This window comes from Flavobacterium cupriresistens (genome assembly GCF_020911925.1).
GTDB lineage: Bacteria > Bacteroidota > Bacteroidia > Flavobacteriales > Flavobacteriaceae > Flavobacterium > Flavobacterium cupriresistens.
Genome location: NZ_CP087134.1, coordinates 4,612,562 through 4,670,232, shown reverse-complemented (window position 1 = coordinate 4,670,232; position 57,671 = coordinate 4,612,562). Strand labels below are relative to the sequence as shown.

At 36.1% G+C, this 57,671-nt stretch carries 9 protein-coding genes and 1 pseudogene (2 of these 10 running past the window's edge); 9 read left to right on the top strand and 1 reads right to left on the bottom strand.

The genetic code is table 11. The features are described from left to right. The 3 genes from LNP23_RS18715 to LNP23_RS18705 all read left to right on the top strand — a co-directional run. Positions 1 to 583, top strand: partial view of a response regulator transcription factor gene (locus tag LNP23_RS18715; RefSeq protein ID WP_047779047.1) — the 3' portion only. The gene continues 68 nt to the left of window position 1, outside the view; 583 of the gene's 651 nt are visible here — the last part of the coding sequence; its start codon lies off the left edge, out of view; its stop codon occupies positions 581 to 583. 479 nt (positions 584 to 1,062) lie between these two features. Continuing rightward, entirely contained in the window at positions 1,063 to 2,577 is a 1,515-nt protein-coding gene (locus tag LNP23_RS18710) for a sensor histidine kinase (protein ID WP_230002383.1), read from the top strand. 748 nt (positions 2,578 to 3,325) lie between these two features. Next, positions 3,326 to 4,069 (top strand): thioesterase II family protein, encoded by a 744-nt coding sequence (locus LNP23_RS18705; protein ID WP_047779049.1) that lies wholly within the window; start codon positions 3,326 to 3,328, stop codon positions 4,067 to 4,069. A gap of 181 nt (positions 4,070 to 4,250) precedes the next feature. Here the strand turns inward: LNP23_RS18705 and LNP23_RS18700 are convergent, their stop codons facing one another. After that, positions 4,251 to 4,949 carry a 4'-phosphopantetheinyl transferase family protein gene (locus LNP23_RS18700; RefSeq protein ID WP_230002382.1) on the bottom strand — a complete coding sequence of 233 codons (699 nt, stop codon included), beginning with the start codon at positions 4,947 to 4,949 and terminating at the stop codon, positions 4,251 to 4,253. A gap of 658 nt (positions 4,950 to 5,607) precedes the next feature. Between LNP23_RS18700 and LNP23_RS18695 the strand changes: the two genes are divergently transcribed. The 6 genes and pseudogenes from LNP23_RS18695 to LNP23_RS18670 all read left to right on the top strand — a co-directional run. After that, the gene (locus LNP23_RS18695) at positions 5,608 to 7,275 is read left to right on the top strand and encodes a cyclic peptide export ABC transporter (RefSeq protein ID WP_230002381.1); all 1,668 of its coding nucleotides are present in this window, start codon (positions 5,608 to 5,610) and stop codon (positions 7,273 to 7,275) included. A gap of 189 nt (positions 7,276 to 7,464) precedes the next feature. Continuing rightward, positions 7,465 to 8,862 carry an aspartate aminotransferase family protein gene (locus LNP23_RS18690; RefSeq protein WP_047779051.1) on the top strand — a complete coding sequence of 466 codons (1,398 nt, stop codon included), beginning with the start codon at positions 7,465 to 7,467 and terminating at the stop codon, positions 8,860 to 8,862. 16 nt (positions 8,863 to 8,878) lie between these two features. Further along, positions 8,879 to 31,210 carry a non-ribosomal peptide synthase/polyketide synthase gene (locus LNP23_RS18685; protein ID WP_230002380.1) on the top strand — a complete coding sequence of 7,444 codons (22,332 nt, stop codon included), beginning with the start codon at positions 8,879 to 8,881 and terminating at the stop codon, positions 31,208 to 31,210. A 15-nt stretch (positions 31,211 to 31,225) separates the two neighbouring features. Next, a complete protein-coding gene (locus LNP23_RS18680) occupies positions 31,226 to 50,650 on the top strand; it encodes a non-ribosomal peptide synthase/polyketide synthase (RefSeq protein ID WP_230002379.1) in 19,425 nt (6,474 codons plus the stop codon). 272 nt (positions 50,651 to 50,922) lie between these two features. Further along, positions 50,923 to 51,142: pseudogene (locus LNP23_RS18675) on the top strand (IS982 family transposase); the annotation flags it as partial. Positions 51,143 to 51,970: 828 nt separating this feature from the next. Next, a protein-coding gene (locus LNP23_RS18670; RefSeq protein ID WP_230002378.1) for a non-ribosomal peptide synthase/polyketide synthase crosses the window boundary here: on the top strand, positions 51,971 to 57,671 show its start. Its footprint extends 23,174 nt past the window's final position; only the first 5,701 of its 28,875 coding nucleotides appear in the window; it begins with the start codon at positions 51,971 to 51,973; the stop codon falls past the right edge of the window.

Genomic DNA, 57,671 nt, shown 5'->3' with positions numbered 1-57,671 from the left:
GGGCGTTTCTTTGATGATAAAAGAGTTATTTTCGAATGCTTTAATTTATAAGGCGGGGAATTTTAAGGATACACTTGATATTTTAAAAGAACATAGGATAGATTTACTGATATTAGATGTGAATTTTCCCGACGGAAACAGCATCAACATCATAACAGAAATAAAAACAATCCAGCCGGAAATAAAAATATTAATCTTCTCCGCTTATGATGAGAATGTTTACGCAATGCGGTATTTGAATGCAGGCGCTTCAGGATATCTGAACAAAGAAACCTCTGAAGAAGAAATGAAAAATGCCATCAGTTCGATGATCTTGTCCGGAAAATATATTACGCAGAATCTTAAAGACAGGATTTTGGATTCTTATATTTCAAAAAAACCAACAAATCCGTTAGATGTATTGTCCAATAGAGAAATTGAAGTGGCGCAGCTTTTAATTAAAGGTTATGGTAATCTGGAAATAATAGAACATTTAAACATAAAAAAAACAACAGTAAGTACCTATAAAAACAGAATTTTTGAAAAACTGGAAATAGATAATTTGGCCGATTTAATCAATTTTTTTCATTTGTATTCTGATTAACAAATTGCTAAAACGAATTAGGAACCACAGACCGGAGATAGGTTTTGGGATACTTATTAAAAAATAGGAGCGTATAGTCTCCTGTTTTTTTTTGGAGCTGATTTTTAAATTTATGAGGAATTTTCAGTAGTAATAATTCTACAACAGCCTGTCCAATGTTCTATAAAGTATTGATTTTATTGCATGTATATTTGTTCTGTCAGGAAGACGCAGTTGCTGAGACTTTATAGATAAGGATGGATTTGCAGCAGAATGGATTATTTTTTTCGGCATCTGGCTTCCTGTATTATGAGATTTACTTTTGTTGTTACAGACGGCTTTTTTAGTTTGTTTTTTCTAGGTTATACACGCCATGTCATTTTTTATTTTTTTTTGGAAGATGTCCGTCTGAGCAACAATTTTAAAGTCCGGTACCAATTTTGCATAAGCAAAAACTACAATCAACAGAAAGAGAAAAGAGAACGTAAAGAAGTAAAGTTATGGAATTTGATTTTTACAATACAAAGAAAAAAGCAAACACAAATATTTTTAAATCTAAAGTATTTGATGAGATTCAGGACGCTCTTTTCGTATTTACGATTTCGGCAGATAACGACTATGACATACCTTTTATGAATGATGTAACTTATGAAATGTTTGAAGTCTTATCGAATGTGATGTTTACCGATACCGTATTTTCTATTTACGACCGAATTCATAAAGAGGATAAAAAACTAGTTGTGAACTCTTTGTTTGACGCTATTAAAAAAAGAAGAAAATGGAGTGTGGAGTTTCGGGCAGAATTGCCTTTGAACGGATTAAGCTGGTTTAAAGTGACCTCAAAACGAATGGTCAATAAAGATGGAAGTTCAGAATTTTGTGGACGAATTAGAGATATTACGGAGTTTAAAGAGCAAGAATTAAGACTTAAAAGAACTGAAGAACGTTTTAAGTTTATGTTAGAGACTTCAAATGCCGGTATTTGGGATTGGGATCTGAAAACGAACAGGTTTTGCTACTCACCACAATCACTGAATATATTAGAATGGAAAGCTTCCGATATTTCTAATACACAAGAGGGATGGAATAAAATAATGCATCCGGATGATCGTGAAGCATACACTGAAGCACTGAAGGATCATTTTAATAATAAAACTCCTTTCTTCGAAAACTTTATGCGCGTACTGACTTCTGATCAAAAATACAAATGGATTCTTAGCAAAGGAATGGTAGTAGAACGTGATGCTGCCGGGAGATCCTTAAAAATAATAGGGACTCACAGTGATGTTTCTTTTCAAAAAGAAAAAGAGTTGGAGTTGAAGAGAGAGCTGGAAGTATACAAGGAGAAAAACAACAGATTGTTGAATTTTTCGCATATCGTATCTCATAATCTAAATGCGCACGCAGGTAATTTTAAAGTACTTCTGGACCTGATCGATTCCGAAGAAAGTTTTGATGATAAAGTTGAAACCATAAAATACCTGCGTGCGGTTTCGGGAGATCTTAGTAAAACAATTGAAGATTTGTCTCAAATTGTAAATGTTCAGAACAATACCGAAATCAATGTTGAGACGCTGAATTTGAACAGTTATTTAAGCAGGGTACTCAATATTGTTAATGCCTATAGCGAGAGTAATAATGTTACGATACTAAATAACGTTTCCCCCGAGGCAGTTGTCCGTTTTAATCCGGCATATCTTGAAAGTGTATTGCAAAATTTGAGTACCAATGCTATTAAATATGCAGATCCTGAAAAACCACTAATCGTTGAATTTAATTTTTTCATTGAAAACGGGAAAAAAACATTCACAGTAAAAGACAATGGTTTAGGAATCGACCTGGAGAAATATGGAAATTTAATTTTCGGAATGTATAAAACATTTCATAAAAACGAAAAAGCAAACGGTTTAGGCTTGTACATTACAAAAAACCAGATCGAGTCTATGAATGGAAAGATTACGGTTGAAAGTAAGGTAGGAGTAGGGACGACATTTAAAATTGTGTTTAATGATTAAGGAGTATCGTTATTAATGATTTAATTTTTGGTTTTGGGGTATTTCTCAGTAGTTCTCGAATTGTGCTGTGAATGAATGCTAAAGGATTTTTTTTCTTGAGCATTTATTCTTCGAGTAGTATATTTTAAGCCAAGATTTGTTTTGAACTATATTGATGTTGAGGTAATTGTGATATAAAAATCATTAAGTTAAAATCATTTTATTCTTTTGTTTTCAGGTAGATTTAGCAGATTTTTTTTCGTTGTTTTCTTCGAAAATCTGTTTTTCGAGCTATAGCGTAATTCCATTAAGTTAAGGATTGTCAAAAAAAGTTTCACATTGATTTTAGGGGAATAGAATAAAAAAATCCGTAGAATCAGCAGAATCTGCGTGAAAAGTATCTTAATTTAATGACATTTTGTTATAGCGGACATTCGAAGCAAATCTGGGGCAAAATAAGAAAGTATCAAGGCCAAAAGTGGTGTGCATTTATAGTATCAATTCATCAAGTACTGTTTCTTGCAATTTTGTCATTTCAAATGAAAAATATCGTGTACGTTTTTTTAAATAAACTAAATTTCCACATTCAATTTTGTGCTGCTTCACAGCTTTTGTCTTTGATGCTGGAAAACTAAATCTAAATTAAGGACAGATTCAAAATCTTATAATTTGTATTGGATAATTTGTAAGTTTTACTATATTTTTGCGAAACAGAAATAAAAGGAAAATTCCAACTTCATTTTAATAAATTCCCATCTGTTTGTAAATTATGAAAGATAATAGAAATAAAATTATTGCCCTTCCTTTTGCCGGAGGTAATAAATATAGTTTTAACAGTATTGAAAAACACATACCTAAAAGTTTAAATTGGGTAACCTTGGAATTACCAGGAAGAGGTGGTCGTTTTAAAGAGAATTTATTAGTGGATGTTGATGAATTAGTAGACGATCTTATCAAACAAATTATTCCGCTTATCGAAGATTGCAGTTATGTGATTTATGGACATAGTATGGGAACGTTATTGGGATACGAATTAGCAAAAAAAATAATTCTGCTGGGGTTAAAACAACCAACATGTCTTTTCTTTACCGGTAGGGGAGCACCGGGCTTTAATCGGTTTACTAATAAAAAATCTTTATTACAAGAAGAGGAGTTTTGGCAGGAAGTTGAAAAAATTGGAGGATTACCAAAAGAGATCTTAGAATGTAAAGAGCTTTTAGAGTTGTATTATCCCATAATGAAATCAGATTTTCAAGCTATTGAAGATTATAATTTTAAAGTGATGGAGGAGCCGTTTACCTTTCCTATTCATATCTGCATGGGAAAAGAGGAAATCGGCGAAGGAGAAGAAAAAACAACTTTAACCGACATGAAAGCATGGAAAGATGAAACATCTTCGCCTTGTACGTTTGAGTTACTGGAAGGTGATCACTTTTTTATTCTTAAACATCCGGAAGTAATGGCACAAAAAATAGCTCATATGGCTCATGGTGCCAGAATAAATGCGTACTAATATTTGATGGTACTTTAAAAGATTTAGCACTAATGCCATTTATTGAAAAATAAGTGGCTTTTTTTTAAAAAATTGTTTTAAAATAATTCAGGTCTTGTAAAAAAGTTTTTTTATTGAAAATGGTAACTAAAAAAACAATTAAATAGTACATAGCTCTAGAGCGTTTTGTGTTTTTAGTGGCTTAAAATGGCGACTCGATTTTCTTAATGTTGGTCTGTATTATTTTCTTCTCTTTAAAACCGGTAGAATAATCAACCTCAAAAAAAACGAAATTTGGGTGTGCAATGGTTGTTGCTACACTGGCGCAGCTATTTTCGCTTAAGACTAACTCAGTCAGATTCCATGACTTGTTATCGTATAGTACTTTATTGTTATGTATAGTGATATCTAATAATGGAATGGACAGACCGTTTCCTACTGCTTTGATCAAACTCTCTTTCATAGTCCAAAGTCTGAAGAAGGATTTCAGAGGATCTTCTGACAGATGAATTTTTTGCCATTCTTCTGCTGTCAAAATATAGTTGTAATCTTTAAAATCAATAGGAGTTATCACTTCAATGTCAATGCCTAATTTTGCTTTTTGTGCAATGGCGCAAATCACAAAATTACCTGAATGAGAGATATTAAAATCAATATCGTTATTTAAAAAAGGCTTTCCAAATTCGTTGTATTTTATATCAAGTATGGCGTTTTTACTTATGCCTATTTCGTTTAAACATTCCATTAGCAGCAGTCTTCCAAGGACAAACGCATGTTGGTCTTCCCATTTTCGGTATGAATTACTTTTTTTACGTAATTCCGGCGATAGATATTCTTGTAAACGGGACCAATTATCAGAAGAAATTGGTTTGTCAAATCTTGTAAAAAAAAGATGTATCAAAAAAAGAATGTTTTAGTGGAGAGTTTTGCAAATATAGTATTTGTATTATTATCTTTAGAAATATAGTCACACTTGCTAGTTTAAAACAAACGTTATAGTCGTAAAAAGTTCGAGTTTTTTGCCTGCAATGTTTCAACTTTTTTAATACTTCAATTCTAAGATCAATAGCATTAAAATAGGGTTTAAGTAAAAGCCAAATTCATTAAGATTTAGTAATTGTTAACTATTTTTAAGTAGTCGTACGAATGAAAAAAATCGGAAGTTTTATGTGTCAAAAAGAAAGAAATATTGGGTAATAATAATCATTTTGTTGATTGCGAGTTTGTTATGTTTCTCGTTGCGGATTTATGAGTTATTTTTTAAAAATATGTAAGAATAGTGTGTTATTTGTAATTTTTTATGTATAAAAATAATTTTTAATCAGAATTATTATGTTAAAAAAATTATGAAATATGCTTTAATTAACAATTTTATTAATTAAATACGGATTGTTTTTTATTAATAATTAATATTATTTAGTATTTTGGCTTTATTTTTTAATTATTGTCAAAACATGTAGGTTTTTTGGTTTTTTATTGAGTTTTTTCTTGTTTTATGATATATATTTGTGATCAGGAATATCGCATAAAACCCAGATTAACCATTTAAAATTCAAACATTGGAAAGAATAACTTTGCTGAAAGTATTAAAATTAAAATTAAATGTAGCCCTGCCACTGTTAGGATTATTTGCTTTAATAAACGGATTGTGGAGTAGTAGTTTGTTAATGCTTGTCAGTAATAAAGTTGCCGGTACTCCTTTACCGTTTTTAAGTGATTATGATTGGTTGATTTATTTGGTTTTAGTTATTGTTTCGTTTGTCCTGACTTATTATTTTAAAAGGTACATGATTAAGGTTACTTTGAATTTTGGTAAAGAAATGGTACTTCAAATTATAGACAAACTTAGGTTATGTAATTATGAATCCTATTTGCGAATCGGAGAAGCAAGAGTTAGAACTGCGATGCAGGATGTAGGTACATTAGAAGCGTTACCGGAATCTTTTATCGTTTTTTTTAATGCAATAATCATGATAATTGCAGGGATAGGATATATGTTTTGGCTTTATCCGAAAGGAGCTGTAATGATGATAATTATTATTATAGCTTTAGCTTTAGTTTATGTTAAGAGAAATGAAGCCATTGAGAATAGTATGACTGAAGAACGAGATCTTGATGATAGTTTTATGGCTAATTATAACGATTTTTTGCATGGTTTTAATAGCATTAAGATGAGTAGTAAGAGAAGTCATTCGATCTATTTTAATCACATTGTTAAAAATCGTAACAATGCAATCAAATTAAGCATTAAGGCTGAGTTGGCAGCGTTTGGAAATGAATTAATAGGACAGTATTTTTTTTATGTGATAATCGGTGTCGTGCTTTTTGTACTGCCTTTGATTTTTGAGTTAGATCAAATTGTTATTTCCGGTTTCATGGTTGCTTTTCTATTTTTAATGGGGCCAATAACTATTTTTATAAATCTTATGAAAAACATTATTGGATTTAAAATTGCATTTGACAGGATTAATGAATTTAATGAAATTACCAGTGGAAGCATAAAAGACTCGGATTTAAGTACAAGTTCGACTAATCCATTACCTGTTTTTGAAAATTTAGTGATAAAAAACTTGAGTTATAAACACATTGATCCTAACGGTGTAGTTACGTTTGAACTTCAACCGATCAATCTGGAAATAACGAAAGGCGAAGTCATTTTTATTTCGGGAGGAAACGGAAGTGGAAAAAGTACTTTTATCAACTTATTATCCGGACTTTACATACCTAAATCAGGTGAGATATTGTTGAACAATACCAATCTTATTGATCGAGAGAATCGATCTGATTACAGAGATATGATATCATGTATTTTTTCAGATAATTATTTGTTTTCTGAAAATTATGATGGTTTTGATTTGCTTCCGTCTAATGAAAACCTGACAGAACTTCTGAATAAAATGAAACTGGAAGAAGTGATTCGGGTAGATGTGGCGAATAATAAAATATTTCAAAATTTGTCCAGCGGTCAAAAGAAAAGGATGGCATTGATCTATTCATTATTAGAAGACAAAGAGATTTTTATTTTTGATGAATGGGCTGCTGAACAAGATCCGGAGTTCCGAAAATATTTTTATGAAAGTATAATTCCGGAGCTTAAGAGTAAGGGAAAAACCGTAATTGCGATTACACATGACGATGCTTATTATAAATTTTGTGATCGATTAGTAAAATTTAATTATGGCAAAATAGTAGATCAGGAAATTTTATTTTCTTCGGTTCTGGCATAACATTACAATTAAATAATATTTGTTTCTCTTTATTTTTGGACTATACTTTTATTTTTGAATTAATTATTTCGTTTTTAAAATCATTCTTTAATTTTTTTAGAATTAGTTCAATGATTCACCAGATCATTGGATGTAATTCTATGTTTATAATTTAAATACAACCACTCATTATTACAACCACTTATTATTATGGAATTACTTAAGGATTATCATTTGTCTCAAGGGGCAAAAATCATTTCATCTTCATTACCTGGAGAAAAATCAAAAGTTTTATTAGAATTACAGAAAAACATTGAAGGTAGTGTTGTTTCATATCCTAAGAAAATGCCCATTGCTTTAAAACGTGCAAAAGGTAGTATTGTAGAAGATGTAGACGGAAATCAATTTATTGATTTTTTTGGAGGTTGTGGCGTATTAAATGTAGGGCACAGTAATGCCTTTGTAATGGAATATGTTAAAGAACAACAGGAAGAATTAGTTCATGCATTGGATTTTCCAACAGAAAACAAACTTTTTTTAATTCAAAAAATATTAAACAATTTACCGGAAGAGATTCGTGAAGATTACAAAGTTAGTTTTGGTGGACCAACAGGTTCTGATGCAGTTGAAGCTGCAATAAAATTGGCGAAAATAAAAACAGGTCGTGATGGTATTATTGCTTTCTCAGGTGGATACCACGGAATGACTTCTGGTGCTTTGGCGGTGACCTCGGATACTTTTTTTAGAAAAAAAATATCCTCACTTATTCCAAATGTACATTTTGTACCCTATAGTTATTGCTATCGTTGTCCATTTAATAAAGAAGAGAGTACTTGTAATTATGATTGTGCAAATCATTTTGAATGGATCTTGGAAACAGGACATTCCGGTATAACACTTCCTGCTGCAATTATATTAGAACCAATACAAGGAGAAGGTGGAAATATTGTTCCAAGAAAAGGATTTTTGGAGCGTATCGTAAAAATAGCAAATAAGCATGGTGTAATTGTAATTTTTGATGAGATTCAAAGTGGTTTCTACAGAACAGGAAAATTTTTGGAATTCATGAATACAAAAGCAGTTCCGGATATAATTACATTCTCAAAAGGTTTTGGAGGAATAGGATTTCCAATTTCCGGACTAATTTATAAAAGAGATATTGAGGCTTGGGAAACGGCAGAACATATTGGAACTTTTAGAGGTAATCAAGTGAGTATAGCTGCAGCCAGAGGGGCGTTTGATTTTATAGAAAAATATAAAATTGAAGATTACGCAAACTTTATCGGGGACTATTTGAAAGAGGAATTGAATTTGTTGGCATTGGATCATCCGTTTATAGGAGAAGTACGTGGAAGAGGAATGATGATAGGGGTAGAGTTTGTAAAAAATAAAACTTCTAAAAAACCTTTCCCGGAGTATTTGAAAGAGTTTAGAACAGAATGTTTTCACAGAGGATTATTGTTTGAGGTAGGAGGTCATTATAACAACGTATTGCGATTAGTTCCGCCTTTAATTACAACTAAAGAAATTGTTGACGCTGCCATAATAATAATGAAAGAGGCCTTTGTTGTTTGTGAAGAAAAGAATTTATCACAAGCTCTGGTTTAATCCTTTAAATACTATAATGAATATAAAATCAAAATTACATATAGCACAGCAAGAAGTCTATTACGGGCAATTGATGAATCCGGAAAGTCCATTATATAATATTGGTGGTTATACAATTTTTAAAGGGTCTTTTGATGTCTCTCAATTTAAGCAAGTAATAGAAGGTTTGTCTGATGTTTTTGATGTTTTTAATATCAAATTTGATTTTACAGAAAATGAACCGGCATTTTATATTAGTGATTTTCCAAAGAAAGTTTTTATCGATGAATTGGATTTTTCGTCAGAATTGGAGCCAAGAAAAAAGGCAAGCGAATGGATGCAAAACCAGTTTAACATTGCTTTTGACTTAAAAGAAGAAAAATTATATAAGTACACACTAATCAAAATTGGAAAAGATGAATATTGGTGGTTTGTTTGTTTTCATCATTTAATAACAGATGGATTTGGTTTTGCAATAAAAGTTGATTACGTAATTAATCAATATGAAAATTTTATAAAGGGAGAAGAAGGATCTGAGGTACAGTATCCTTCTTATCTTGATGCTACACAAAAAAGTTTTGAGTATATTAATTCAGAACAATGTAGTAAAGACAAGATTTATTGGGAAGAAAAATATAACGCTGTTCCTAAAAAAACAGTAAATAAAAAATACATAAACGAAGTAGGAGGTGGGCGATTTTCACTTACTGTTTCACACTCAGATAAAGCATTGTTTAATCGTTTGTCAGAGTCAACAAAGGCAAATATCCCACAACTTACGATAGCAGCCTTGTTGTTGTATTTCGGAAAAACAACAGATGAGGAAAGTTTTAGTTTTGGAATCCCTATTCACAATAGAGTAGGAAGACAGGAAAGAAAAACATTAGGAATGTTTGCCGGAATGCTTCCTTATAAAGGAAATTACGCTAAAGATCAAGTCTTGTCAGATCTTCTGTCAGAGATTAGTCAAACGCAACGAAATGATTACAGACATCGTTTGTATCCTATTTCGTTTTTGAACAGATCTTTAAAATTATTGTCAGAAAACCGATTGCAGGTTTTTGATGTGGCAGTAAACTATGAGCCTCTTCCTTTTCCAAAATCATTATCTCCGGATCTTAGTATAGAGATAAAACATTTATCCAGTAGCTTGGTTGAATATCCGCTGTCTATTCGATGGTGTGATTATGGGCAAGATCTTCCTATGGAATTAAATGTCGACTATCAAAAAGAATATTTTAATAGTAATGAAATAGAAGTACTCGTTACAAGACTACTTCATATTATAAGACAGTTTGAGTTTGGATTAGATCAATCTGTTGCTGATCTGTCTATTCTTACCAAACAGGAAGAGTATCAGTTATTGGATGTTTTCAATAACATCACGGTTGAATATCCAAAGGATAAAACTATAGTTGATTTATTTGAAGAGCAGGTTAAAAAAACTCCTGATGCCACTGCGGTGGTTTATGAAGGAGAAGAATTAAGTTATAAAGAAGTAAATGAAAAGTCCAATCAATTAGGACATTATTTAAAAGAAAAGGGTGTTGAGGCAGATACCCTTGTGGGGATTTGTCTGGAGCGCAGTTTGGAGATGTTGGTTGGTATCTTGGGAATCTTGAAATCAGGAGCAGCTTATGTTCCAATAGATCCTGATTATCCGGAAGATCGCATTGCTCATATGGTGAGTGATGCAGGTATGGAGCTGGTACTAAGTAGTGCAGCGAGTCATAAGGCATTGAGAAACCCTACTGGTGTTAATGTTGTTTTGTTAGACCGGGATTGGGATTTGATCTCTGGGTATGCTAAAGAAAATTTAAGTGTTGAAGTAGCACCAAGTCATTTGGCTTATGTTATTTATACGTCAGGAAGTACTGGCAGACCTAAGGGAGTGATGATTGAACATACTAATGTTGTAAATCTAATTTTTTCTCAGATTAACACATTTAGTATTGATTCAAGTGATGTTGTTTTACAGTTTTCAAACTTTGTATTTGATGCTTCAGTAGAACAAATTTTTATGGCTTTGTGCAGTGGCAGTAAGTTGGTTCTTATCAACAAAGAAACAATTCTCGATACCGAAAATTTACTTGATTTTATTGATAATCAAGATGTAACACATTTTCATACTACTCCAAGTATGTTAAGTACTTTAGCTGTAAGGACAGATTTAAAATCATTGCGAAGAGTAGTGGTTGGAGGAGAGACTTGCAGCAAAGATTTAATGGAGGATTGGAACAAGGCATATGCATTTTATAATGAATATGGACCAACAGAAACAACCGTAACTTCTACGATATCTTTTTACAATAAAGGTAGTTTTGGTTCTAAAGAAATTAGCATAGGACAACCTATAGGTAATACGGAAATTTATATTTTAAATACTTCGTTAGATTTAGTACCGATAGGCGTTATTGGAGAATTATGTATTGGAGGTTCAGGAGTGGCTCGTGGTTATTTAAACCAGGATGAGTTAACTCAGGAGAAGTTTATCAGAAATCCTTTTGTTGAAGGAGACAGAATTTATAGAACAGGAGATTTAGTACGTTGGTTAGCTGACGGAAACATAGAATATATTGGAAGAAAAGACGATCAGGTTAAGATCCGTGGTTATCGAATCGAGCTTGGTGAGATCGAGAACGTTTTATCTTCATTAGAATCGGTTACCCAATGTTGTGTTTTAGCCAGAGAAGATGCAGGAGGTAACAAACGTTTGGTTGCTTATGTAGTTTCAGAGAACAAACTAGATAAAACAGCTTTACAGGATCAATTAAAATTAAGTTTACCGGAATATATGGTTCCGATGATCTGGATTGGACTGGACCAGATGCCCTTAACTTCTAATGGTAAATTGGACAAGAAAGCGTTACCGAATCCGGATAATTCAGATCTTTCTACCCAAGAGTATGTTGCGCCTCGCACAGAGACGGAGCAACAGTTGGCTACCATTTGGCAGAATTTATTAGGCATAGAAAAAGTGGGAGTTTATGATAACTTCTTTGAGTTGGGTGGTCATAGTTTATTGGCTGTTCAATTAATTTCCCGTTTACAGAAGTTAGATTTTCATATTGAGGTAAAAGATATTTTTGCAGGTCCTACAATAGTATCGATGAGTGAGAAGTTATCTTCTTTATCATTAGCCTATCGTGTCCCAACCAATGGTATAACAGTTGATAGTGATGTTATTACTCCAGCAATGGTTCCTTTAGCTGATTTGAGTCAGAGTGATCTGGATAGCATAATGGCAACTGTAACGGGAGGTATTTCTAACATAGAAGATATCTATCCTTTATCCCCTTTGCAGGAAGGAATTCATTTTCATCATTTGATGAGTGATCCTAAAGAGGGCGATCCTTATGTGCTTCCAAGTTTACTTTCTTTTACAGATCAGAGTAAACGAGATTCTTTCATAGAGGCTTTACAATTTGTGGTGAACCGTCATGATGTTTTACGTAGCTGTATTTTGAGTTCGGGTTTACCGGTCGCAGTTCAGGTTGTTTTACGTGAAGCACCTTTATGGATTGAGCATTTAGAATTGGATCATTCAAAAGCAGTTTTACCACAATTAGAACTTCTGATAGCCCCTGGAGGATATTGGATGGATGTTACAAAAGCACCATTACTGCAGTTGAAATCAGCAGATGATGCTCAGAATGGTTGTTATTATTTGATTGTATACCAACACCACCTCATATCAGATTTTTATGGTATGGAGAAAATCATATCTGAAATTACGACGTATTTATCAGGTAATGGCGATAGTTTAGGAGTTCCTGTTTTGTACCGTGATTTTATAGGTCATACTTTGCATGCCCAATCGGTAAATGATGGAGCATCTTATTTTAAGTCTTTATTGGGAACGATCGAAGAACCTACCTATCCTTTTGATTTAGTGAATGTTTTAGGAGACGGTAGAAATATTGAAGAATCTCATATAGTGCTCTCCAAAGATTTAAGCAAAGAATTACGTAAATTAAGTGTACTGCACGCCATAAGCCCTGCAGTTCTGTTCCATGCCGCGTACGGATTGGTAGTGGCTAAGTGTAGTAATAAGGACTATGCTATTTTTGGATCCTTGTTTTCCGGAAGACTTCAAGGGGCTGTAGGAGCAGCAGATTCCTTAGGGTTGTTTATCAATACATTGCCGGTAATAGTAACGTTAAAAGGTGGTGTGTCAGCGTATTTGAATGAGGTTAAAGTTCTGTTACAGGATTTACTGTCTTATGAGCAAACGCCTTTATCGCATATTCAGGATTGGAGTGGTATAGGTAATGATAAAGCTTTTTTTAGTGCCTTATTAAATTACCGTCACTCGACATCTTCTTTATCACAAGACAATCAAACCAATAAATTTGATTCCGGCATAACTGTCCTTGCAGGTCACGAGCGTACCAATTATCCATTTACATTGAGTATAAATGATTATGGAGATGATTTTAGTTTAAATGCTCAGGTTGATGGGAGTATAGGTGCTAAGCGTATCCTGGTTTATATGGAAAACGCTTTAACGGAACTCTTAGAAGGTTTAAAAAGAGAAGAATTAAATATAAATACCTTAAATATTTTATCAAAAGGTGAAGAGCACCAATTATTGGATATTTTCAATAATACGGCAGTTGAGTATCCAAAGGATAAAACCATAGTTACCTTATTCGAAGAACAGGTTAAAAATACTCCTGATGCCATTGCGGTGGTTTATGAGGGAGCCAAATTAAGTTATAAAGAATTAAATGAAAGGTCGAATCAATTAGGATCTTATTTAAGAGAACAAGGCGTTGCACCAGATACTCTTGTGGGGATCTGTGTAGAGCGTGGTTTGGAGATGTTGGTTGGAATCTTGGGAATCTTGAAATCAGGAGGTGCTTATGTGCCGATAGATCCCGATTATCCTGAGGATCGTATTGCCTATATGGTGGGTGATGCCGGAATTAATTTAGTATTGAGCAGTGCAGCAAGTCATAAAGTACTGGAGGAATACGCAGCTATTAATGTTGTACTCTTAGATACAGATTGGAATAAGATCTCAAACTATTCAACAGAAAACTTAAGTGTTGTAGTGGCACCGGATCATCTGGCTTATGTGATTTATACTTCAGGAAGTACAGGTAATCCAAAAGGAGTTTTAATTACCCATAGTAATGTTGTTCGTTTGTTTAAAAACGAATCCTGTTTATTTGATTTCGGAACTCATGACGTCTGGACGCTGTTTCATTCGTTTTGTTTTGATTTCTCGGTATGGGAAATGTATGGAGCCTTGCTTCATGGAGGCCGTTTGGTAGTGGTTCCAAAAGCAGTAACAAAAGACGCTATTTCCTTTAAAGAATTATTGATCACTGAAGGAGTAACGGTTTTAAACCAGACTCCGGGATCTTTTTATGCACTTCAAGAAGCATTCTTATCAGAGAATTTTGATCATGCGATCAGATATGTGATTTTTGGAGGAGAGGCATTAAACCCTGTTTATTTACAAAATTGGAAAGCATTATATCCGTCTTGTAAAATGATTAACATGTATGGTATTACTGAGACTACGGTTCACGTTACCTATAAAGAGCTAACAAGTTCAGATATGTTAAGTTCGGTTAGTGCTATTGGTTCAGCGATTCCTACTTTAGGATGTTATATTTTAGATGCCAATCTAAATTTAGTACCGGTAGGCGTTATTGGAGAATTGTGTGTAGGAGGAGCAGGAGTTGCAAGAGGATATTTAAACAGAGAAGAATTAACGCAAGAGAAGTTTATCACAAATCCTTTTGTAGCAGAAGACCGTTTGTATAGATCAGGTGACTTAGGACGCTGGCTAGCTGACGGTAGTATCGAATATATTGGAAGAAAGGATAATCAGGTTAAGATCCGTGGTTATCGTATTGAATTGGGAGAGATCGAAAATGCTTTGTCATTGTTAGAATCGGTTACCCAATGTTGTGTATTGGCCAAGGAAGATACAGCAGGTAATAAACGTTTGGTTGGTTATGTAGTGTTGGAAGGTTCATTAAACAAAGAGGTACTACAAGAACAATTAAAGTTAAGTTTACCGGAGTATATGGTTCCGATGATTTGGGTTGAATTGGATAAAATGCCTTTAACTTCTAATGGTAAATTGGACAAGAAAGCGTTACCGAATCCGGATAACTCAGCTCTTTCTACCCAAGAGTATGTTGCGCCTCGCACAGAAATAGAAAGACAATTGGCAGCCATATGGCAGAATTTGTTAGGTATAGAAAAAGTAAGTGTTTATGATAATTTCTTCGAATTGGGTGGTCATAGTTTACTGGCTACCCGATTGGTATCAATGATACGTAAAGAATTGTCTACAGAAGTATCTATAAGAGAGGTGTTTGAGAGTACCACTATAGCTGCTTTAGGGGCTTGTGTTTCAGCTCAATCAAAGGGAGCAGAGCTGACGCTTGCAACTGTTGTTGTAGAGGATCGACCAAAACGAATTCCGTTGTCTTTTAGTCAGGAACGTTTATGGTTTTTAGATCAATTGCAAGGTAGTACAGAATATCATATTTCTATTGCATTGCGTTTGGAAGGAGAATTAGATGTATTGATTTTAGAACAAACCCTGCAGACTATTGTATCTCGTCATGAGGTTCTTCGTACCATGCTGTTGTCAGAGGACGGTCTAGGTTATCAGGAAATTATTAGTCCTGAGGATTGGAGACTGGATCAATTTGAAATAACAAATAAAGGTGTATTAGACAGTAATCTCCAGGATTATTTAAAGATTCCTTTTGATTTGTCAAAAGACTATAAGCTAAGAAGTGGTCTGTTTGATTTAGGGAATCAGAACTATGTATTGACTTGTGTATTTCATCACATTGCCAGCGATGGTTGGTCAAGTGGTATTTTGGTCAATGAATTTACGGAGATCTACAATGCCTTACAATCAGGAAGAACTGCTGTTTTACCGGAACTTACTTTGCAATATTCGGATTATGCAATCTGGCAAAGAAAGTATCTCGAAGGAACTGTTTTAAAGTCCCAGTTAACGTATTGGCAGGAGAAGCTTCAAGGAGTAGCTACCTTATCCTTACCAACAGATTACGCTCGTCCTTCTGTGCAAAGTACAGCAGGATCGAATGTTTCACTAGTTTTGGATAAAGAGCTTAGTGCTTCGTTAAGAGCGTTATGCCAAAAAGAAGGTGTTACCTTGTTTATGTTGCTGTTATCAGCTTTTAAAGTATTGTTATCTCGTTATAGTGGTCAAGACGATATCTGTGTAGGAACGCCAATAGCAAACCGTACTCAATCGGAGTTAGAGGGTATGATTGGCTTTTTTGTCAATACTTTGGCACTGCGTAGTGATTTGGGAGGCAATCCAAGTTTCAGTGAGCTTTTATCCAGAATAAAGAAGACTACACTGGATGGTTATGACCATCAGTTGGTTCCATTTGAGAGGGTTGTAGAACAAGTGGTTACTGCCCGGGATATGAGCATGACTCCTCTGTTTCAGGTAATGTTCGTCTTACAGAATACACCGGAAGAGTCAGGTAAATTGGCCTTAGAGAATATAACACTGACAAGTTATGAGTTTGACGCTGTTACTTCTCAATTTGATTTAATGCTGAATGTAGTCGAAGATAATAATAGTATTGCACTTGACATTAATTATTGCACTGCTTTGTTTGATAAAGTCACAATTGATTATATGTTGTTGCATTATCAAGAGTTATTGGCAGGTATTGTGAATGATATCAACCAGTCAATAGGTAGTCTTTTAATGCTTACTGCGAAGGAAGAAGACCAATTGTTGAATATTTTCAATAACACAGCTGTTGACTATCCAAAAGATAAGACATTAGTAACTTTATTCGAAGAGCAGGTTAAAAATACTCCTGATGCCATTGCGGTGGTTTATGAAGGAGCCAAATTAAGTTATAAAGAATTAAATGAAAGGTCGAATCAACTAGGATCTTATTTAAGAGAACAAGGCGTTGAGCCGGATACTCTTGTGGGGATCTGTGTAGAGCGTGGTTTGGAGATGCTGGTTGGAATCTTGGGAATCTTGAAATCAGGAGGTGCTTATGTGCCAATCGATCCGGATTATCCAGAGGATCGTATTGCTTATATGGTAGGTGATGCCGGAATTAATTTAGTACTGAGTAGTGCAGCAAGTCATAAAGTATTAGAGGAATATACCGATCTTAATGTTGTACTCTTAGATACAGATTGGGAGAAGATTTCGGGTCATTCTAAGGAAAATCAGGACATTGTAGTATCGCCGGATGATTTGGCTTATGTGATTTATACTTCAGGAAGTACAGGTAATCCAAAAGGAGTTTTAATTACCCATAGTAATGTTGTCCGTTTGTTTAAAAATGAATCTTGTCTATTTGATTTTGGAACTCATGATGTCTGGACGCTGTTTCATTCGTTTTGTTTTGATTTCTCGGTATGGGAAATGTATGGAGCCTTGCTTCATGGAGGCCGTTTGGTAGTGGTTCCAAAAGCAGTAACCAAAGACGCTATTTCGTTTAAAGAATTATTGATCAGTGAAGGGGTAACGGTTTTAAACCAGACTCCGGGATCTTTTTATGCACTTCAGGAAGCATTCTTATCAGAGAGTTTTGATCATGCGATCAGATATGTAATTTTTGGAGGAGAGGCATTAAACCCTGTTTATTTACAAAATTGGAAAGCATTATATCCGTCTTGTAAAATGATTAACATGTATGGTATTACCGAGACTACGGTTCACGTTACCTATAAAGAGCTAACAAGTTCAGATATGTTAAGTTCGGTTAGTGCTATTGGTTCAGCGATCCCTACTTTAGGATGTTATATTTTAGATGCCAATCTAAATTTAGTACCGGTAGGCGTTATTGGAGAGTTATGTGTTGGAGGAGCAGGAGTTGCAAGAGGTTATTTAAACAGAGAAGAATTAACGCAAGAGAAGTTTATCACAAATCCTTTTGTAGCAGGAGACCGCTTGTATAGATCAGGAGATTTAGGACGCTGGCTAGCTGATGGTAGTATAGAATATATTGGAAGAAAGGATAATCAGGTTAAGATCCGTGGTTATCGTATTGAATTGGGTGAGATCGAAAATGCTTTGTCCTTATTGGAATCGGTTACTCAATGTTGTGTATTGGCCAAAGAAGATGTATCAGGCAATAAACGTTTGGTTGGTTATGTAGTGTTGGAAGGTTCATTGAACAAAGAGGTACTACAAGAACAATTAAAATTAAGTTTACCCGAATATATGGTTCCGATGATTTGGGTTGAACTGGATCAGATGCCTTTAACTTCAAATGGTAAACTGGACAAGAAAGCGTTACCGAATCCGGATAACTCAGCTCTTTCTACACAGGAGTATGTTGCGCCTCGCACAGAAATAGAAAGACAATTGGCGGCCATATGGCAGAATTTGTTAGGTATAGAAAAAGTAAGTGTTTATGATAATTTCTTCGAATTGGGCGGTCATAGTTTACTGGCTACCCGATTGGTGTCAATGATACGTAAAGAATTATCTATTGAATTGTCAATCAGAGAAGTATTTCAATATACAACCATATCAGCTTTAGGAACTCATGTGTCGGCTCAATCAAAGGGAGTATTACTTCCGGTTATTGTTGTTGAAGATCGTCCGGAGCGAATCCCATTGTCTTTCAGCCAGGAACGTTTGTGGTTTTTAGATCAATTACAAGGTAGTACAGAATACCATATCCCTATTGCGTTACGTTTGGAAGGGGAATTAAATGTGTCGATACTGGAACAAACATTACAAGTTATAGTTTCACGCCATGAGGTACTTCGTACCATTTTGTTGTCAGAGGACGGTCTAGGTTATCAGGAAGTTATTAGTCCTGAGGATTGGAGACTGGATCAATTTGAAACAACAAATAAAGGTGTATTAGATAACAATCTGCAGGAGTATTTAAAGATTCCTTTTGATTTGTCAAAAGATTATAAGTTAAGAAGTGGTCTGTTTGATTTAGGGAATCAGAACTATGTATTGACTTGTGTATTTCATCACATTGCCAGCGATGGTTGGTCAGGAGGTATTTTGGTCAATGAATTTATGGAGATCTACAATGCCTTGCAATCGGGAAGAGCTGCGGTTCTTCCGGAGCTGGTTTTACAATATTCGGATTATGCAATCTGGCAAAGAAAGTATCTTAATGAAGCTGCTTTAGAATCGGAATTATCGTATTGGGAAGCAAACTTACAGGGAGTGGCTACCTTATCCTTACCAACAGATTATGCTCGTCCTTCCGTGCAAAGTACAGCAGGATCGAATGTTTCGCTAGTCTTGGATAAAGAGCTTGGTGATTCGTTAAAATCGTTATGCCAAAAAGAAGGTGTTACCTTGTTTATGTTGCTGTTATCAGCTTTTAAAGTATTGTTATCTCGTTATAGTGGTCAGGATGATATTTGTGTGGGAACACCAATTGCAAACCGTACACAATCCGAGCTAGAGGGTGTGATTGGTTTTTTTGTCAATACTTTGGCGCTTCGTAGTGATTTGGGAGATAATCCAAGTTTTAGGGAGCTGTTATCCAGAGTAAAGGAAACTACTTTAGGAAGTTATGACCATCAGTTGGTTCCATTTGAGAAGGTTGTGGGCCGTGTAGTTACGACCCGCGACAGGAATACGACTCCTCTGTTTCAGGTGATGTTCGTATTACAGAATACACCGGAAGGCTCAGGTGAATTAGCTTTAGAAAATGTTGCGCTTTCAAATTATGAGTTTAACACTGTTACCTCTCAATTTGATTTGACGCTGAATGTATCTGAAGTGGCCAATTGTATTGCATTAGATTTAGTGTATTGTACAGACTTGTTTGATAAGGCTACGATTGATCGTATGCTGATGCATTACCAAGAGCTTTTGGTTGCGGTCATCAGTGACAGTACTCAGCCAATAAACAGTCTGTCGATATTAACGTTACAAGAAGAGCAGCAATTATTAGATATATTCAATAATACAACGGCTGAATATCCAAAGGATAAAACGCTTGTTGATTTGTTTGAAGAACAGGTTAAAAAAACTCCTGATGCTATTGCGGTAGTTTTTGAGGGAGAAGAATTAAGTTATAAAGAAGTAAATGAAAAGTCCAATCAATTAGGGTTTTATTTAAGAGAACAAGGTGTTGAACCTGATGCCCTTGTGGGGATTTGTCTGGAACGCAGTTTGGAGATGTTGGTTGGTATCTTGGGAATCTTGAAATCAGGAGCAGCTTATGTGCCTATAGATCCTGATTACCCATCAGATCGTATTGTTTATATGTTGAATGATACAGGAATAAAACTGATGGTAAGCAGCGAAAAATGTCATAAGGTTTTGAAAAATCCTGTTGGTATTAATGTTTTGCTGTTAGATAGGGATTGGGATTTGATCTCTGGGTATGCTAAAGAAAATTTAAGTGTTGAAGTAGCACCAGGTGATTTGGCTTATGTTATTTATACGTCAGGAAGTACTGGCAGACCTAAGGGAGTGATGATTGAACATACTAATGTTGTAAATCTAATTTTTTCTCAGATTAACACATTTAGTATTGATTCAAGCGATGTTGTTTTACAGTTTTCAAACTTTGTATTTGATGCTTCAGTAGAACAAATTTTTATGGCTTTGTGCAGTGGCAGTAAATTGGTTCTTATAAACAAAGAAACAATTCTCGATACCGAAAATTTACTTGATTTTATTGATAGTCAGAATGTAACACATTTTCATACTACTCCAAGTATGTTAAGTACTTTAGCTGTAAGGACAGATTTAAAATCATTGCGAAGAGTAGTGGTTGGAGGAGAGACTTGCAGTAAAGATTTAATGGAGGACTGGAACAAGGGATATGCATTTTATAATGAATATGGACCAACAGAAACAACCGTAACTTCTACGATATCTTTTTACAATAAAGGTAGTTTTGCTTCTAAAGAAATTAGCATAGGACAACCTATAGGTAATACGGGAATTTATATTTTAAATACTTCGTTAGATTTAGTACCGATAGGCGTTATTGGAGAATTATGTATCGGAGGTTCAGGAGTGGCTCGTGGTTATTTAAACCAGGACGAGTTAACTCAGGAGAAGTTTATAACAAATCCTTTTGTAAAAGGAGACAGAATTTATAGAACAGGAGATTTAGTACGTTGGCAAGCTGACGGAAACATAGAATATATTGGAAGAAAAGACGATCAGGTTAAGATTCGCGGTTATCGTATAGAATTGGGAGAGATCGAGAACGTTTTATCTTCATTAGAAGCTGTGATTCAGTGTTGTGTTTTAGCCAAAGAAGATGCATCAGGTAACAAACGTTTGGTTGCTTATGTAGTTTCAGAGGATAAACTTGATAAAACAGCTTTACAGGATCAATTAAAATTAAGTTTACCGGAATATATGGTTCCGATGATTTGGGTTGAACTGGATAAAATGCCTTTAACTTCTAATGGTAAATTGGACAGAAAAGCGTTACCGAATCCGGATAGTTCAGATTTGTCTACCCAAGAGTATGTTGCGCCTCGTACAGAGACGGAAGAACAATTGGTTGCCATTTGGCAAAACTTATTGGGAATAGAAAAAGTGGGAGTTTATGATAATTTCTTCGAATTAGGAGGTCATAGTTTACTGGCTGTTCAATTAATTTCTCGTTTACAGAAGTTAGATTTTCATATTAGAGTAAAAGATATTTTTGCAGGACCAACGATAGCTTTAATGAGTGAGAAGTTATCTTCTTTATCTTTAGTGTATCGTGTTCCGGCCAATGGTATAACAGTTGATAGTGATGTTGTTACGCCAGCAATGGTTCCTTTGGCTGATTTGAGTCAAAGCGATCTGGATTTTATAATAGACACAGTAAGGGGAGGCATTACCAATATAGCGGATATCTATCCTTTATCCCCTTTGCAAGAAGGAATTCATTTTCATCATTTGATGAGTGATCCTAAAGAGGGAGATCCTTATGTGCTTCCAAGTTTACTTTCTTTTTCAGATCAGAGTAAACGAGATTCTTTCATAGAGGCCTTACAATTTGTGGTGAACCGCCATGATGTTTTACGTACCAGTATTTTGAGTTCAGGTTTACCAAGAGCCGTTCAGGTTGTTTTACGTGAAGCGCCTTTATGGGTTGAGCATTTAGAATTGGATCATTCAAAAGCAGTTTTACCACAACTGGAACTTCTGATAGCCCCTGGAGGATATTGGATGGATGTTACAAAAGCACCATTATTGCAGTTAAAATCAGCAGATGATACCCAGAATAGTTGTTATTATTTGATTGTATACCAACATCACTTGATAATTGACCACGTAGGTATGGAGAAAATCATATCCGAGATTACGATGTATTTATCAGGAAATATAGCCAGTTTAGGAGTTCCTGTTTTGTACCGTGATTTTATAGGTCATACTTTACACGCCCAATCAGTAAATGATGGAGCATCTTACTTTAAGTCTTTATTTGGAGCGATCGAAGAGCCTACTTATCCTTTTGACTTATCTAATGTTTTAGGAGGTGGCAGGAATATTGAGGATTCAGAAGTTAAACTTTCAGAATCTTTCAGTATCGAATTGCGTGCAACATGCGTTAGATTCGGTATGACTCCGGCGGTATTGTTCCATGCTGCTTACGGATTGGTAGTGGCCAGATGTAGTAATAAAGACTATGCTGTTTTTGGGTCGTTGTTTTCCGGAAGGCTTCAAGGAGCTTTAGGAGCAGCAGATTCCCTAGGGTTGTTTATCAATACCTTACCGGTGTTGTTGGAATTAAAAGGCAGTACATCTGAGTATGTGAATCAGGTGAAAGGACTGTTACAGGATTTATTGTCCTATGAGCAAACGCCTTTATCACATATTCAGGATTGGAGTGGGATTGGTAATGATAAAGCCTTTTTCAGTGCTTTATTGAATTACCGTCACTCGGCACATGTTTTAACAGAGCAGGATGAGACAGGTGAATTTGATTCAGGTATAACCGTTGTTGGTGGTCAGGAACGTACCAACTATCCATTTACATTAAGTGTAGACGATCATGGAGATGATTTTAGTTTAACAGCTCAGATTGACCAGAGTATAGGCGCTAAGCGTATCCTTATTTATATGGAAAATGCTTTGACGGAACTTTTAGAAGGTCTGAAAAGAGAAGAATTACATATAAATGCTTTAAGTGTTTTATCAAAAGAAGAGTCTGATCAGTTATTAGATGTTTTTAATAACACAGCGGTTGAATATCCAAAAGATAAAACGATCCTTGCTTTATTTGAAGAGCAGGTTAAAAATACTCCTGATGCCATTGCGGTGGTTTATGAAGGAGAAGAATTAAGTTATAAAGAATTAAATGAAAAGTCCAATCAATTAGGACATTATCTAAGAGAACAGGGCGCTCAGTCTGATACTTTTATAGGGATCTGTGTAGAGCGTAGTTTGGAAATGATGGTCGGTATTTTAGGAATCTTAAAATCAGGAAGCGTTTATGTACCCATAGATCCCGATTACCCATCAGATCGTATCGCTTATATGGTAGATGATGCAGGTATGAAACTGGTATTAAGTAGTACAGCGAGTCATAAAGTATTAGAGGAGTATACCGCTATTAATGTTGTACTCTTAGACACGGATTGGGATGCGATTTCGGGATATTCAACAGAAAACTTGGGTATTGGAGTAACACCGGATGATTTGGCGTATGTGATTTATACTTCAGGAAGTACCGGCAGACCCAAGGGAGTGATGGTTACTCACGGAAACATTGTAAGTTTATCTAAGAGTTGTGATTATATCTCTTTAAATTCAGAAACAGTATGGTTGTCAACAGGTTCAATCTCTTTTGATGCGACTACGATAGAATTTTGGGGAACTTTATTAAATGGAGGACAATTAATAGTAGCCTCTATCAATACGCTTTTAAATTCAGTTAGTTTAAAAGAACTGCTTATTGAACGAAAAGTCAATACTTTATGGATGACCGCTTCGTGGTTTCATCAGGTAGTAGAATCTGATTTATCTCTTTTTGAACCCCTTGATTATTTAATAGTAGGAGGAGATGTAGTTTTATTTAATTATACAAATAAGCTAAAAGAGCTTTATCCGAAGCTTAAAGTGGTTAACGGTTATGGTCCAACAGAAAATACTACTTTTTCAACGACTTATACCATTGATAATATAACGAACAAGAATCTTCCAATAGGAAAACCAATTAATAATAGCGTTGCTTATATTTTAGATGCAAATTTAAATTTAGTACCTATAGGAGTTATTGGAGAATTGTGTGTAGGAGGTTCAGGAGTGGCTCGTGGTTATTTAAACCAAGTAGAATTAACTCAGGAAAAGTTTATCACAAATCCTTTTGTAAAAGGAGACAGAATTTATAGAACAGGAGATTTAGTACGTTGGTTAGCTGACGGAAACATAGAATATATCGGAAGAAAAGACGATCAGGTAAAGATCCGTGGTTATCGAATCGAGCTTGGTGAGATCGAGAACGTTTTATCTTCATTAGAAGCTGTGATTCAATGTTGTGTATTGGCCAAAGAAGATGCATCAGGTAACAAACGCCTGGTTGCTTATGTAGTTTCAGAGAACAAACTAGATAGAACAGCTTTACAAGAACAATTAAAGTTAAGTTTACCCGAATATATGGTTCCGATGATTTGGGTTGGACTGGATAAAATGCCTTTAACGTCTAATGGTAAATTGGACAAGAAAGCGTTACCGAATCCGGATAACTCAGATTTGTCTACCCAAGAGTATGTTGCGCCTCGTACAGAGACGGAAGAACAATTGGCAGCCATTTGGCAAAACTTATTGGGAATAGAAAAAGTCGGAGTTTATGATAATTTCTTCGAATTGGGAGGTCATAGTTTACTGGCTGTTCAATTAATTTCTCGTTTACAGAAGTTAGATTTTCATATTAGAGTAAAAGATATTTTTGCAGGACCAACGATAGCTTTAATGATTGAGAAGTTATCTTCTTTATCATTAGTGTATCGTGTTCCGTCCAATGGTATAACAGTTGATAGCGATGTTATTATCCCAGCAATGGTTCCTTTGGCTGATTTGAGTCAGAGTGATCTGGACAGCATAATGGCAACTGTAAGGGGAGGCATTACTAATATAGCGGATATCTATCCTTTATCCCCTTTGCAAGAAGGAATTCATTTTCATCATTTGATGAGTGATCCTAAAGAGGGCGATCCTTATGTGCTTCCAAGTTTGCTTTCTTTTACAGATCAGAGTAAACGAGATTCTTTCATAGAGGCCTTACAATTTGTGGTGAACCGTCATGATGTTTTGCGTACCAGTATTTTGAGTTCAGGTTTACCAAGAGCCGTTCAGGTTGTTTTACGTGAAGCGCCTTTATGGGTTGAGCATTTAGAATTGGATCATTCAAAAGCAGTTTTACCACAACTGGAACTTCTGATAGCCCCTGGAGGATATTGGATGGATGTTACAAAAGCACCACTACTGCAGTTAAAATCAGCAGATGATACTCAGAATAGTTGTTATTATTTGATTGTATACCAACACCACTTGATAATTGACCACGTGGGTATGGAGAAAATCATATCCGAGATTACGATGTATTTATCAGGAAATATAGCCAGTTTAGGAGTTCCTGTTTTGTACCGTGATTTTATAGGCCATACTTTACACGCCCAATCAGTAAATGATGGAGCATCTTATTTTAAAACTTTATTTGGCGCAATCGAAGAACCAACCTATCCTTTTGGATTATCTAATGTTTTAGGAGGTGGCAGGAATATTGAGGATTCAGAAGTTAAACTTTCAGAATCTTTCAGTATCGAATTGCGTGCAACATGCGTTAGATTCGGTATGACTCCGGCGGTATTGTTCCATGCTGCTTACGGACTGGTAGTGGCCAGATGTAGTAATAAGGACTATGCTGTTTTTGGGTCGTTGTTTTCCGGAAGGCTTCAAGGAGCTTTAGGAGCAGCAGATTCCTTAGGCTTGTTTATCAATACCTTACCGGTGTTGTTGGAATTAAAAGGCAGCACATCTGAGTATGTGAATCAGGTGAAAGGGCTGTTACAGGATTTATTGTCCTATGAGCAAACGCCTTTATCACATATCCAGGATTGGAGTGGTATAGGTAATGATAAAGCCTTTTTCAGTGCTTTATTGAATTACCGTCACTCGGCACATGTTTTAACAGAGCAAGATGAGACAGGTGAATTTGATTCAGGTATAACCGTTGTTGGTGGTCAGGAACGCACGAACTATCCATTTACATTAAGTGTAGACGATCATGGAGATGATTTTAGTTTAACAGCTCAGATTGACCAGAGTATAGGCGCTAAGCGTATTCTGATTTATATGGAAAATGCTTTGACGGAACTTTTAGAAGGTCTGAAAAGAGAAGAATTACATATAAATGCTTTAAGTGTTTTATCAAAAGAAGAGTCTGATCAGTTATTGAATGTTTTTAATAACACAGCGGTTGAATATCCAAAAGACAAAACGATCCTTGCTTTATTTGAAGAGCAGGTTAAAAATACTCCTGATGCCATTGCGGTGGTTTATGAAGGAGAAGAATTAAGTTATAAAGAATTAAATGAGAAGTCCAATCAATTAGGACATTATCTAAGAGAACAGGGCGCTCAGTCTGATACTTTTATAGGGATCTGTGTAGAGCGTAGTTTGGAAATGATGGTCGGTATTTTAGGAATCTTGAAATCAGGAAGCGTTTATGTACCCATAGATCCTGATTACCCATCAGATCGTATTGCTTATATGATAGATGATGCAGGTATGAAACTGGTATTAAGTAGTGCAACGAGTCATAAAGTATTAGAGGAGTATACCGCAATTAATGTTGTACTCTTAGACACGGATTGGGATTCGATTTCGGGATATTCAACAGAAAATCCAGGTATTGAAGTAACACCGGATGATTTGGCGTATGTTATTTATACTTCAGGAAGTACCGGCAGACCAAAAGGAGTGATGGTTACTCACGGAAACATTGTAAGTTTATCTAAGAGTTGTGATTATCTCTCTTTAAATTCAGAAACAGTATGGTTGTCAACAGGTTCAATCTCTTTTGATGCGACTACGATAGAATTTTGGGGAACTTTATTAAATGGAGGACAATTAATAGTAGCCTCTATTAATACGCTTTTAAATTCAGTTAGTTTAAAAGAACTGCTTATTGAACGAAAAGTCAATACTTTATGGATGACCGCTTCGTGGTTTCATCAGGTAGTAGAATCTGATTTATCTCTTTTTGAACCCCTTGATTATTTAATAGTAGGGGGAGATGTAGTTTTATTTAATTATACAAATAAGTTAAAAGAACTTTATCCGAATCTTAAAGTGGTTAACGGTTATGGTCCAACAGAAAATACTACTTTTTCAACGACTTATACCATTGATAATATAACGAACAAGAATCTTCCAATAGGAAAACCAATTAATAATAGCGTTGCTTATATTTTAGATGCCAATCTAAATTTAGTACCTATAGGAGTTATTGGAGAATTGTGTGTAGGAGGTTCAGGAGTGGCTCGAGGTTATTTAAATCAGGACGAGTTAACTCAGGAGAAGTTTATCACAAATCCTTTTGTAAAAGGAGACAGAATTTATAGAACAGGAGATTTAGTATGTTGGCTTGCCGATGGAAATATTGAATATATTGGAAGAAAAGACGATCAGGTAAAGATCCGTGGTTATCGTATTGAACTAGGTGAGATCGAGAACGTTTTATCTTCATTAGAAGTTGTGATTCAGTGTTGTGTTTTAGCCAAAGAAGATGCAGGAGGTAACAAACGTTTGGTTGCTTATGTAGTTTCAGAGAGCAAACTAGATAAAACAGCTTTACAAGATCAATTAAAATTAAGTTTACCCGAATATATGGTTCCGATGATCTGGGTTGAACTGGACCAGATGCCCTTAACTTCAAATGGTAAATTGGACAAGAAAGCGTTACCGAATCCGGATAACTCAGATCTTTCTACAGAGGAGTATGTTGCGCCTCGCACAGAGACGGAACAACAATTGGCAGTCATTTGGCAAAACTTATTGGGAATAGAAAAAGTGGGAGTTTATGATAATTTCTTCGAATTGGGAGGTCATAGTTTACTGGCTACGCGTTTGGCATCAATGATTCGTAAAGAATTGTCAATTGAAATAGCAATTAGGGAAGTATTTGAATATACTACTATAGCAGCTTTAGGAGATCATATATCGGTTCAATCAGAAGGAGTAGTATTACCGGCTATTGTTATGGAAGAGCGTCCAAAACGAATTCCGTTGTCTTTCAGTCAGGAACGTTTGTGGTTTTTAGATCAGTTGCAGGGTAGTACAGAATATCATATTCCTGTGGTGTTGCGTTTGGAAGGGGAATTAGAAGTATCAATATTAGAACAAACATTACAAACTATAGTTTTACGTCATGAAGTGCTTCGCACGGTTCTGTTATCAGAAGAGGGTGTAGGATATCAAGAAGTTATAAGTCCGACGGATTGGATGTTGGATCAGGTTAAAATAAGAGACAGATCCTTATTAGAAAGTACTGTTAAAACCTATTTGATGAGTTCTTTTGATTTGTCAAAAGACTATAAATTAAGAGGTTGTTTGTATGATTTAGGAAATCGCGAGTATGTATTGGCTTGTGTGTTTCATCACATTGCCAGTGATGGTTGGTCAGAAGGTATTTTGGTGCGTGAGTTCATGGAACTTTACAGTGCCTTGAAGTCAGGAAGAGCAACGGTTTTACCGGAACTTACTTTACAATATTCCGATTATGCAATTTGGCAAAGAAAGTATCTCGAAGGAGCTGTTTTAGAATCCCAATTAGCGTATTGGCAAGAGAAGCTTCAGGGAGTGGCTACCTTATCCTTACCAACAGATTATGCACGTCCTTCTGTGCAGAGTACAGCGGGATCAAATGTTTCTTTCACTTTAAGTAAAGAAATTAGTGAATCGTTGAGAGCGTTATGCCAAAAAGAAGGTGTTACCTTGTTTATGTTGCTGTTATCTGTTTTTAAAGTATTGTTATCTCGTTATAGTGGTCAGGACGATATTTGTGTGGGAACACCAATTGCAAACCGTACGCAATCGGAGTTAGAAGGCATGATTGGCTTTTTTGTGAATACCTTGGCACTTCGTAGTGATCTTGGAGATAATCCAAGTTTCAGTGAACTTCTGGTAAGAGTAAAAGAAACTACATTAGATGGTTATGACCATCAATTGGCTTCATTTGAGAAGGTCGTGGATCGAGTGGCTAGTATCAGGGATATGAGTATAACTCCTCTGTTTCAGGTGATGTTCGTCTTACAGAATACACCGGAAGATTCAGGTGAATTGACCTTAGAGAATATAACACTGACAAGTTATGAGTTTGATGCTGTTACCTCTCAATTTGATTTAACATTGAATGTAGCCGAAGAAAGTAATGGTATCGCATTGAATATGAATTATTGTACCGCTTTGTTTGATAAGACTACAATTGATCGTATGGTAGTACATTACCAAGAGCTGTTGGTTGCTATCATCAGCGATAGTACTCAGCCAATAAGCAGCTTGTCGATGTTGACTTTAGAGGAAGAACACCAGTTATTGGATATTTTTAATACCACAGCTGTTGAATATCCAAAGGATAAAACCATAGTTGCTTTATTTGAAGAGCAGGTTAAAAATACTCCCGATGCCATTGCGGTAGTTTATGAGGGAGCCAAATTAAGTTATAAAGAATTAAATGAGAAGTCCAATCAACTAGGATCTTATTTAAGAGAACAAGGCGTTCAGCCTGATACTCTTGTGGGGATCTGTGTAGAGCGTGGTTTGGAGATGTTGGTTGGTATTTTAGGAATCTTAAAATCAGGAGGGGCTTATGTGCCAATCGATCCGGATTATCCTGAAGATCGTATTGCCTATATGGTGGGTGATGCCGGAATTAATTTAGTACTGAGTAGTGCAGCAAGTCATAAAGTATTAGAGAAATATACCAATCTTAATCTTGTACTCTTAGATACAGATTGGAATAAGATTTCAAACTATTCAACAGAAAACTTAAGTGTTGTAGTGGCACCGGATCATCTGGCTTATGTGATTTATACTTCAGGAAGTACAGGTAATCCAAAAGGAGTTTTAATCACCCATAGTAATGTTGTTCGTTTGTTTAAAAATGAATCTTGTCTATTTGATTTCGGAACTCATGATGTCTGGACGCTGTTTCATTCGTTTTGTTTTGATTTCTCGGTATGGGAAATGTATGGAGCCTTGCTTCATGGAGGCCGTTTGGTAGTGGTTCCAAAAGCAGTAACCAAAGACGCTATTTCGTTTAAAGAATTATTGATCAGTGAAGGGGTAACGGTTTTAAACCAGACTCCGGGATCTTTTTATGCACTTCAGGAAGCATTCTTATCAGAGAGTTTTGATCATGCGATCAGATATGTAATTTTTGGAGGAGAGGCATTAAACCCTGTTTATTTACAAAATTGGAAAGCATTATATCCGTCTTGTAAAATGATTAACATGTATGGTATTACCGAGACTACGGTTCACGTTACCTATAAAGAGCTAACAAGTTCAGATATGTTAAGTTCGGTTAGTGCTATTGGTTCAGCGATCCCTACTTTAGGATGTTATATTTTAGATGCCAATCTAAATTTAGTACCGGTAGGCGTTATTGGAGAGTTATGTGTTGGAGGAGCAGGAGTTGCAAGAGGTTATTTAAACAGAGAAGAATTAACGCAAGAGAAGTTTATCACAAATCCTTTTGTAGCAGGAGACCGCTTGTATAGATCAGGAGATTTAGGACGCTGGCTAGCTGATGGTAGTATAGAATATATTGGAAGAAAGGATAATCAGGTTAAGATCCGTGGTTATCGTATTGAATTGGGAGAGATCGAGAATGCTTTGTCATTGTTAGAATCGGTTACTCAATGTTGTGTATTGGCTAAGGAAGATGTATCAGGTAATAAACGTTTGGTTGGTTATGTAGTGTTGGAAGGTTCATTGAACAAAGAGGTACTACAAGAACAATTAAAGTTAAGTTTACCCGAGTATATGGTTCCGATGATCTGGGTTGAACTGGATCAGATGCCTTTAACTTCTAATGGAAAGCTGGACAAGAAAGCCTTACCGGATCCTGATAATTCACAGTTATCGAGTAAGGAATATGTTGAGCCGCGTACCGATACAGAAAGACAGTTGGTGGAAATCTGGCAGAATTTGTTGGGTATCGAAAAAGTAGGGATTTATGACAACTTCTTCGAATTAGGTGGTCATAGTTTATTGGTGACTCGCTTGATATCTATTATACGTGATGAATTAGCGATAGAAGTCTCTATTCGAAACGTTTTTAAATTCAAAACTGCGGAAGAGTTGGCATCTTATATCGATTATAAGATACGTATTGCTGAAAATGATACAATTAATTATAGTGTAAATATTAATATATAGTTTAGTAAATAGAATATGGAATTTTTAAGTTTTTTTAGAAAATTAGATAAAGAAAAAATAAAGCTAGTATTAATAGATGGTTCATTAAATATTAAAGCAAATTCTGAAATTGATCCTGAACTTATTTTAGAAATAAGAGAGAATAAGGCTGGTATTATTAAATATTTGGAAGGGTTAGAAAATGAAGATACGGTAGGTGAATTATTGAAAAAAATCACTCCGCATACCAAGGATGATGCTGCCCGTATTCCATTGTCTTTTAGTCAGGAACGTTTGTGGTTTTTAGATCAGCTGCAGGGCAGTTCAGAATATCATATTCCTATTGCATTGCGTTTGGAAGGAGAATTAGACGTATTGATTTTAGAACAAACCTTGCAGACCATTGTATCTCGTCATGAGGTACTTCGTACCATGCTGTTGTCAGAGGACGGGTTAGGTTATCAAGAAGTTATAAGTGAAAAGGACTGGATGTTAGACCAGTTTAAAATAGAAAGTGCATCATCATTTGAAAGTAATCTACAGGATTATTTAATGACCCCTTTTGATTTAGCAAAGGATTATAAATTAAGAGGAGGCTTATACGATTTAGGAGATCAAAAGTATATATTGGTGTGTGTCTTTCATCATATTGCCAGTGATGGTTGGTCTGAGAGTATTTTGGTGAATGAGTTCATGGAGCTTTACAGCGCTTTGCGATCTGGCCGAACTGCCGTACTTCCGGAACTTAGTTTACAATATTCCGATTATGCAATTTGGCAAAGAAAGTATCTGACAGGAACTGTTTTGGAATCTCAATTATCGTATTGGGAAGAGAAACTTCAGGGAGTAGCTACGCTGGCATTACCAACAGATTATGCTCGTCCATCTGAGCAGAGTACAGCAGGATCAAGTGTTTCTGTTGTTTTAAATAAAGAAATTAGTGAGTCTTTAAATATTTTATGCCAAAAAGAAGGTGTTACCTTGTTTATGGTGATGCTGTCTGTTTTTAAGGTATTGTTGTCGCGTTATAGCGGGCAAGATGATATCTGTGTAGGAACGCCGATCGCAAACCGTACCCAGTCGGAGTTAGAGGGTATGATTGGATTTTTTGTTAATACCTTGGCCCTTCGCAGTGATTTGGGAGGCAATCCAAGTTTCAAAGAACTTTTAGCAGAAGTTAAAGCGACTACATTGGACAGTTATGATCATCAGTTGGTTCCATTTGAGAAGATAGTGGAGCGTGTGGTTACGACCCGCGACAGGAGTATGAGCCCTTTATTTCAGGTGATGTTTGTGTTGCAAAATACACCCGAAGGTTCAGGTGAATTAGACTTAAAGGATCTTACGCTTTCAAACTATGAGTTTGACACTGTAACTTCAAAGTCTGATTTAATGTTGAATGTATCCGAAAAGAAAAATGGTATTGCATTGGATGTGGTCTATTGTACCGCTTTATTTGATAAAGCGACGATTGATCGTATGTTGTTGCATTATCAGCAGTTATTGGCAGGTATTGTGAATAATATCAACCAGTCAATAGATAGTCTTTTAATGCTTACTGCAAAGGAAGAAGATCAATTGTTGAATGTTTTCAATAATACGGCAGTTAAGTATCCAAAGGATAAAACTATAGTTGCTTTATTTGAAGAGCAGGTTAAAAATACTCCTGATGCCATTGCGGTGGTTTATGAAGGAGCCAAATTAAGTTATAGAGAATTAAATGAAAGGTCCAATCAACTAGGATCTTATTTAAGAGAACAAGGCGTTCAGCCAGACACCCTTGTGGGGATCTGCGTAGAGCGTGGTTTGGAGATGCTGATTGGAATCTTGGGAATCTTAAAATCAGGAGGGGCTTATGTGCCAATCGATCCGGATTATCCAACAGACCGTATTGCTTATATGGTGGGTGATGCCGGAATTAATTTAGTATTGAGCAGTGTAGCAAGTCATAAAGTACTGGAGGAATACGCAGAGATCAATGTTGTATTGTTAGATACAGATTGGGACAAGATTTCAAACTATTCAACAGAAAACTTAAGTGTTGTAGTGGCACCGGATCATCTGGCTTATGTGATTTATACTTCAGGAAGTACAGGTAATCCAAAAGGAGTTTTGATTACCCATAGTAATGTAGTTCGTTTGTTTAAAAATGAATCCTGTTTATTTGATTTCGGAACTCATGATGTCTGGACGCTGTTTCATTCGTTTTGTTTTGATTTCTCGGTATGGGAAATGTATGGAGCCTTGCTTCATGGAGGCCGTTTGGTAGTGGTTCCAAAAGCAGTAACCAAAGACGCTATTTCGTTTAAAGAATTATTGATCACTGAAGGAGTAACGGTTTTAAACCAGACTCCGGGATCTTTTTATGCGCTTCAGGAAGCATTCTTATCCGAGAATTTTGATCATGCGATCAGATATGTGATTTTTGGAGGAGAGGCATTAAACCCTGTTTATTTACAAAATTGGAAAGCATTATATCCATCTTGTAAAATGATTAACATGTATGGTATTACCGAGACTACGGTTCACGTTACCTATAAAGAGCTAACAAGTTCAGATATGTTAAGTTCGGTTAGTGCTATTGGTTCAGCGATCCCTACTTTAGGATGTTATATTTTAGATGCCAATCTAAATTTAGTACCGGTAGGCGTTATTGGAGAGTTATGTGTAGGAGGTTCAGGAGTTGCAAGAGGATATTTAAACAGAGAAGAATTAACGCAAGAGAAGTTTATCACAAATCCTTTTGTAGCAGGAGACCGCTTGTATAGATCAGGTGACTTAGGACGCTGGCTTGCCGATGGAAATATTGAATATATTGGAAGAAAGGATAATCAGGTAAAGATCCGTGGTTATCGTATAGAATTGGGAGAGATCGAAAATGCTTTGTCCTTATTGGAATCGGTTACCCAATGTTGTGTATTAGCCAAGGAAGATACAGGAGGTAATAAACGCCTGGTGGGTTATGTAGTTTCAGAGAACAAACTAGATAAAACAGCTTTACAGGATCAATTAAAATTAAGCTTACCCGAATATATGGTTCCGATGATCTGGGTTGAACTGGATAAAATGCCTTTAACGTCTAATGGTAAATTGGACAAGAAAGCGTTACCGAATCCGGATAATTCAGATCTTTCTACAGAGGAGTATGTTGCGCCTCGCACAGAGACGGAACAACAATTGGCTACCATTTGGCAAAACTTATTGGGAATAGAAAAGGTTGGAGTTTATGATAACTTCTTCGAATTGGGTGGTCATAGTTTATTGGCTGTTCAGTTGATTTCTCGTTTACAGAAGTTAGATTTTCATATTAGAGTAAAAGATATTTTTGCAGGACCAACGATAGCTTTAATGAGTGAGAAGTTATCTTCTTTATCTTTAGTGTATCGTGTTCCGGCCAATGGTATAACAGTTAATAGCGATGTTATTACCCCAGCAATGGTTCCTTTGGCTGATTTGAGTCAGAGTGATCTGGACAGCATACTGGCAACTGTAACGGGAGGTGTTTCTAACATAGAAGACATCTATCCTTTATCACCGTTACAGGAAGGGATTCATTTTCATCATTTGATGAGTGATTCTAAACAGGGAGACCCTTATGTTCTGCCAAATTTGCTTTCTTTTTCAGATCAGAGTAAACGAGATTCTTTCATAGAGGCCTTACAATTTGTAGTGAACCGTCATGATGTTTTACGTACCTGTATTTTAAGTTCAGGTTTACCAAAAGCCGTTCAGGTTGTTTTACGTAAAGCGCCTTTATGGATTGAAAACTTAGAGTTGGATCGTTCTGAAGCAGTTTTACCCCAATTAGAGCTTCTGATAGCCCCTGGAGGATATTGGATGGATGTTACAAAAGCACCATTACTGCAGTTGAAATCAGCAGATGATACCCAGAATGGTTGTTATTATTTGATTGTATACCAACACCACTTAATAATTGACCACGTGGGTATGGAGAAAATCATATCCGAGATTACGATGTATTTATCAGGAAATAAAGCCAGTTTAGGAGTTCCTGTTTTGTACCGTGATTTTATAGGTCATACTTTACACGCCCAATCAGTAAATGATGGAGGGGCTTATTTTAAAACTTTATTTGGCGCAATCGAAGAACCAACCTATCCTTTTGGATTATCGAATGTTTTAGGAGATGGTAAGGGGATTGAAGAATCTCATGTAGTGCTCTCCAAAGATTTAAGTACAGAATTACGCAAATTGGGTGTAATGCACGCCATAAGTCCGGCAGTTTTGTTTCATGCCGCTTACGGATTGGTAGTAGGGAAGTGTAGTAATAAGGACTATGCGATTTTTGGCTCTTTGTTCTCGGGAAGACTTCAAGGTTCTCTAGGAGCCGCAGATTCTTTAGGGTTATTTATCAATACCTTACCGGTGTTATTGGAATTAAAAGGAAACACATCAGAATATTTGAATCAGGTGAAAGGGCTGTTACAGGATTTATTGTCCTATGAACAAACGCCTTTATCACATATTCAGGATTGGAGTGGTATAGGCAATGATAAAGCCCTTTTTAGTGCGATATTGAATTACCGTCACTCGACACCGTCTTTATCAGAAGAGGACCGTGCAAATGAGTTTGATTCCGGGATAACGGTTCTTGAAAATCAGGAACGCACCAATTATCCATTTACATTAAGTGTAGATGATTATGGAGATCATTTTAGCTTAACAGCTCAAATTGACCAGAGTATAGGAGCAGACCGTATCCTTGTTTATATGGAAAATGCTTTGAGAGAACTTTTAGAAGGTCTAAAAAGCGAAGAGTTAACTATAAATACTTTAACTGTTTTATCAAAAGAAGAAGAACATCAATTACTGAATGTTTTCAATAACACAGCAGTTGAATATCCAAAAGATAAAACAATACTTGATTTGTTTGAAGAACAAGTTAAAAATACTCCTGACGCCATTGCGGTGGTTTATGAAGGAGAAGAATTAAGTTATAAAGAATTAAATGAGAAGTCCAATCAATTAGGACATTATTTAAGAGAGCAGGGAGTTCAAGCTGATACTCTTGTGGGTATTTGCGTGGAACGTAGTTTGGAGATGTTGGTTGGAATCTTAGGAGTCTTAAAATCAGGAGGTGCTTATGTGCCAATAGATCCCGATTATCCTGAGGATCGTATGGCCTATATGGTGAGTGATGCTGGTATAAATCTGGTGTTAAGCAGCGCAGCGAGTCATAAAACAATAGCAGAACATACAACCGGTAATGTTGTTTTACTGGACACGCATTGGGATAAGATCTCAAAATATGCAACAGAAAATTCCGGTATTGCAGTAGCTCCAGGTGATTTGGCCTATGTGATTTATACTTCAGGAAGTACCGGCAAACCTAAGGGAGTCTGTATTGATCATGTTAGCCTGTTTAATTTTTTACAAAGCATGATTGGCCGCTTAGAAATGGAAGACCTCGAGAGTTTTCTTTCAGTGACCACCTATACTTTTGATATCTTTTACTTAGAGTTTTTCGCGCCACTTTTGTTAGGTGCAAAAGTTATCGTTTTAAATAATGCAACAATAAGAGATGGCGATGAGCTTCAATCTGCTATCGCTCATTATCACCCTGATTTTATGCAGGCAACTCCATCGACTTGGCAAATGCTTGTTGATACGGGTTGGCAGAACAAGGAAGAAGTAAAGATTCTAAGCGGAGGAGAAGCGATTAAGGAATCCTTAAAAAACAGCCTTACTTCTATTAGTAAAGAGGTTTGGAATTTATATGGACCAACAGAGGCTACTATCTGGATTACAGCTCAAAAGTTAGATTTCTCGAAAAAAGTAATTATCGGTAAAGCCATTGCTAATGTTCAGTTGTACATATTAGATGATCATAATGCGATATTGCCTTGTGGTATAATTGGAGAATTGCATATTGGCGGAGTTCAGTTGGCTCGCGGTTATTTGAACAGAGCAGAATTAACGCAAGAGAAGTTTATTGCAAATCCATTTATAGAAGCAGAGCGAATTTATAAAACAGGCGATTTGGCACGCTGGCTCGCTGACGGTACCATAGAATATATCGGCAGGAAAGACGATCAGGTAAAGATTCGAGGCCATCGTATTGAACTCGGTGAGATCGAGAATGCCTTATCTTCATTAGAATCTGTGATCCAGAGTTGTGTATTGGCCAAAGAAGATACAGCAGGTAACAAACGTTTGGTTGGTTATGTAGTTTCAGAGAACAAACTCGATAAAACAGCTTTACAAGAACAATTAAAATTAAGTTTACCCGAGTATATGGTTCCGATGATCTGGGTTGAACTGGATCAGCTGCCTTTGACTTCAAATGGTAAATTGGACAGAAAAGCGTTACCGGATCCGGATAGTTCCTATTTGTCCAGTCAGGCCTATGTTGCGCCACGTACAGACATAGAAAGGCAATTGGCTGTTATCTGGCAAAACTTATTGGGTATAGAAAAAGTGGGGATTTATGATAACTTCTTCGAATTGGGTGGTCATAGTTTATTGGCTACCCGATTGGTATCGATGATTCGTAAAGAAATGGTTCTTGAGATATCAGTAAGAGAAGTATTTGAACATACAACTATAGCAACTTTAGGAGCTCATGTATCAGATCAATCCGAGGGAGTACTACTGCCGACTATTGTTTCAGAGGATCGTCCCGAGCGTATTCCATTGTCTTTCAGTCAGGAACGTTTGTGGTTTTTAGATCAGCTGCAAGGTAGTACAGAATATCATATTCCTGTGGTGTTGCGTTTGGAAGGGGAATTAGAAGTATCGATTTTAGAGAAAACCCTGCAGACTATTGTATCTCGTCATGAGGTACTTCGTACCATTCTTTTATCGGAGGCTGGTGTAGGTTATCAGCAAATAATACCTGCAGAAGACTGGATATTGGATCAGGTTAAAACAACAGAATCTTTATTAGAAAGTGCTGTTAAAACGTACCTTATAACACCTTTTGATTTATCAACGGATTATAAGTTAAGAAGTTGTCTTTATGATTTAGGAAATCAAAAGTACGTACTGGCTTGTGTGTTTCATCACATTGCCAGTGATGGTTGGTCAAGTGGTATTTTGGTGAATGAATTCATGGAACTTTACAATGCCTTACAATCAGGAAGTGCTACAGCAACAGCAACAGAAACAGTTTTACCTGAACTTACTCTGCAATATTCCGATTATGCAATCTGGCAAAGAAAATATCTCGAAGGAGCTGTTTTAGAATCTCAATTAGCGTATTGGGAAGAGAAGTTACAGGGAGTGGCTACACTGGCATTGCCAACAGATTATGCACGTCCTTCTGTGCAGAGTACAGCAGGATCAAATGTTTCTTTTGTTTTAAATAAAGAAATTAGTGAGTCGATAAATGCTTTAGCTCAGAGAGAAGGTGTTACCTTGTTTATGTTGCTGTTATCAGCTTTTAAAGTATTGTTATCTCGTTATAGTGGTCAGGATGATATTTGTGTGGGAACACCAATTGCAAACCGTACCCAGTCAGAATTAGAAGGTATGATTGGCTTTTTTGTCAATACTTTGGCCCTTCGCACGGATCTTGGAGATAATCCAAGTTTCAGTGAACTTCTGGAAAGAGTAAAAGAAACTACATTGGAGAGTTATGACCATCAGTTGGCTCCATTTGAGAAGGTGGTAGAGCGTGTGGTTACGACCCGTGATAGGAGTATGAGTCCTGTGTTTCAGACAATGTTTGTGTTGCAAAATGCCCAGTCAGGTTTAGAGCAAACAACAAGAGGTTTGCAAAACGTTAGCCTTTCAGCTTATGATTTTGATGTTGTTACAGCCCAATTTGATTTAACATTGAATGTAGCCGAAAGCAATAATGGTATTGTTTTGAATCTGAATTATTGTACCGCTTTGTTTGATAAAGCGACAATTGAGCGTATGTTGCTGCATTACCAAGAATTGTTGACAGGTATTGTAAGTGATATCAACCAGCCAATAAACGGGCTGTCAATCTTGACTACAGGAGAACAGCACCAATTATTGGATGTTTTCAATAACACAGCTGTTGACTATCCAAAAGATAAGACATTAGTTACCTTGTTTGAAGAACAGGTTAAAAATACTCCTGATGCCATTGCGGTGGTTTATGAAGGAGCCAAATTAAGTTATAAAGAATTAAATGAGAAGTCGAACCAACTAGGATCTTATTTAAGAGAACAAGGCGTTGAGCCAGACACTCTTGTGGGGATCTGTGTAGAGCGTGGTTTGGAGATGTTAATTGGAATCTTGGGAATCTTGAAATCAGGAGGTGCTTATGTACCAATCGATCCCGATTATCCACAGGATCGTATTGCTTATATGGTGGATGATGCAGGTATGAAAGTGGTGCTAAGTAGCGCAGCGAGTCATAAAGTGTTGGAGGAATATAGCGCTATTAATGTTGTACTCTTAGATACAGATTGGGATAAGATTTCGGGATATTCAACAGAAAATCTAAGTGTTGTAGTGGCACCGAATCATCTGGCTTATGTGATTTATACTTCAGGAAGTACAGGCAGACCAAAAGGGGTGATGAACGAGCATGGAGGTATTGTAAATCGATTGTTATGGACGCAATCCCATTATCAGTTAACGGCTGAAGACACCATTCTTCAAAAAACTTCCTTTAGTTTTGATGTTTCTGTTTGGGAACTATTATGGTCTGTTATCTGCGGTGCTAAATTGGTTTTTGCGAAACCGGAAGGTCATAAAGATGCTCTTTATTTAAAAGAACTCATTGAGCAAAATAATATCACTACGATCCATTTTGTTCCTTCAATGTTAAGCGTTTTCCTTAGTTCAATTGAGTTAGGAGACTGTAGTTCATTACAGCGTGTTTTATGTAGCGGGGAAGCTTTACAACTGGATCATGTTAGTCTGTTTAGAGAGAAATTTAATAATGTACGTTTAGATAATTTATACGGTCCTACCGAGGCAGCGATTGACGTTAGTTCTTGGGAAGTTCCTTTGGAAGGTCACTTGTCAAGCGTTTTAATCGGTAAACCGGTTGCCAATACCAGTTTATATGTTTTAGATGAAGCACACGAACTTTTACCATTAGGTGTAACAGGTGAATTATGTATTGGAGGAATTCAGGTAGCCCGAGGTTATTGGAATAAAGAAGAATTAACACAAGAGAAATTTATAGCGAATCCTTTTGTTGAAGGAGAAAGAATTTATAAAACGGGCGATTTAGCACGCTGGTTACCGGATGGAAATATAGAATACATTGGCAGAAAGGACAATCAGGTTAAGATTCGTGGGTATCGTATCGAATTGGGTGAGATTGAGAACACTTTGGCATTGTTGGAATCAGTTACACAATGTTGTGTTTTAGCCAAAGAAGATGCATCAGGTAATAAACGTTTGGTTGGTTATGTAGTTTCAGAAGGTAAACTGAATAAGACTGATTTACAGGATCAATTGAAATTAAGTTTACCGGAATATATGGTTCCGATGATCTGGGTTGAACTGGATCAAATGCCTTTAACTTCAAACGGTAAACTAGACAAGAAAGCTTTACCTGATCCGGATGGTTCAGAATTATCCAGTAAAGAATATGTTGCGCCACGTACAGAAACGGAACGACAGTTGGTTGCTATTTGGCAAAATGTACTGGGAATAGAAAAAGTGGGAGTTTATGATAATTTCTTTGAAATAGGAGGAGATTCTATTATATCAATCCGATTGATATCAAAAATAAATGAAACGTTTAAGAAACGGATTCAATTACTCGATCTTTTTAAATACAGTACTATAGAGCGTTTTGCAATTTCAGCATTAAATGATGATACGCATGATGCTAAGACAGAACAGCTTTATCAAAGTGTCGATTCTGAGATAGAAAAACTGAGCTTATCTATTAGGAATTCTATGGAGAATTCAGATTTGATTGAAGACATTTACCCAATGACAGATGTTCAGCAAGGGATGATTATGGAATCATTAGTAGATCCGGGCTTAGGTGTTTTTCATGATCAGATGACATTTCCTTTTAAAGATGATTCTTTTGATTTTGCTAAGTTTGAAAAAGCAATGGCATTATTAATCGAAAAACATTCTATTTTTCGTACGAGTTTTAATTTTTCAGATTATGAACAACCGGTTCAAATCGTATATAAAAATGTTTCTTTTGACATAGAACAAAGAGATTTAAGTTTATTTGATAAGAAGGAACAAGAAAGGAAAATTGAAGCATTTCTGATATCAGAAAGAGCCATTCCTTTTAGTATTGAGGAGGGAGCATTATATCGTTTTACTGTTTTTACTATTGACGCCCATACTAAGTTATTTGTATACCAGTTTCATCATGCTATTATGGATGGATGGAGTCTCGCTACATTTACGACGGAACTTTATAAAACGTATTTTGAGTTAAAGAAGGGAAATAATTCTTTTTCTTCCGAAATAGCTTGTAATCAGAGGGATTATATCATTAAAGAATTGATGGCTAAGCAAGATGTTGAGGCTATTTCTTTCTGGAAAGAAGAATTGACAGGATATAAATATTTGGATATTTTCTTAGAAGAAACACGAGTGACTGAGTATTACACCAAACGATACGATTTATCTTTTTTAAATGATCTGAAAAAACAATGTAAAGAGCATAATTTGACGCTAAAAAGTGTGTTTTTTGGGGTCTATATCTATGCACTAAAGCTACTGACTCATGAAACAGAGCTAACGGTTGGTTTGGCGGCAAATAATCGCCCATCAGTCGAAGATGGAGACAAAATTTTAGGATGTTTTTTAAATACGATACCGGTACGCTATATTTTTGAATCAGAGGGAAGCTGGTTGTCGTATTTTAAAAGTGTCGAAGAAAAGATGAATGAAATAAAACGCTATAGTCATCTGACATTTTTTGAAATTAAACGTCTTATCGGAGTAGACAGAGATGATTCTTTTTTTGATGTATTATTCAATTATGTTGATTTTCATGTGTATAATGAAATCACTCCGGAGAATTTTTCAACAGGAGTTTTACTTCCGGATACGAATGATGAGGGTAAAGAGGATATAAAAAATAGTTCTTTTGAGCGAACAAGTTCAGGTCTAAATTTAACAATAAATTTAACCGGAACTACTGGATTTGAAGTTCAATATTCGATGTACAAAAATCTTAACTCAGAAATATCTTTAGAGCGTTTTCATTCTTATCTGAATAATATTTTAGATTGTTTCAGGAACAAACCTGAAGCGAGTGTAAGTATGGACTCGATTTTATCAAAAGAAGAGTCTGATCAGTTATTAGATGTTTTTAATAACACAGCGGTTGAATATCCAAAAGATAAAACGATCCTTGCTTTATTTGAAGAACAAGTTAAAAACACTCCTGATGCCATTGCGGTGGTTTATGAAGGAGAAGAATTGAGTTATAAAGAATTAAATGAGAAGTCCAATCAATTAGGACATTATCTAAGAGGACAGGGCGTTCAGTCTGATACTTTTATAGGGATCTGTGTAGAGCGTAGTTTGGAAATGATGGTCGGTATTTTAGGAATCTTAAAATCAGGAAGCGTTTATGTACCCATAGATCCTGATTACCCGTCAGATCGTATCGCTTATATGATTGATGATGCAGGTATGAAACTGGTATTAAGTAGTACAGCGAGTCATAAAGTATTAGAGGAGTATACCGCTATTAATGTTGTACTCTTAGACACGGATTGGGATGCGATTTCAGGATATTCAACAGAAAATCCGGGTATTGAAGTAACACCGGATGATTTGGCGTATGTGATTTATACTTCGGGAAGTACCGGCAGACCAAAGGGAGTGATGGTTACTCACGGAAACATTGTAAGTTTATCTACAAGTTGTGATTATCTCTCTTTAAATTCAGAAACAGTATGGTTGTCAACAGGTTCAATCTCTTTTGATGCGACTACGATAGAATTTTGGGGAACTTTATTAAATGGAGGACAATTAATAGTAGCCTCTATCAATACGCTTTTAAATTCAGTTAGTTTAAAAGAACTGCTTATTGAACGAAAAGTCAATACTTTATGGATGACCGCTTCGTGGTTTCATCAGGTAGTAGAATCTGATTTATCTCTTTTTGAACCCCTTGATTATTTAATAGTAGGAGGAGATGTAGTTTTATTTAATTATACAAATAAGCTAAAAGAGCTTTATCCGAATCTTAAAGTGGTTAACGGTTATGGTCCAACAGAAAATACTACTTTTTCAACGACTTATACCATTGATAATATAACGAACAAGAATCTTCCAATAGGAAAACCAATTAATAATAGCGTTGCTTATATTTTAGATGCCAATCTAAATTTAGTACCTATAGGAGTTATTGGAGAATTATGTGTAGGAGGTTCAGGAGTGGCTCGTGGTTATTTAAACCAAGTAGAATTAACTCAGGAAAAGTTTATCACAAATCCTTTTGTATCAGGAGACCGCTTGTATAGATCAGGAGATTTAGTACGTTGGTTAGCTGACGGAAACATAGAATATATTGGAAGAAAAGACGATCAGGTTAAGATCCGTGGTTATCGTATAGAATTGGGAGAGATCGAGAATGCTTTGTCCTTATTGGAATCGGTTACTCAATGTTGTGTGTTGGCCAAAGAAGATGCATCAGGTAATAAACGTTTGGTTGCTTATGTAGTTTCAGAGAACAAACTAGATAAAACAGCTTTACAGGATCAATTAAAATTAAGTTTACCGGAATATATGGTTCCGATGATTTGGATTGGATTGGATAAAATGCCTTTGACTTCTAATGGTAAATTGGACAAGAAAGCGTTACCGAATCCGGATAACTCAGATCTTTCTACAGAGGAGTATGTTGCGCCTCGCACAGAGACGGAACAACAATTGGCAGTCATTTGGCAAAACTTATTGGGAATAGAAAAAGTGGGAGTTTATGATAATTTCTTCGAATTGGGTGGTCATAGTTTACTGGCTGTTCAATTGATTTCTCGTTTACAGAAGTTAGATTTTCATATTAGAGTAAAAGATATTTTTGCAGGACCAACGATAGCTTTAATGAGTGAGAAGTTATCTTCTTTATCTTTAGTGTATCGTGTTCCGGCCAATGGTATAACAGTTGATAGCGATGTTATTACCCCAGCAATGGTTCCTTTGACTGATTTGAGTCAGAGTGATCTGGACAGCATAATGGCAACTGTAAGGGGAGGCATTACTAATATAGCGGATATCTATCCTTTATCCCCTTTGCAGGAAGGAATTCATTTTCATCATTTGATGAGTGATCCTAAAGAGGGCGATCCTTATGTGCTTCCAAGTTTGCTTTCTTTTACAGATCAGGGTAAACGAGATTCTTTCATAGAGGCCTTACAATTTGTGGTGAACCGTCATGATGTTTTGCGTACCAGTATTTTGAGTTCAGGTTTACCAAGAGCCGTTCAGGTTGTTTTACGTGAAGCACCTTTATGGGTTGAGCATTTAGAATTGGATCATTCAAAAGCAGTTTTACCACAACTGGAACTTCTGATAGCCCCTGGAGGATATTGGATGGATGTTACAAAAGCACCATTATTGCAGTTGAAATCAGCAGATGATACTCAGAATGGTTGTTATTATTTGATTGTATACCAACATCACTTAATAATTGACCACGTGGGTATGGAGAAAATCATATCCGAGATTACGATGTATTTATCAGGAAATATAGCCAGTTTAGGAGTTCCTGTTTTGTACCGTGATTTTATAGGCCATACTTTACACGCCCAATCGGTAAATGATGGAGCATCTTACTTTAAGTCTTTATTTGGCGCAATCGAAGAACCTACTTATCCTTTTGGATTATCGAATGTTTTAGGAGATGGTAAGGGGATTGAAGAATCTCATATAGTGCTCTCCAAAGATTTAAGTGCAGAATTACGCAAATTAGGTGTAATGCACGCCATAAGTCCGGCAGTTTTGTTTCATGCCGCGTACGGATTGGTAGTAGGGAAGTGTAGTAATAAGGACTATGCTATTTTTGGTTCTTTGTTCTCGGGAAGACTTCAGGGTTCTTTAGGAGCCGCAGATTCCTTAGGATTATTTATCAATACCTTACCGGTGTTATTGGAATTAAAAGGAAACACATCAGAATATTTGAATCAGGTGAAAGGGCTGTTGCAGGATTTATTGTCCTATGAGCAAACGCCTTTATCACATATTCAGGATTGGAGTGGTATTGGCAATGATAAAGCCCTTTTTAGTGCTATATTGAATTACCGTCACTCGACACCGTCTTTATCAGAAGAGGATCGTGCAAATGAATTTGATTCGGGGATAACGGTTCTTGAAAATCAGGAACGCACCAATTATCCATTTACATTAAGTGTAGATGATTATGGAGATCATTTTAGTTTAACAGCTCAAATTGACCAGAGTATAGGAGCAGACCGTATCCTTGTTTATATGGAAAATGCTTTGAGAGAACTTTTAGAAGGTCTAAAAAGCGAAGAGTTAACTATAAATACTTTAACTGTTTTATCAAAAGAAGAAGAACACCAATTATTGAATGTTTTCAATAACACAGTAGTTGAATATCCAAAAGATAAAACAATACTTGATTTGTTTGAAGAACAAGTTAAAAATACTCCTGATGCCATTGCGGTGGTTTATGAAGGAGAAGAATTAAGTTATAAAGAATTAAATGAGAAGTCCAATCAATTAGGACATTATCTAAGAGAGCAGGGAGTTCAAGCTGATACTCTTGTGGGTATCTGTGTGGAACGTAGTTTGGAGATGTTGGTTGGAATCTTAGGAGTCTTGAAATCAGGAGGCGCTTATGTGCCAATAGATCCCGATTATCCACAGGATCGTATGGCCTATATGGTGAGTGATGCCAGTATAAATCTGGTGTTAAGCAGCGCAGCGAGTTATAAAACAATAGCAGAACATACAAGCGGTAATGTTGTACTCTTAGACACGGATTGGGATTCGATTTCGGGATATTCAACAGAAAATTCAGGTATTGCAGTAGCACCGGATGATTTGGCCTATGTAATTTATACTTCAGGAAGTACAGGCAAACCTAAGGGAGTCTGTATTGATCATGTTAGCCTGTTTAATTTTTTACAAAGCATGATTGGCCGCTTAGAAATGGAAGACCTCAAGAGTTTTCTTTCGGTGACCACCTATACTTTTGATATTTTTTACTTAGAGTTTTTTGCGCCACTTTTGTTAGGCGCAAAAGTTATCGTTTTAAATAATGCAACTATCAGAGATGGCGATGAGCTTCAATCTGCTATCGCTCACTATCACCCTGATTTTATGCAAGCAACTCCATCGACTTGGCAAATGCTTGTTGATACGGGTTGGCAGAACAAGGAAGAAGTAAAGATTCTAAGCGGAGGAGAAGCGATCAAGGAATCTTTAAAAAACAACCTTACTTCTATTAGTAAAGAGGTTTGGAATTTATATGGACCAACAGAGGCTACTATCTATATTACAGCTCAAAAGTTAGATTTCTCGAAAAAAGTAATTATCGGTAAAGCCATTGCTAATGTTCAGTTGTACATATTAGATGATCATAATGCGATATTGCCTTGTGGTATAATTGGAGAATTGCATATTGGCGGAGTTCAGTTGGCTCGCGGTTATTTGAACAGAGCAGAATTAACCAAGGAGAAGTTTATTGCAAATCCATTTGTAGAAGCAGAGCGAATTTATAAAACAGGCGATTTGGCACGCTGGCTCGCTGACGGTACTATAGAATATATCGGCAGGAAAGACGATCAGGTAAAGATTCGAGGCCATCGTATTGAACTCGGTGAGATCGAGAACGCCTTATCTTCATTAGAATCTGTGATCCAGAGTTGTGTATTGGCCAAAGAAGATACAGCAGGTAACAAACGTTTGGTGGGTTATGTAGTTTCAGAGAACAAACTCGATAAAACAGTTTTACAAGAACAATTGAAATTAAGTTTACCCGAGTATATGGTTCCGATGATCTGGGTTGAACTGGATCAGCTGCCTTTGACTTCAAATGGCAAATTGGACAGAAAAGCATTACCGGATCCGGATAGTTCCGATTTGTCTAGTCAGGCCTATGTTGCACCACGTACAGACACAGAAAGACAATTGGCTGTTATCTGGCAAAACTTATTGGGTATAGTAAAAGTGGGAATTTATGATAATTTCTTCGAATTGGGTGGTCATAGTTTATTGGCTACCCGATTGGTATCGATGATTCGTAAAGAAATGGTTCTTGAGATATCAGTAAGAGAAGTATTTGAACATACAACTATAGCAGCTTTAGGAGCTCATGTATCAGATCAATCCGAGGGAGTACTACTGCCGACTATTGTTTCAGAGGATCGTCCGGAGCGCATTCCAATGTCTTTCAGTCAGGAACGTTTGTGGTTTTTAGATCAGCTGCAAGGTAGTACAGAATATCATATTCCTGTGGTGTTACGTTTGGAAGGCGAATTAGAAGTATCGATTTTAGAACAAACCCTGCAGACTATCGTATCTCGTCATGAGGTACTTCGTACGATACTATTATCGGAGGCAGGTGTAGGTTATCAGCAAATAATACCTGCAGAAGACTGGATATTGGATCAGGTTAAAACAACAGAATCTTTATTAGAAGGTGCTGTTAAAACGTACCTTATAGCACCTTTTGATTTATCGAAAGACTATAAGCTAAGAAGTGGTCTGTTTGATTTAGGAAATCAAAAGTACGTACTGACTTGTGTGTTTCATCACATTGCCAGTGATGGTTGGTCAAGTGGTATTTTGGTGAATGAATTCATGGAACTTTACAGTGCCTTACAATCAGGAAGTGCTACAGCAACAGCAACAGTTTTACCTGAACTTACTCTGCAATATTCCGATTATGCAATCTGGCAAAGAAAATATCTCGAAGGAGCTGTTTTAGAATCTCAATTATCATATTGGGAAGAGAAGTTACAGGGAGTGGCTACACTGGCATTGCCAACAGATTATGCACGTCCTTCTGTGCAGAGTACAGCAGGATCAAATGTTTCTTTCGTTTTCAATAAAGAGCTTAGTGAGTCGATAAATGCTTTAGCTCAGAGAGAAGGGGTTACCTTGTTTATGATGTTATTGTCTGCCTTTAAGGTTTTGTTATCGCGTTATAGCGGACAGGATGATATTTGTGTGGGAACGCCAATAGCAAACCGTACCCAGTCAGAATTAGAAGGTATGATTGGCTTTTTTGTCAATACTTTAGCCCTTCGCACGGATCTTGGAGATAATCCAAGTTTCAGTGAACTTCTGGAGAGAGTAAAAGAAACTACATTGGAGAGTTATGACCATCAGTTAGCGCCATTTGAGAAGGTGGTAGAGCGTGTGGTTACGACCCGTGATAGGAGTATGAGTCCTGTGTTTCAGACGATGTTTGTGTTGCAAAATGCCCAGTCAGGTTTAGAGCAAACAACAAGAGGTTTGCAAAACGTTAACCTTTCAGCTTATGATTTTGATGTTGTTACAGCCCAATTTGATTTAACATTGAATGTAGTCGAAAGTAATAATGGTATTGTTTTGAACCTGAATTATTGTACCGCTTTGTTTGATAAAGTGACAATTGAGCGTATGTTGCTGCATTACCAAGAATTGTTGACAGGTATTGTAAGTGATAGCAACCAGCCAATAAACACCCTGTCAATCTTGACTACAGGTGAAGAGCACCAATTATTGGATGTTTTCAATAACACAGCTGTTGACTATCCAAAGGATAAGACATTAGTTACCTTGTTCGAAGAGCAGGTTAAAAATACTCCTGATGCCATTGCGGTGGTTTATGAAGGAGCCAAATTAAGTTATAAAGAATTAAATGAAAGGTCGAACCAATTAGGATCTTATTTAAGAGAACAAGGCGTTCAAGTTGATACTCTTGTGGGGATCTGTGTAGAGCGTGGTTTGGAGATGTTAGTTGGAATCTTGGGAATCTTGAAATCAGGAGGGGCTTATGTGCCAATCGATCCGGATTATCCTGAAGATCGTATTGCTTATATGGTGGATGATGCAGGTATGAAAGTGGTGCTAAGTAGCGCAGCGAGTCATAAAGTGTTGGAGGAATATAGCGCTATTAATGTTGTATTGTTAGATACAGATTGGGACAAGATCTCAAACTATTCAACAGAAAACTTAAGTGTTGTAGTGGCACCGGATCATCTGGCTTATGTGATTTATACTTCAGGAAGTACAGGTAATCCAAAAGGAGTTTTAATCACCCATAGTAATGTTGTTCGTTTGTTTAAAAATGAATCTTGTCTATTTGATTTCGGAACTCATGATGTCTGGACGCTGTTTCATTCGTTTTGTTTTGATTTCTCGGTATGGGAAATGTATGGAGCCTTGCTTCATGGAGGCCGTTTGGTAGTGGTTCCAAAAGCAGTAACCAAAGACGCTATTTCGTTTAAAGAATTATTGATCAGTGAAGGGGTAACGGTTTTAAACCAGACTCCGGGATCTTTTTATGCACTTCAGGAAGCATTCTTATCAGAGAGTTTTGATCATGCGATCAGATATGTAATTTTTGGAGGAGAGGCATTAAACCCTGTTTATTTACAAAATTGGAAAGCATTATATCCGTCTTGTAAAATGATTAACATGTATGGTATTACCGAGACTACGGTTCACGTTACCTATAAAGAGCTAACAAGTTCAGATATGTTAAGTTCGGTTAGTGCTATTGGTTCAGCGATCCCTACTTTAGGATGTTATATTTTAGATGCCAATCTAAATTTAGTACCGGTAGGCGTTATTGGAGAGTTATGTGTTGGAGGAGCAGGAGTTGCAAGAGGTTATTTAAACAGAGAAGAATTAACGCAAGAGAAGTTTATCACAAATCCTTTTGTAGCAGGAGACCGCTTGTATAGATCAGGAGATTTAGGACGCTGGCTAGCTGATGGTAGTATAGAATATATTGGAAGAAAGGATAATCAGGTTAAGATCCGTGGTTATCGTATTGAATTGGGAGAGATCGAGAATGCTTTGTCATTGTTAGAATCGGTTACTCAATGTTGTGTATTGGCTAAGGAAGATGTATCAGGTAATAAACGTTTGGTTGGTTATGTAGTGTTGGAAGGTTCATTGAACAAAGAGGTACTACAAGAACAATTAAAGTTAAGTTTACCCGAGTATATGGTTCCGATGATCTGGGTTGAACTGGATCAGATGCCTTTAACTTCTAATGGAAAGCTGGACAAGAAAGCCTTACCGGATCCTGATAATTCACAGTTATCGAGTAAGGAATATGTTGAGCCGCGTACCGATACAGAAAGACAGTTGGTGGAAATCTGGCAGAATTTGTTGGGTATCGAAAAAGTAGGGATTTATGACAACTTCTTCGAATTAGGTGGTCATAGTTTATTGGTGACCCGTTTAGTATCTATCATACGTGACGAGTTGTCTATAGAAGTACCGATCCAAGAGATATTTAAATTTAGTACGGTAGATGAGTTATCTTCTTACTTACATTATAAGATAATTAACTTTAATGATTCTATAGATGAATTTAGTATGCATATTGAACTATAATTTTAATACAGTTGGCTGCCGATCCGGATGTGCCAACTAAGAATCGATACTAAGGTTTGGATTTGATTGTAAAGCATGTATTTAAATTCAAAAATAGAAATAGCCTTCAAATTAGATTTTCAACAAAAAGCCAGCTCTCGAGCTGGCTTTTTCATTTTAAAATTGCACTATTATTTGGATTGTAGCCCAAAAGTTAAGTGGTTTTGAAAAACAATTATTAGGTAAGGATAAAAAATATATTTATCCGTTGAATGAAATTATTTCAGAGTATAAAAAAACGAGCTTCTATTTTCGGAAAATCAAGAAAAAAAATTAAGACACTTTTTTCGCAATTGTAAGGGGCAATTTAAAATCGGAAATAACTATATCAGATTATTTAATGGTTTTAAAACAAGAATTTTAACAAAAAAAACCGCTTTAATTTTAGTTCAAAATATCAATAAACTCATATTTGAAAGATTAATTAATAATATCATAATTCTAATTAATTAATTTCATTTAATGAGGAATTTTTATCTTAATATATAGGATAATTTTGATAATATACTATCTTTAGGGCTGATTGCAAAATTATGTATTGGAGTAATTCTGGTTGCTCACGGCTATTTATATAAGGAAGAATTAACTTAAAAAGAAGTCTATCGTGAAACTTTTTTTTGAATGAAAAAACTTATAGGCTGGTTGATTAATATGCTGATTACTTGATGGTAAAGTAGGGTTTAAGGAGTGGGGTTTTTTGGTTTTCGTATGGTATTTTATGAGATCAAAAGCGCTTTATCCTTATTGAATTTTTGTGATTTAATACTGCCTTTTGGCTAGGGAGAGGTAGCAGATATCAAGCGCTCGGATGATTGTGATAGTTATAGAAAGTAAGTTAAAATAAAAGCTGATTTTCAGCAGGTTTAGAATGAAGTTTATTCGAGTATAGGGTTTCTATGATCTGGGTGGAACAAAGTAATATCCGATTAGCGTCTAATGTGAAAATTACGTAGGAAAGACTCGCTTGATTCTGATCGGTGAGCGCTATCTAATGAATATGTTGCTGCGTAAGAACAGCGTCAGTAATACAATTGATTGCCATTTGGCAGAGTATACTAAAAGGAGGGATTTAGGATAACTTCTTTGTGTTGGATGGTAATGATTTGCAAATGAATTGTTTGATGACTGATAATGTGTGCCGAATTAGAGAACTGTTTAAATTTAATTCGGTGGCTGAGTTATTGTCTTATTGACATTATAAGGCAATTAACGTCAATAGTTTTAAGGAAAGATATAGTATAAATAATAGTAAGGAATATTAGGTTATAATTTTAATAATATATGGAATTTTTAAGTTTTTTTCAAAGAATAAACAAAGAAGGCATAAAGTTGGTATTAAAAAATGGATCTTTAAGTATTAAGTCAAATACTGAAATCGGTCCGGAATTACTCCAGGAAATAAGAGCTAATAAAGAACAGATTATTGAGTACCTGGAAAAATATCAGAGTGAAAATATAACCAAAGAATTATTAGATAAATATCAAGATAACAAGATTGCAAAAAAAATACTGGAGAAAGTCACTCCCTATACAGGAGAGCGATTGGAGCGTATTCCAATGTCTTTCAGTCAGGAACGTTTGTGGTTTTTAGATCAGTTGCAAGGTAGTACAGAATATCATATCCCTACTGTTCTTCATTTGGAAGGAGCAGTAGATGGGGTGATTTTAGAACAAACATTACAAAGTATCGTTTCTCGTCATGAGGTACTTCGCACCATTCTTTTATCAGAGGAGGGTTTAGGATATCAGGAAATTATTAGTCCTGAGGATTGGAAACTGGATCAGGTAAAAATAACAGATGAATCTTTGTTGGCGAGCAGTTTGCAAGATTATCTGATGACTCCTTTTGATTTAGCAAAGGATTATAAATTAAGAAGCTGTCTGTATGATTTAGGAAATCAAAAGTACGTACTGGCTTGTGTGTTTCATCACATTGCCAGCGATGGTTGGTCGGAAGGTATTTTGATGAATGAGTTTCTGGAGTTTTACGATGCACTGAAGTCAGGTAGAACAGCCGTTTTACCGGAACTTGTTTTACAATATTCAGATTATGCAATCTGGCAAAGGAAATACCTCGAAGGAGCTGTTTTGGAATCTCAATTATCGTATTGGGAAGAGAAGCTTCAGGGAGTGGCTACGCTGGCATTACCAACAGATTATGCTCGTCCATCTGAGCAGAGTACAGCAGGATCGAATGTTTCTGTTGTTTTAAATAAAGAAATTAGTGAGTCTTTAAATATTTTATGCCAAAAAGAAGGCGTTACCTTGTTTATGGTGATGCTGTCTGTTTTTAAGGTATTGTTGTCGCGTTATAGCGGGCAAGATGATATCTGTGTAGGAACGCCAATAGCAAACCGTACCCAATCTGAGTTAGAAGGAATGATTGGCTTTTTTGTCAATACGTTGGCCCTTCGCAGTGATTTGGGAGGCAATCCAAGTTTCAAAGAACTTTTAGCAGAAGTTAAAAGAACTACATTGGACAGTTATGATCATCAGTTGGTTCCATTTGAGAAGATAGTAGAGCGTGTGGTTACGACCCGCGACAGGAGTATGAGTCCTTTATTTCAGGTGATGTTTGTGTTGCAAAATACACAGCTAAGTTCAGGAGAAACAGGAAAAGGTTTAGAAGACATTACTCTTTCAGGTTATAAGTTTGATACCGTTACTTCGAAGTCAGATTTAACACTGGATGTGTCAGAAGGAAATAACGGTATTGTATTGAGCATCAATTATTGTACAGCCTTATTTGATAAAGTAACGATGGATCGTATGTTGCTGCATTACCAAGAGTTATTGGCAGGTATTGTGAATAATATCAACCAGTCAATAGATAGTCTTTTAATGCTTACTGCGAAGGAAGAAGATCAATTGTTGAATGTTTTCAATAATACAGCAGTTGAGTATCCAAAAGATAAAACCATAGTTGCTTTATTTGAAGAACAGGTCAAAAATACTCCTGATGCCATTGCGGTGGTTTATGAAGGAGCCAAATTAAGTTATAAAGAATTAAATGAGAAGTCCAATCAATTAGGATCTTATTTAAGAGAACAAGGCGTTGAGCCAGACACTCTTGTGGGGATCTGCGTAGAGCGTGGTTTGGAGATGTTGGTTGGAATCTTGGGAATCTTGAAATCAGGAGGTGCTTATGTGCCAATCGATCCGGATTATCCTGAAGATCGTATTGCCTATATGATAGGTGATGCCGGAATTAATTTAGTATTGAGTAGTGCAACAAGTCATAAAGTACTGGAGGAATATACTGATCTTAATGTTGTATTGTTAGATACAGATTGGGAGAAGATCTCAAACTATTCAACAGAGAACTTAAGTATTGTAGTAGCACCGGATCATCTGGCTTATGTGATTTATACTTCAGGAAGTACAGGTAATCCAAAAGGAGTTTTAATTACCCATAGTAATGTAGTTCGTTTGTTTAAAAATGAATCTTGTCTATTTGATTTCGGAACTCATGATGTCTGGACGCTGTTTCATTCGTTTTGTTTTGATTTCTCGGTATGGGAAATGTATGGAGCCTTGCTTCATGGAGGCCGTTTGGTAGTGGTTCCAAAAGCAGTAACCAAAGACGCTATTTCGTTTAAAGAATTATTGATCAGTGAAGGTGTAACGGTTTTAAACCAGACTCCGGGATCTTTTTATGCGCTTCAGGAAGCATTCTTATCCGAGAATTTTGATCATGCGATCAGATATGTGATTTTTGGAGGAGAGGCATTAAACCCTGTTTATTTACAAAATTGGAAAGCATTATATCCGTCTTGTAAAATGATAAACATGTATGGTATTACCGAGACTACGGTTCACGTTACCTATAAAGAACTTACAAGTTCAGATATGTTAAGTTCGGTTAGTGCTATTGGTTCAGCGATCCCTACTTTAGGATGTTATATTTTAGATGCCAATCTAAATTTAGTACCGGTAGGCGTTATTGGAGAGTTATGTGTAGGAGGAGCAGGAGTTGCAAGAGGATATTTAAACAGAGAAGAATTAACGCAAGAGAAGTTTATCACAAATCCTTTTGTAGCTGGAGACCGCTTGTATAGATCAGGAGACTTAGGACGTTGGCTAGCTGACGGCAGTATAGAATATATTGGAAGAAAGGATAATCAGGTAAAGATCCGTGGGTATCGTATCGAATTGGGAGAGATCGAGAATGCTTTGTCTTTATTGGAATCGGTTACCCAATGTTGTGTGTTGGCCAAAGAAGATGCATCAGGTAACAAACGTCTGGTTGCTTATGTAGTTTCAGAGAACAAACTAGATAAAACAGCTTTACAGGATCAATTAAAATTAAGTTTACCCGAATATATGGTTCCGATGATTTGGGTTGAACTGGATAAAATGCCTTTAACGTCTAATGGTAAATTGGACAAGAAAGCGTTACCGAATCCGGATAACTCAGATCTTTCTACACAGGAGTATGTTGCGCCTCGCACAGAGACGGAACAACAATTGGCAGCTATTTGGCAAAACTTATTGGGAATAGAAAAAGTGGGAATTTATGATAACTTCTTCGAATTAGGCGGTCATAGTTTACTGGCTGTTCAGTTGATTTCTCGTTTACAGAAGTTAGATTTTCATATTAGAGTAAAAGATATTTTTGCAGGACCAACGATAGCTTTAATGAGTGAGAAGTTATCTTCTTTATCATTAGTGTATCGTGTTCCGTCCAATGGTATAACAGTTGATAGCGATGTTATTACCCCAGCAATGGTTCCTTTGGCTGATTTGAGTCAAAGTGATCTGGATTTTATAATAGACACAGTAGCGGGAGGTGTTTCTAACATCGAGGATATCTATCCTTTATCACCGTTACAGGAAGGAATTCATTTTCATCATCTGATGAGTGATTCTAAACAGGGAGACCCTTATGTTTTGCCTAATTTGCTTTCTTTTTCAGATCAAAGTAAACGAGATTCTTTCATTGAGGCCTTACAATTTGTAGTGAACCGCCATGATGTTTTACGTACCTGTATTTTAAGTTCAGGTTTACCAAAAGCCGTTCAGGTTGTTTTACGTGAAGCGCCTTTATGGATTGAAAACTTAGAGTTGGATCGTTCTGAAGCAGTTTTACCCCAATTAGAGCTTCTGATAGCTTCAGGAGGTTATTGGATGGATGTTACAAAAGCACCATTATTGCAGTTGAAATCAGTTGAAGATGCTGAGAATGGTTGTTATTATTTGATTGTATACCAACACCACCTAATAATTGACCATATTGGTTTAGAGAAAATCATATCAGAGGTGATATCGTATTTATCGGGTAAAGGGGATAGTTTAGGAGTTCCTGTTTTGTACCGTGATTTTATAGGTCATACTTTGCATGCCCAATCGGTAAATGATGGAGCATCTTATTTTAAGTCTTTATTTGGTGCAATCGAAGAACCAACCTATCCTTTTGAATTATCGAATGTTTTAGGAGATGGTAAGGGGATTGAAGAATCTCATATAGTGCTCCCAAATGATTTAAGTACAGAGTTGCGCAAATTATGTGTGTTGCACGCTATAAGTCCGGCAGTTTTGTTTCATGCTGCGTACGGATTAGTAGTGGCTAGGTGTAGTAATAAGGACTATGCTATTTTTGGTTCTTTGTTCTCGGGAAGACTTCAGGGTTCTTTAGGAGCCGCAGATTCCTTAGGGTTGTTTATCAATACCTTACCGGTGATTCTGGAATTAAAAGGTGATGTAGTAGAATATGTGAATCAGGTGAAAGTTTTGTTACAGGATTTATTGTCCTATGAGCAAACGCCTTTATCACATATTCAGGATTGGAGTGGTATAGGCAATGATAAAGCCTTTTTTAGTGCTTTATTAAATTACCGTCATACAGGGCAGTCTCTATCAGAGGATGATGCAAATGAGTTTGATTCGGGGATAACGGTTCTTGGAAGTCAGGAACGCACCAATTATCCATTTACATTAAGTGTTGATGATTTTGGAGATGATTTTGGATTAACGTTTCAGATTGATGGAAATGTAGAAGCTAAGCGTATCCTTGTTTATATGGAAAATGCTTTGACGGAACTTTTAGGAGGTTTAAGTAACAAAGGATTAAATGTAACTACCTTAAATGTTTTATCGCAAGAGGAACAACATCAATTATTAGATGTTTTCAATAACACAGCGGTTGAATATCCAAAAGATAAAACAATACTTGATTTGTTTGAAAAGCAGGTGCAAAAGTCTCCTAATGCTATAGCTGTACTTTTGGGCTCAGAAGAGTTAAGTTATAGACAGTTAGACGAGCGTTCAAACCAGATGGGACATTATCTTCGTGACCAGGGTGTGGTGGCAGACAGTCTTGTAGGGATCTGTGTAGATCGTAGTTTGGATATGTTTGTGGCTATCTTGGGTATTTTAAAATCAGGAGGGGCTTATGTGCCAATCGATCCTGAATATCCGCAAGACCGTATTGATTATATTATAGAGGACAGTGGCATATCCTTTTTTGTTACCCAAAAGGAGTATGAATTTCTAATTGCTGATAAAGTTGAGATTACAGGAGTTGCAATAGATTTATGTAAAGAGCATATACATCAGCAACCGATCACAGCTTTAAATATAACTTTAGATTCAGAACAAAAGGTATATTGTATTTACACCTCAGGTTCTACAGGTAGACCCAAAGGAGTTGCCATTAGTCACACCAGTTTATTAAACATAGCCTTAAGCTGGGAAGCATCGTATAAACTCGATCATACAACTTGTTTATTACAAATGGCCAGTTTTTCTTTTGATGTATTTTCAGGAGATTTATGCAGAAGTTTGTTATTTGGAGGTAAAATGATACTTTGCTCTTCAGATATTCGACTTGATCCGGCTCGATTGTATAGCTTGATTTCAGAAACCGGTGTTACTATATTGGAAGGTACTCCGGGATTAGTAATTCCATTAATGGATTATATCCATGATCAGAATTTAGATTATAGCTGGATGAAGCTTTTGATTTTAGGTTCTGATATCTGCA

Coding starts and splice junctions, on each gene's coding strand:
- LNP23_RS18710 (WP_230002383.1), top strand. CDS start 1,063: ATGGAATTTGATTTTTACAATACAAAGAAAAAAGCAAACACAAATATT.
- LNP23_RS18705 (WP_047779049.1), top strand. CDS start 3,326: ATGAAAGATAATAGAAATAAAATTATTGCCCTTCCTTTTGCCGGAGGT.
- LNP23_RS18690 (WP_047779051.1), top strand. CDS start 7,465: ATGGAATTACTTAAGGATTATCATTTGTCTCAAGGGGCAAAAATCATT.
- LNP23_RS18685 (WP_230002380.1), top strand. CDS start 8,879: ATGAATATAAAATCAAAATTACATATAGCACAGCAAGAAGTCTATTAC.
- LNP23_RS18680 (WP_230002379.1), top strand. CDS start 31,226: ATGGAATTTTTAAGTTTTTTTAGAAAATTAGATAAAGAAAAAATAAAG.